Genomic DNA, 57,671 nt, shown 5'->3' on the forward strand with positions numbered 1-57,671 from the left:
GACGACCGGGTGTGGGCTGCGGCGCATCCGATGGTCGTGGTGCCGCTCCGGACGGATCCCTTTCCGCGGTGCCCGCTGACCGACCCGGTATGGGTGGTCCGAGTGCGCCCGTGGCGCGGCCGCATCTGACCCGTGGGCCGTCCCTGCACCGGGTCATCCGGACGCCACGGCCGAGGCAATAGGGTGGGGGACGCCTGAAGTCTTCCCTCCCCATGACGCGGGGCCGGGGGAGACGCCCCGTTCGCGCCGCCGTGCAAGAGGCGGCGCCGCGCCGAGGAGTCAACTGCCGTGTCGGACCCGATGCGCCCCCGCGCCTCACTCCGTACCGCCGTGGTCTGGGAGGTCCTCCAGGACGCCCTGGACCGCCGCGTCAAGGCCACGGGTCGGGAGTCGCTGGACGTCCTCGACACCGGAGGCGGCAGCGGCAACTTCGCGGTGCCCGTCGCCCGCCTCGGCCACCGGGTCACCGTCGTCGACCCCAGCCCCAACGCGCTGTTCGCCCTGGAGCGCCGCGCCGCCGAGGCCGGCGTCGCCGACCGGGTCAAGGGAGTCCAGGGCGACGCCCACGGCCTCTTCGACGTGGCCGAGCGCGGCGGCTACGACGCGGTGCTGTGCCACGGCGTCCTGGAGTACGTCGACGACCCGGCCGAAGGCGTCCGCAACGCGGTGGCGGCCCTGCGCCCGGAGGGCGTCCTCAGCCTGCTCGCCGCCGGCCTCGGCGGTGCCGTACTGGCCCGGGCCCTGGCCGGGCACTTCAAGGAGGCCCGGCAGGCGCTCGACGACCCGAACGGACGATGGGGCACGGGTGACCCCGTGCCGCGCCGCTTCACCGCCGAGCAGCTCACCGGACTGGTCGAGGGCGCGGGCCTGCGCATCGGGGCCGTGCACGGGGTGCGGGTCTTCGCCGACCTCGTGCCCGGTGTCCTCGTGGACACCGAGCCCGGCGCCCTGGAAGCGCTGCTGAAGCTGGAGGAGGCCGCGGCCGAGCTCCCCGCCTTCCACTCGGTGGCCACGCAGCTGCATGTGCTGGGTGAGACCGCCGGGGCTGTCGAGAACAGTGGGGCCGGCGAGACCGATGGGGCGGTCGAGGCCTGAGCCACTTCGTGAGGCACCACCGCTGATCAGCGGCTTGGCTGCGCATGGAGTACGCCACAGGCCCCCCGAATGGGGGCGGCGCGCCGTATGATCGAGGGAGACCGTTCCGGCATGACGGGTCGGCCGCCGGGGAATGGAAGCCTCAGCGAGTCGGACGCCCATGGCGGGTTCCGGTTGGTCAATTGGCGCAGAGGGGCGGGTTTCACGGGGGCGATTCCCTGCCTATCCTGAAGAGACCCCCCGGGTCGCCCCGGCGACTGCACGATGAGGAGGACTCCGTGCCGCTCTCGGAGCACGAGCAGCGCATGCTCGAGCAGATGGAGCGAGCGCTGTACGCCGAAGATCCCAAGTTCGCGACAGCGCTTGAGGGAAGCGGGCTGCGCACGTACACCCGGCGACGGGTCTACCAGGCGGTCGCGGGCTTCCTCGTAGGTATCGCGCTCCTCATGGCCGGAATGGTCGCCAAGCAGGTCTGGCTCAGTGTCGTGGGCTTCCTCGTCATGCTGGGTTGTGCGGTGCTGGCCGTGACCGGCTGGCGCAAGGCACCCAAGCCGGGCGAACAGGCGGCCGGTGCCGCCGGACCCCACGCCCGCCGGCAGGGTCGGCAGCGCCGCTCCATGATGGACCGCATCGAGCAGCGCTGGCAGAAGCGCCGCGACGAGCAGGGCGGCCATTAGCCCTCCGCGCAGCCTCTCCAGGCCTACGTGAATACGTATGTCAGGGGGTGACCACCGACTCGGTGGTCACCCCCTGACGTATGCGTGTGCACGCCCAAGGTGTGCGCAGGGTCGCCGCACCGCGCCGGCCGGCTCCGGACACGGCAAGGCCGGCGCACCCGCACCGACCGGCCCGGGCCGATCAAGCCTCTCCTCAGCCCTGCTGGCCCGACGCCTTTCGCCACGTCGGCCGCAGCGCCACGGCGCGTTCCCGGACCCTCGTCCACCAGGCCGACGCCGCCCACACCACACGAACGGTGGAGCGGGGAGCCAGCAGCGCGCGGGCCCTGGCCGGACGCCCGGCGGCCGCACCGAGACCCGCCGTCACTCGGTGGACGTCGTCCGTGAGGCCCGCCGTCGGACGGGGGTGGGGCGCGTACAGGACCTGCTCCACCGCGTTCGCCACCCGGTGCACCGATGCCGCGGCCGTCGCGTCGAGATCGCCCAGCCGGACGATACGGGCGGCCGCCTTGCGCGGGGTCCGGGACTCGTCCGGCGTGATGCCGAAGTCCCACGCCGTGTCGGTCAGCTCCTGCCAGGCCGCCAGCGTGTGCAGCGCCGCGTCCGCCTCACTGCGGCCGTGCCCCCCCAGCCGTGCCGTGCGCGTCCGCAGCCGCCACAGCATCGGCGCCAGGGGGAGCGCCAGGACGGCGAGGCCGGCGAGGACCCACAGCAGGAAGGCGTACCACTTCGGTCCGTCGTCGTCCGTGGGCAGCGCCGCCTGTGGTGACTCGCTCGCGCAGCCGCCGTCCAGCTTCTTCTGCTCCGGCGTGCAGGTCTCGCTCGCCGAGGGCGCCGCGGACGGCGCGGCGGACGCCGACCGCGAGGGACGCACCTCGTCCGGCACCGAACTGTCCGGGCTGTCCGGCACGGTGTACGCGGGGATCGAACCGCGGGTCGGCGTAGGCTCGAAACGCGTCCAGCCCACACCCTCGAAGTACAGCTCGGGCCAGGCGTGCGCGTCCCGCAGCCCCACCGACACCGAACCGTCCGCCTGCGGGGAACCGGGCGCGAAGCCCACCGCGACCCGGGCCGGTATGCCCAGGGAGCGGGCCATCGCCGCCATCGCGAAGGAGAAGTGCACGCAGAAGCCCTGCTTGTCCTTCAGGAAGCGGGCGATCGCCTGCGAGCCGCTGCCGACCTGCACCTGTGTGTCGTACTCGAAGCCGCCCGTCACGGCGAACCAGTCCTGCAACTTGACCGCCTGGCCGTACGGGTCCGCGGCCCCCGCGGTGACCTGGCGGGCGGTGCGGCCGACCACCGACGGCAGCGAGTCGGGCAGCTCGGTGAAGTCGCGCTCGATGTCCGCGGGCGGCGACCCCGCCGAGGCCAGCTGCTTTGCCGTCGGCTGCACATCCAGGCTCGTGACCTGGTACGTCAGGCCTCGCGTGTTCTGCCCGTGATCGCCGACCAGCGTCATGCCCAGCGGCTCGTACCGCCAGTTGCCGCTGATGCGCACGTCGCTCGGCGGGTAGGGCATGGGCAGCCAGTCCTGGGCGTACCAGTCGGCCGCGCTGATCGTGGTGTCGACCTCGGTGCGCTTGACGTCCGGGCTGAGGCCGACCGGGGCCGGGAACGTGCCGTCGGGCACGGCGGTGATGGACCGCCGGGACGGCTTCCACGTGGTGCCGTCGAAGTCGTCCAGGGACACGATCCGCAGATACAGGTCCGAGACGTCTTCCATCTTGGTCCGCACGGACAGCACCTGCTGGTCCTCGTCCGCGTTCAGGCTGTCCCGCAGCGACACCAGCGGGTTCACGGCGGAGATGGTGCCCCCGCCGCCGGGACCGCCGCCCGCGCCCGCTCCCACGGAGTCCAGCAGGCCGCCGTTCATCGCGGGCAGGCCCAGCGGCACCACCAACGCGATGCCCAGCGCGACCACACCGATGCGCCGGCCGGTGCGGACCGGGGCGAGGGCGCCGTTCGGTTCCCCGCCGGCCGTGCGCGGAGCACCGCCGAAGACCCGGCCCCACTGGGAGAGCCGGTCCCGGCCCTCGGCCAGGAGCAGCATGAGATAGCCGGCCGCCGCCACCAGGAACCACAGCCAGTCCGTGCCCCCGTCGGACAGCCCCGCGGCCACGGAGTACAGCGCGAGCAGGGGCAGCCCGGCCGGGGCGGCGCTGCGGAAGGTCACCGCCAGGGCGTCCACCAGCAGGCCGATGATCAGGACCCCGCCTATGAGCATCAGGCGGATGCCGTCGGACTCCAGCGGTGCCGGGATCGCGTACCGCGCGACGTCGTCCCCGCCCTGCTGGAGCAGCAGCGCGAAGCGGTCAACGGCCCGCGGTCCCGGGATCAGCCCGGCCAGGGCCTGGCCACGGGCGAAGACGAAGGTCAGCAGCATCACGGTGACCACGGCCTGCGCCGCCACCGTCAGCGGCCGGGGCAGCGGCACCCTGCGGCCGAGGGCGCCCACGCCCGACTGCAGGGCCAGCAGGAAGGCCGCCTGCACGATCCACGTGGCCGGCCTGACCAGAGGCAGCAGGGCACACGCGGCCATCAGCGTGGCCGTCCACGCCCCCAGCGTCAGTCGTACCCGCCCGCTCATCACGGTCCCTCCCCGCCGCTCGCGGCGGCCAAGCCCTTGCGCTCCCGGTCCGCCTGGCGCCACAGCTCGTCCACGGAGGCGCCCCGCGGTACGCGCAGGGCCGTCCACCCCGCCTGGCGCAACATGTGCAGCCGGTCGCCGCTCCTGTCCAACGGGCCGGGCACGTCGCCCGGTTCCCGCACCCAGGTGTCGCTGTCCAGCACGAAGGCGACCGCGCCCGGGCTGCGCTGCCGCATCCGGCCCAGCACGGCCGCCTGCTCCTCGTCCAGGTCGCCGAGGAAGGCCACGAGGAGCCCTTCGTTCCCGCCGCGCAGCACGTCGTAGGCCCGGGACAGGCCCGCGCCGTCCGAGTGGTCGATCACCGCGAGGGTGTCCATCATCAGGCCGGCCGCGTCGGCCGACTCCTGGCTCGCGCCCGCGAAGCCGTCCCCGCCCTCACCGGGCACCGCGTTTCCGGTGTCCGTCAGCAGCCGCACCGAGTAGCCGCGTTCGAGCATGTGCACCAGCACCGACGCGGCGCCCGACACGGCCCACTCGAAGCCCGAGTCCGGACCCGCGCCCTGGTAGGCGATGCCCCGGGTGTCGAGCAGCACCGTGCAGCGGGCGCGCTGGGGCTGCTCCTCGCGGCGCACCATCAGCTCGCCGTAGCGGGCGGTGGAGCGCCAGTGCACCCGGCGCAGATCGTCGCCGTAGCGGTAGCCGCGCGGGATCACGTCGTCCTCGCCGGCCAGCGCGAGCGAACGCTGCCGCCCGTCGCCGTACCCCTTCGCCTCGCCGCTGAGGCGCACCGGCGTCAGCGGCTCCACCCGCGGGATGACCGTGAGAGTGTCGTGCGCCGAGAAGGAGCGGGTCAGCTCGCACATGCCGAACGGGTCGGTCAGGCGCAGCTGGAGCGGGCCCAGCGGGTAGCGGCCGCGCAGGTCGGAGCGCACCCGGTAGGACACCTCGCGCCGGCCGCCCGCCTCCACCCGGTCGAGCACGAAACGGGGCCGGGGACCGAGCACGTACGGCACCCGGTCCTGGAGCATCAGCAGGCCCGTGGGCAGCCGCGAGACGTTGTCCATCCGCAGATGGACCCGGGCCTCGCTGCCGGCCGGCACGCGCGCGGGGGAGAGGCGGCGGCTGCCCGCGACCCGGTAGCGCGTGCGGTACAGCACCGCCGCGCACACCAGCGGCAGCACCGCCAGCAGCAGACCCACGCGCAGCAGGTCGCTCTGCCCCAGCACGTACGAACAGACGGCGGCCGCGACGCCGGCGGCCAGGAAGGAGCGTCCGCGGGTGGTCAGACCGGCCAGGGCGGTGCGGATGCCGCCCTTCTCGCCCCGGTCGGCTTCCGCGTGCCCCGTCCCCGCGGTGGTCATCACAGCCTCCGCGGCGGCTGCTGGGGATACGCCGGCGCCGGACGGCCGAGGCCGCCGAAGCCGCTCTGCTGCGGCGGCGCCGCCGGTACGGGCGTGCGCTGCAGGATCTCCTCGACGACCTGCTCGGCGGTGCGCCGGTTGAGCTGGGCCTGGGCGGTGGGCAGCAGGCGGTGGGCCAGGACGGCGACGGCGAGGGCCTGCACGTCGTCCGGCAGCGCGTACTCCCGGCCGCTGAGGGCGGCGGACGCCTTCGCCGCGCGCAGCAGGTGCAGCGTCGCGCGCGGGGAGGCGCCCAGTCTCAGGTCGGGGTGCGTGCGCGTGGCGCCGACCAGGTCGACCGCATAGCGCCGGACCGGCTCCGCGACGTGCACACCGCGCACCGCCTCGATCAGCTTCAGGATCTCGTGCGCGTGGGCCACCGGCTGGAGGTCCTCCAGCGGCGAGACGCCGCCGTGGACGTCCAGCATCCGCAGCTCGGCCTCCGCGCTCGGGTAGCCCACCGATACCCGGGCCATGAAGCGGTCGCGCTGGGCCTCCGGCAGCGGATAGGTGCCCTCCATCTCGACCGGGTTCTGCGTCGCCACCACCATGAAGGGGCTGGGCAGCTCGTAGGTCTTGCCGTCGATGGTGACCTGGCGCTCCTCCATCGACTCCAGGAGCGCCGACTGCGTCTTGGGCGAGGCGCGGTTGATCTCGTCGCCGATCACCACCTGCGCGAAGATCGCACCCGGCTTGAACTCGAAGTCACGGCGCTGCTGGTCCCAGATGGACACACCGGTGATGTCCGACGGCAGCAGGTCCGGTGTGAACTGGATGCGCCGCACCGAGCAGTCGATGGACCGCGCCAGCGCCTTGGCCAGCATCGTCTTGCCGACACCCGGGACGTCCTCGATCAGCAGATGTCCCTCGGCCAGCAGCACGGTCAGCGAGAGCCGTACGACCTCGGGCTTGCCCTCGATCACGCCTTCCACCGACTCCCGCACGCGCTCCACCACGGCGGTCAGATCAGTGAGGCTCGCTCGATCGTCATAGGTCGTCACCCGGCCCTCCTCGGCCTTTCCCGCGCTCCCGGGGAGCACGGGATACCCCATTTTCCCGGGCCGACTCCGCATGACGCGGGCCGGCCCACCCCGACCACGGACACCACGCCGGAATCGTTCCGCGCGACGTCACTCCCGCATTCTTGCTGCCGTTACCGATTCGTGTCACTCGACTGTGGACAACTGGCCGCGATATGTCGGTCTTACGATCATTCGAACACGTGACTGACAGGCTTTCGACAGCTACAGCAGGTGGTCCTCCGGGGCGGGCGGGCCCGGCGGCGCCCAGGTCGGCGGGCGGGCATCAGGCGACCGGGTCGACCTCCCGCAGCAGGCCGGTCTTCACGTCGAACACGAATCCGCGCACGTCGTCGGTGTGCGGCACGAACGGCGAGGTGCGCACGCGCTGCATCGACTGCCGCACGTCCTGGTCGACGTCCCGGAAGGACTCCACGGCCCACGCCGGGCGCTGGCCGACCTCGGCCTCCAGCTCGTTGCGGAAGTCCTCCGTGAGGCTCTCCAGGCCGCAGCCGGTGTGGTGGATGAGCACCACACTGCGGGTGCCGAGCTTGCGCTGGCTGATGGTGAGGGAGCGGATCACGTCGTCGGTGACGACACCGCCCGCGTTGCGGATCGTGTGGCAGTCGCCCAGCTCCAGGCCGAGTGCCGCGTGCAGGTCGAGACGGGCGTCCATGCAGGCCACGACGGCGACGTGCAGCACGGGCCGGGCGTCCATCCCCGGGTCGGTGAAGGCGTCCGCGTACCGGGCGTTGGCCTCCACGAGACGGTCGGTGACCGTGCCGTCGGCCTTGATGGCGCTCTCCGAACCTGTGGGAACCGATGCAGAAGTCGTCATGGGTGTGACGTTACTGGTCACACCCCGTCCAGGCCTCCTGTGGAAGTGAACAAAGAATGCCGTCGAGTGAGGTGTGTGAGGAAACCCACAAGGGTGCCCCCGGCCCCGGCGCGAACGGCGGCGACGCGCAGGCCGGTTGATTGACCGGGCGACAGGGTGGACTAAAGTGACGCGAAGCGGGAGGCGAGACTCTCCCCGCTGGACTGATGTTCTTCACAGGACCCCGGCGACGACCGGTGGTCTCCCCGCGTGCGCGGCGCGTACGTACGGCTCGGCCTCCTCCCGCTCCCGGTCGGCTGACGCTTCCGGCGCCGGCGGGCCTCATGTTCACCAGCGGGCGGGGACCCGGTGGTGCGGACGGCCGCGCCGGATCTGAGAGGGCCCAGGATAAATGGGGCGCGAAGCGCATTCGATCAAGGGTGGTGGTGGGCGACGGGAGGGAGAGAGTCGACACGTCCCGGTGATGCTCCAGCGGTGCCTGGACCTGCTGGCACCCGCCCTGGAGGGCCCGGACGCCGTGGTCGTCGACTGCACCCTCGGCCTCGGCGGCCACAGCGAGGCGCTCCTCGAGCGGTTCCCCGGCGTCCGGCTCGTCGCGCTCGACCGCGACAAGGAGGCCCTGCGGCTGTCCGGCGAGCGCCTCGCCCCTCACGGCGAGCGCGCGGCCCTCGTCCACGCCGTCTACGACGAGCTCCCCGAGGTGCTGGACAGGCTCGGCATCGCGCGCGTGCAGGGCGTCCTGTTCGACCTGGGTGTCTCCTCCATGCAGCTCGACGAGGCCGACCGCGGCTTCGCCTACGCCCAGGACGCCCCGCTCGACATGCGCATGGACCAGACGACCGGCGTCAGCGCCGCCGAGGTCCTCAACACCTACCCGCCGGGCGAACTGGTCCGCATCCTCCGGGCGTACGGCGAGGAGAAGCAGGCCAAGCGGATCGTGAGCGCGATCGTGCGCGAGCGGGCGAGGGAGCCGTTCACCAACAGCGCGCGGCTGGTCGAGCTGATCCGCGACGCCCTGCCGCAGGCCGCCAAGCGCACCGGCGGCAACCCGGCCAAGCGCACCTTCCAGGCCCTGCGCATCGAGGTCAACGGCGAGCTCTCCGTGCTGGAGCGCGCGATCCCCGCCGCAGTCAAGGCACTCGACGTGGGCGGGCGGATCGCGGTGCTGTCGTACCACTCGCTGGAGGACCGGCTGGTCAAGCAGGTCTTCGCGGCGGGCGCGGCCACCACCGCGCCACCCGGGCTGCCCGTCGTCCCCGAGCGCTACCAGCCGCGGCTCAAGCTGCTCACGCGCGGTGCCGAACTCCCCACGGAAGAGGAGATCGCCGAGAACCGGCGGGCGGCACCCGCGCGGCTGCGCGGAGCCCAGCGCATCAGGGAGGACGTCGAGTGAGGCGTGTGCAGGCCGGACCGAGGGAGCGTGCGTGAGCGGCAAACCCGAACTGAAGGGGAGGGCGGCCCGCCTCGCGCGGCTCCTCCCGACCGGCCCCGGGCAGGCGGCCCGCACGCCCTTCGTCCTCCTGGTCGTCCTCCTGCTCGGCGGCGGTCTCATCTGCCTCCTGGTGCTGAACTCGGCCCTCAGCGAGGGCGCGTTCGAACTCGACGACCTCCAGCGCGAGACCAAGAACCTCACCGACGAGGAGCAGGCCCTCCAGCGGGACATCGACGCCTACTCCGCCCCTGATGCCCTCCAGCGCCGCGCCCGCGAGCTCGGCATGGTGCCCGGGGGCGATCCCGCCTTCCTCGCTCCCGACGGCACGGTCAAGGGTGTCCCCGGCGTCGCCACCGGCGCCGGGCAGACCTCCGCGTACACGCCCCTGGTCCTCGCCCCCGAGGCCATGCCCAACGGCCCCGCCCCGACCCCCGGCAGGTGACGGAAGTGTCCGACAGGCAACCGCCGCGTCGCCGCGTGCCCGCCCCCGCCAGGCCCGCTCGCCCCGACGCCCGGCGCCGCCCCGGCCCCGGTGCCCGTCCGGCCCGGCGGCCGGGGCAGGGCCGCCCTGCGGCGCCGCCCAAGCCGCTGAGGCTCGGCAGCCCCCGCCCCCGCCTGCGCCTGGTCGGACTCGCGCTGACCCTGGTCCTGGCCGCCTTCGTCGTACGGCTGTTCCAGGTGCAGGCCGTCGACGCGAGCACGTACGCCGCCAAGGCTGAGCAGAACCGCTACGTCGGGCAGATCCTCGCCGCGGACCGGGGCGAGATCACCGACCGGTCCGGAGTGGCCCTCGCGACCAGTGAGGACGCCTACGACATCACCGCCGACCCCACGATGTTCGCTCCCCGCCAGCTGAAGATCGATGACGGCCCCGAGCAGGCGGCCGCCCTCCTCGCGCCGATCCTCGGCCAGGAGCAGGACAGCCTGGTCGAGAAGCTGCGGCCGAAGAACACGGCCCTGCGCTACGTCAAGCTGGCCTCCCGCCAGACCCCGCAGGTCTGGAAGCAGATCAAGGACCTCAAGTCGGCGCTCGCCAAGAAGGCGGAGACGGACAAGTCCACGCCCAACGTCCTGTCGGGCGTCTTCTCCGTCGCCACAAGCAAGCGTGTGTACCCCAACGGTGACCTCGCCGCCGGGATACTGGGCTGGGTCAACGCCGAGGGCAAGCCCGGCGGCGGTATCGAGCTGCAGCTGAACAAGCAGCTCGCCGGCAAGGACGGCAAGATCCGCTACGCCCAGTCCGGGGGCCGTCTCGTGCCCACCGCGGGCTCCACCGAGACACCCGCCGTCCCCGGCAGCGACGTCGAGCTCACCATCGACCGCGACATCCAGTGGGCCGCCCAGAACGCCATCAGCGACCAGGTGAAGGAATCCGCGGCCGACCGCGGTTACGTCATCGTCCAGGACACGCGCACCGGGCAGATCCTCGCCATGGCCAACTCGCCCGGCTTCGACCCGAACGACCTGTCCGACGCCGACCCGGCAGCCCTCGGCAACGCCGCCCTCCAGGACGCCTTCGAGCCAGGTTCCACCGCCAAGGTCATGTCGATGGCGGCCGTCCTCCAGGAGAACGCGGCCACACCGGGAACCCACGTGGTGGTGCCCAACCGGCTGCACCGCGGCGACCGGCTCTTCAAGGACGACATCGACCACCCGACCTGGTACCTGACCCTGAACGGCGTCCTCGCCAAGTCCAGCAACATCGGCACCATCCTCGCCACCGGCCAGCTCGGCAGGACCCAGGCCCAGGCCAACAAGGTCCTCTACGACTACCTGCGCAAGTTCGGCCTCGGCAGCTACACGGGGCTCGGCTTCCCCGGCGAGACCAAGGGCATCCTCGCCCCGCCCGACAAGTGGTCCACCTCGCAGCAGTACACGATCCCTTTCGGCCAGGGCGTCTCCCTCAACGCCCTGCAGGCGGCCTCCGTGTACTCGACCATCGCCAACGGCGGCGTCCGCGTCGAACCCACCCTCGTGCGCGGCACCAAGGGCCCCGACGGGAGCTTCACCCCCGCCCCGAAGCCCGCGAAGAACCGGGTCGTCAGCGCCAAGACGGCGAAGACCCTCGCCCAGATGCTGGAGTCCGTCGTGGACGACGAGGAGGGCACGGGCACCAAGGCGCGCATCCCGGGGTACCGCGTCGCGGGCAAGACGGGTACCGCCAACCGTGTGGATCCGGCCACCGGCAAGTACCACGGCTACACCTCGTCGTTCGCCGGATTCGCGCCCGCCGACAAGCCCCGCGTCACCGTCTACTGCGCCATTCAGAACGCCACGCGGGGCAGCTACTTCGGCGGCCAGATCTGCGGACCCGTCTACAAGAAGGTCATGGAGTTCGCACTGAAGTCCCTCCAAGTCCCGCCGACCGGCGCCAAGCCCGCGAAGCTGCCCGTCTCCTTCAAGCGGTGACCAGCGCCGACGCACCCTGATCAGACCCAGCCCCACCGAGCCACCAGGACCGCCTCCGTGACAACGATCACCCCCGAGCCCGGGAACCAGGGCAGCCCCAGCCCCTCACTTCGCCCGGAGGCGGGTACGCCCGGTACGCTCACCGCCGTGCCACACGCTGATCAGTCCCAAACCACCCAGAAGGGCCATCCCGTGACATACCCCGGGCCGCCCAGGCCGGTGCAGGTCTCCGCCACACCCCTCGCGGAACTAGCCGGTCAGCTGGGTGCTTCCGCGCCGGAGAGCAGCCCCGGGGTCACGGGCATCACCCATGACTCCCGTGCCGTGCGCCCCGGCGACCTGTACGCCGCCCTCCCCGGTGCCCGGCTGCACGGCGCCGACTTCGTCAACCAGGCCGCGGGCCTCGGCGCGGCCGCCGTGCTGACCGACCCCACCGGCGCCGAGCGCGCCGCCGCGTCCGGTCTGCCGGTCCTGGTCGTCGACGACCCGCGCGGGCGGATGGGCGAGCTGGCCGCCACGATCTACGGCCACCCCGGCCGGGATCTGCTGCAGATCGGCATCACCGGCACCTCCGGCAAGACCACCACCGCCTACCTCGTCGAGGGCGGCCTGAAGACCGTCAGGTCCACCGGCCTGATCGGCACGGTCGAGATGCGCATCGGCGACGAGCGCATCAAGTCCGAGCGCACCACCCCCGAGGCCACCGACCTCCAGGCCCTGTTCGCCGTCATGCGCGAACGCGGCGTCGACGCGGTCGCCATGGAGGTCTCCAGCCACGCCCTGGTCCTCGGTCGGGTCGACGGCTGCGTCTTCGACATCGGCGTCTTCACCAACCTCAGCCCGGAGCACATGGAGTTCCACTCCGACATGGAGGACTACTTCCAGGCGAAGGCGCAGCTGTTCACCCCGAAACGGGGCAAGCTCGGCGTGGTCAACGTCGACGACGAGTACGGCCGCAGGCTGGCGAAGGAGGCCACCGTCCCGGTCGTCACCTACTCCGCCGAGGGCCACCCCGACGCCGACTGGCGTGCCGAGAACGTCCAGGTCGGCCGGCTCGACTCGACGTTCACCGTCGTCGGCCCCAAGGGCGAGCGGATCGACGCCAAGTCGCCGCTTCCCGGGCCCTTCAACGTGGCCAACACCCTGGCCGCCATCGTCGCCCTCGCCGTCGCCGGCCTCGACCCGCAGGCCGCCGCAGACGGTGTCGCCGCCGTCCCGGGCGTCCCGGGCCGCCTGGAGCGCGTGGACGCCGGGCAGCCCTACCTCGCGGTCGTGGACTACGCGCACAAGACCGACGCCGTCGAGTCGGTGCTGCGCGCCCTGCGCAAGGTCACCGAGGGCAGGCTGCACATCGTCCTCGGCTGCGGTGGCGACCGGGACAAGACCAAGCGCGAACCCATGGGCGCCGCCGCCGCGCGGCTCGCCGACACCGCCACACTGACCTCCGACAACCCCCGCTCCGAGGACCCCCTCGCGATCCTCGCCACGATGCTCCAGGGCGCGGCGTCCGTGCCCGCGCACGAGCGCGGCGAGGTGCAGGTCTTCGAGGACCGGGCCGCCGCGATCGCCGCGGCCGTCGCCCGCGCCGAACCCGGCGACACCGTGCTGGTCGCGGGCAAGGGACACGAGCAGGGCCAGGACATCGCCGGGGTGGTCCGTCCCTTCGACGACCGCCAGGTGCTCCGCGAAGCCATCCAGAAGACCCAGGGATGAAAATCCAGAAGACCCAGGGGATGAACTTGTGATCGCCCTCTCCCTCGCCGAGATCGCAGAAGTCGTCGGCGGGCAGACGCACGACATACCGGATCCGTCCGTCCAGGTCACCGGACCGGTCGTTCGGGACTCCCGGGAGGCGGTGCCCGGCAGCCTCTTCGTCGCCTTCGCCGGGGAGCGCGTGGACGGCCACGACTTCGCGGCGGCGGTCGTCGAGTCCGGAGCGGTGGCCGTGCTCGGCACCCGGCCGGTCGGCGTGCCCGCGATCGTCGTGGACGACGTCCAGAGCGCGCTCGGCGCCCTCGCGCGGCACGTCGTACGGCGTCTCGGTGCCACCCTCGTCGCCCTCACCGGTTCGGCCGGCAAGACCAGCACCAAGGACCTCATCGCGCAGGTGCTCCGGCGCAAGGCCCCCACGGTGTTCACTCCCGGCTCGCTCAACAACGAGATCGGGCTGCCGCTGACCGCGCTCAGCGCCACCGAGGAGACCAGGTTCCTCGTCCTCGAGATGGGCGCCCGCGGCATCGGGCACATCCGCTACCTCGCCGGCCTGACGCCCCCGAAGGTCGGTCTCGTCCTCAACGTCGGCAGCGCCCACATCGGGGAGTTCGGCGGTCGCGAGCAGATCGCGCAGGCCAAGGGCGAACTCGTCGAGGCTCTGCCGTCCGAGGCCGAGGGCGGCACCGCGATCCTCAACGCGGACGATCCCTACGTGCGGGCCATGGCCACCCGTACGAAGGCGAAGGTGCTCTTTTTCGGAGAGTCCGGCGAAGCGGACGTGTCCGCCGAGAACGTGCGACTCACGGACACCGGACAGCCCGCGTTCAGGCTTCACACACCCTCCGGTGCAAGCGATGTGACCATGCGCCTGTACGGTGAGCATCACGTGTCGAACGCGCTCGCCGCGGCCGCCGTCGCCCACGAGTTGGGCATGTCCGCTGACGAGATCGCCGTAGCGCTCTCCGAGGCGGGCTCCCTCTCCCGCTGGCGGATGGAGGTCACCGAGCGCCCGGACGGCGTGACGGTCGTCAACGACGCCTACAACGCGAACCCCGAGTCCATGAAGGCCGCGCTGCGCGCGCTCGTCGCCATCGGCGAGGCCTCACGGGCGAAGGGGGGCCGTACGTGGGCGGTGCTCGGCAAGATGGCCGAGCTCGGGGACGAGGCTCTCGCCGAGCACGACGCGGTCGGACGGCTCGCCGTCCGGCTCAACGTCAGCAAGCTCGTCGCGGTCGGTGGCAGGGAAGCCGCCTGGCTGCAACTGGGCGCATATAACGAGGGTTCGTGGGGTGAGGAGTCGGTGCACGTGTCCGACGCACAGGCGGCGGTCGACCTGTTGCGCAGCGAGCTGCGCCCGGGGGACGTCGTGCTCGTGAAGGCGTCCCGGTCGGTCGGGCTCGAGAGCGTGGCGCAGGCGCTGCTCGAGACCGGTGCCGAGGGTGAGGTTTCCGCCCGATGATGAAGCAGATCCTGTTCGCAGGAGTCATTGGTCTCTTTCTCACGCTGGTCGGCACCCCGCTGCTGATCAAGCTGCTCGCGCGCAAGGGATACGGCCAGTACATCCGCGACGACGGCCCGCGCGAGCACGCCAGCAAGCGGGGTACGCCGACCATGGGCGGTATCGCCTTCATCCTGGCGACGGTCGCCGCGTACTTCCTGGCCAAGGTGATCACGGGCTATCTGGACCCGGACGTCGACGCGGCGCCGACCTTCTCGGGCCTGCTGGTGCTCGGCCTGATGGTCGGCATGGGCCTGGTCGGCTTCCTCGACGACTACATCAAGATCGTCAAGCGGCGTTCGCTCGGTCTGCGCGCCAAGGCCAAGATGGCCGGCCAGCTGATCGTCGGCATCGGCTTCGCGGTGCTGTCGCTGCAGTTCGCGGACAACCGCGGCAACACCCCGGCCTCCACGAGACTGTCGTTCATCACGGACTTCGGCTGGACGATCGGCCCCGTGCTGTTCGTGGTCTGGGCGCTGTTCATGATCCTTGCGATGTCGAACGGCGTGAACCTCACCGACGGTCTGGACGGTCTCGCCACCGGCGCCTCGGTGCTCGTCTTCGGCGCCTACACCTTCATCGGCGTCTGGCAGTTCCAGGAGTCCTGCGCCAACGCGCAGACCCTGACCAACCCGGGCGCCTGCTACGAGGTGCGGGACCCCCTCGACCTCGCGGTGGTCGCCTCCGCGCTGATGGGCGCCTGCCTCGGCTTCCTGTGGTGGAACACCTCGCCGGCCAAGATCTTCATGGGTGACACCGGTTCGCTGGCGCTCGGCGGTGTGCTCGCCGGCCTCGCGATCTGCTCGCGCACCGAGCTGCTGATGGCCATCCTCGGCGGTCTCTTCGTCCTGATCACCATGTCCGTGGTGATTCAGGTCGGCTCCTTCCGCCTCACCGGAAAGCGTGTCTTCCGGATGGCGCCACTCCAGCACCACTTCGAACTCAAGGGCTGGTCCGAAGTGCTCGTCGTGGTCCGCTTCTGGATCATCCAGGGCATTTGTGTGATCGTCGGACTTGGCCTCTTCTACGCAGGATGGGCAGCGGACAAGTGACCTCCTCGGAGCCCTTCGACTTCCAGGGCAAGCACGTCACCGTCGCCGGACTGGGCGTCTCCGGCGTCCCGGCGGCCAAGGTGCTGCTCGGCCTCGGCGCGCACGTCACGGTCGTCAACGACGGCGCCGACGAGCGCGCGCGGGCGCAGGCGGCCGAGCTGGAGGCGCTCGGGATCACCGTGCGCCTGGGCGACGGCGCCTCCCTGCCGGAGGGCACCGAGCTGATCGTCACCGCGCCCGGCTGGCAGCCGGACAAGCCGCTGTTCGCGGCGGCGGAGCAGGCGGGGGTCCCCGTCTGGGGCGACGTCGAACTGGCCTGGCGCCTGCGCGGCCCCGACGCCGCCCCCTGGCTCGCCGTCACCGGCACCAACGGCAAGACCACCACCGTGCAGATGCTGGCCTCGATCCTGAAGGCGGCCGGCCTGCGCACGGCCGCCGTCGGCAACATCGGCGTCTCCCTGCTGGACGCGGTCCTCGGCGACGAGCGGTACGACGTGCTGGCCGTGGAGCTCTCCAGCTACCAGCTGCACTGGGCGCCCTCCCTGCGTGCCCACTCGGCCGCCGTGCTGAACCTCGCCCCGGACCACCTCGACTGGCACGGCTCCATGGAGGCCTACGCCGCCGACAAGGGCCGCATCTACGAGGGAAATCACGTCGCCTGCGTCTACAACGTGGCCGACAAGGCCACCGAGGACCTGGTCCGCGAGGCCGACGTCGAGGAGGGATGCCGGGCCGTCGGCTTCACCCTCGGCACCCCCGGCCCGTCCCAACTCGGCGTCGTGGAAGGCATCCTGGTCGACCGCGCCTTCGTCGAGAACCGGCAGAAGAACGCCCAGGAGCTCGCCGAGGTCGCCGACGTCGATCCGCCGGCCCCGCACAACATCGCCAACGCCCTCGCCGCCGCGGCCCTCGCCCGCGCCTACGGCGTGCCCGCCAGGGCCGTACGGGACGGCCTGCGGGCGTTCACCCCGGACGCCCACCGCATCGCGCACGTCGCGGACGTGGACGGGGTCGCCTGGGTCGACGACTCCAAGGCCACCAACACGCATGCGGCGCAAGCCTCGTTGGCGGCGTACGAGTCGATCGTGTGGATCGCGGGCGGACTCGCGAAGGGCGCGACCTTCGACGAACTGGTCGCCAAGTCGGCGAAGCGGCTGCGGGGTGTCGTGCTGATCGGCGCGGACCGCGCGCTCATCCGGGAAGCCCTCGCGCGACACGCCCCGCAGGTACCCGTCGTCGACCTCGACCGGACCGACACTGGGGCGATGCGCGCGGCGGTTCAGGAGGCGCGGAAACTCGCTCACACGGGCGACACGGTGCTGCTGGCTCCGGCCTGTGCCTCCATGGACATGTTCGCCAACTACAACAAGCGCGGGGACGCTTTCGCGGACGCCGTTCGTGAGCTCGGCTCCGTCGACGACTGACCCGGGTCCGCCTCGCCCGGCGGCGGTGCCGGGCGTACCTGGGAGGGACGCGTGACACGGATGTGGCTGGTGCCCGAGCGGCCTGGGGGCGTGCACCGCGCGACGTCCCCCTCCGGTACGGCAGGGTGAGCGGCGATGCCCACCAGCCGTACCGGACGGCCCCCGACCCCGCGCGCCCTCAAGCGCCCCGTGGCGCCGCGGAACGCGCACGACAACGGCGTCCTCGGCCTCTACACCCGCGCGCGCAGGGGCTGGGACCGGCCGCTGACCGCCTACTACCTGATCCTCGGCGGCAGTGCGCTGATCACCGTGCTGGGGCTGGTGATGGTCTACTCGGCCTCCCAGATCACCGCGCTGCAGATGTCGCTTCCCGGCTCGTACTTCTTCCGCAAACAGCTGCTCGCCGCCGGCATCGGCACCGTTCTGCTGCTGGCGGCCTCGCGGATGCCGGTGAAACTGCACCGGGCACTCGCCTACCCCATCCTCGCGGGCGCCGTCTTCCTCATGACCCTGGTGCAGGTCCCCGGGATAGGAGTGTCGGTCAACGGCAACCAGAACTGGATCTCCCTCGGCGGCTCCTTCCAGATCCAGCCCAGTGAGTTCGGCAAGCTCGCCCTCGTGCTGTGGGGCGCCGACCTGCTCGCCCGCAAGCAGGACAGGAAGCTGCTGAACCAGTGGAAGCACATGCTCGTGCCGCTGGTGCCGGCCGCCTTCATGCTGCTCGGTCTGATCATGATCGGCGGCGACATGGGCACCGCGATCATCCTCACGGCCATCCTGTTCGGCCTGCTGTGGCTGGCCGGCGCCCCCACGCGGCTGTTCGCCGGCGTGCTGTCGATCGCCGCCGTCCTCGGCCTGATCCTCATCAAGACCAGCCCCAACCGCATGGCCCGCCTGCAGTGCCTGGGCGCCACCGAACCCCAGTCGGGGCCCGTCGACTGCTGGCAGGCCGTGCACGGGATCTACGCCCTCGCCTCGGGCGGGATCTTCGGTTCGGGACTGGGCGCGAGTGTGGAGAAATGGGGCCAACTCCCCGAAGCCCACACCGACTTCATCTTCGCCGTCACCGGTGAGGAACTGGGCCTGGCGGGGACGCTGTCGGTACTCGCCCTCTTCGCGGCTCTAGGCTATGCGGGTATCCGCGTGGCCGGACGCACGGAAGATCCGTTCGTGAGGTATGCCGCGGGAGGTGTGACCACGTGGATCACGGCCCAGGCCGTGATCAACATCGGTGCGGTGCTCGGTCTGTTGCCGATCGCCGGCGTCCCCCTCCCGCTGTTCTCCTACGGAGGATCCGCCCTGCTGCCGACCATGTTCGCCATCGGGTTGCTGATCGCCTTCGCGCGTGAGGACCCCGCTGCGCGGATGGCGCTTGCGATGCGGCAACCCCGCTTTGGTAGAAAGCGGGGGGCGGGGGGCACCGGTTCCGGTCGGGGTCCCCGGAGATGGAACACGATGCGACGGCGTGCCTCGGCGGCACGCTCGTCCGGAGAGCGGTGAATTTCGGTGCATGTCGTACTCGCCGGCGGAGGAACCGCGGGCCACATCGAGCCCGCGCTCGCCCTCGCGGACGCCCTGCGCAGGCAGGACCCGAGCGTGGGCATCACGGCCCTGGGCACGGAGCGCGGCCTCGAGACCCGTCTCGTACCCGAGCGCGGGTACGAACTCGCGCTGATCCCCGCCGTCCCTCTGCCGCGCAAGCCCACCCCGGAACTGATCACCGTCCCGGGCCGGCTGCGCGGCACGATCAAGGCGACGGAGCAGATCCTGGAGCGCACCAAGGCGGACGCCGTGGTCGGCTTCGGCGGCTATGTCGCCCTGCCCGGCTACCTCGCGGCCAAGCGCCTGGGCGTGCCGATCGTGATCCACGAGGCCAACGCCCGCCCGGGCCTGGCCAACAAGATCGGCTCGCGGTACGCCAGCCAGGTCGCCGTCTCCACGCCCGACAGCAAGCTGCGGGGCGCCCGTTACATCGGCATCCCGCTGCGCCGCTCCATCGCCACGCTCGACCGGGCCGCCGTACGCCCCGAGGCCCGGGCCGCGTTCGGACTCGACCCGAACCTGCCCACGCTGCTGGTCACCGGCGGCTCCCAGGGCGCGCGCCGCCTGAACGAGGTCGTCCAGCAGGTCGCGCCCTGGCTTCAGCAGGCCGGGATCCAGATCCTGCACGCGGTCGGCCCGAAGAACGAACTGCCGCAGGTTCAGCAGATGCCGGGGATGCCCCCCTACATCCCGGTAAGTTACCTGGACCGGATGGACCTCGCGTACGCCGCGGCCGACATGATGCTCTGCCGTGCGGGCGCGATGACCGTCGCCGAACTCTCCGCCGTCGGGCTCCCGGCCGCCTACGTTCCGCTGCCCATCGGCAACGGCGAACAGCGGCTCAACGCCCAGCCGGTGGTCAAGGCCGGCGGCGGACTGCTGGTCGACGACGCGGAGCTGACCCCCGAGTGGGTCCAGCAACACGTCCTGCCCGTGCTCGCCGACCCGCACCGGCTGTACCAGATGTCCCGCGCCGCAGCCGAGTTCGGCCGCCGGGACGCCGACGAGCTGCTCGTCGGCATGGTGTACGAGGCGATCGCCGCCAGCCGTGCACACCGATAGGACTGTATGACGGAAGGCAGGGGAGCGTGGCCGGATCGACCACCGCCGAGCGCGGTGAACGCCAGCAGGAGTCGTCCGGCCCGCCGCCCCGCCTGCGCTCGAGGCGGGCAAGGATCCGCGCGCTCGTCCTCCTGGGCCTCGCCCTGGTCTTCCTCGGCATCCCGACGGTCTGGCTGTTCTACGGCTCCGACTGGCTGCGCACGGAGCACGTCTCCGTGTCCGGCACCCGGGTCCTGACACCGGCTCAGGTCGAGGCGGCCGCCGAGGTTCCGCTCGGGAAGCCACTGATTTCCGTCGACACCGATGCGATCGAGACGCGACTGCGCCGGACATTGCCCCGAATTGATGCGGTTGACGTGGTCCGTTCCTGGCCCCGGGGAATCGACCTGAAAGTGGTCGAGCGGACTCCGGTCCTGATTGTTCAAAAGGGCGGAAAGTTCGTCGAAGTGGACGACGAAGGTGTCCGTTTCGCCACGGTTTCCGAGGCGCCGAAAGGCGTCCCCGCACTGGAATTGACGCTCTCGCGCTCCAGCTCCGCCGCCGCGAGCCTGCGCCGCTTCGGCGAGTCCCGGCTGGTGCGTGAGGCGGTCGGCGTCGCGCGCGCGGTTCCGGCCGACGTCGCGCGCGACACACGGACCGTCAAGGTCCGTTCCTACGACGACATCTCGCTGGAGTTGAGGGACGGCCGCACGGTGATCTGGGGAAGCAGCGAGAAGGGCGCCGCGAAGGCCCGTACGCTCACCGCTCTGATGAAAGCCTCGCCCGGTGCGCGGTACTTCGATGTGAGTGCCCCCGCCGCCCCCGCGTCATCGGGGAGTTGACGCACATCCGCGCAGGCCAGCACCCTGGTTGGGCAGTGCTACGGCTGATCACATAGGGTGAAAAGAAAAACGGGAGGTTCGGCGTGTTCGTTGAACGTGCGCCACTTGTCGACTTAGTGTCCTGTTCAGAAGACTCCAAGGAACAGACACACTGGTAACCCTAAACTTCAGGGTTAGGGTTCGGGTCGGCGATACGGACCGTCCCATTCGGCATCAGTCGTCGGGTCGCGGGGCGCAGGGCGTCACGCTGATCCGTCGACACGTAACTCGAGGCGAGAGGCCTTCGACGTGGCAGCACCGCAGAACTACCTCGCAGTCATCAAAGTCATCGGTGTCGGCGGCGGTGGTGTCAATGCCATCAACCGGATGATCGAGGTCGGTCTCAAGGGCGTCGAGTTCATCGCCATCAACACCGACGCGCAAGCTCTGTTGATGAGCGACGCCGACGTCAAGCTGGACGTCGGCCGTGAACTCACCCGCGGACTCGGCGCCGGAGCCAACCCGGCCGTCGGCCGCAAGGCCGCCGAGGACCATCGCGAGGAGATCGAGGAGGTCCTCAAGGGGGCCGACATGGTCTTCGTGACAGCCGGTGAAGGCGGCGGCACCGGCACCGGCGGCGCGCCCGTCGTGGCCAACATCGCCCGCTCGCTCGGCGCCCTCACCATCGGTGTGGTGACGCGCCCGTTCACCTTCGAGGGACGGCGCCGCGCGAACCAGGCCGAGGACGGCATCGCCGAACTCCGCGAAGAGGTCGACACCCTCATCGTCATCCCGAACGACCGGCTGCTGTCCATCTCGGACCGCCAGGTCTCGGTGCTGGACGCCTTCAAGTCGGCCGACCAGGTCCTGCTCTCCGGTGTCCAGGGCATCACCGACCTCATCACCACCCCGGGCCTCATCAACCTCGACTTCGCCGACGTCAAGTCGGTCATGTCGGAGGCCGGCTCGGCGCTGATGGGTATCGGCTCGGCCCGCGGCGACGACCGCGCGGTGGCCGCCGCCGAGATGGCGATCTCCTCGCCGCTGCTGGAGGCGTCCATCGACGGCGCCCGCGGTGTGCTGCTCTCCATCTCCGGTGGCTCCGACCTTGGCCTGTTCGAGATCAACGAGGCCGCCCAGCTGGTGAGCGAGGCCGCCCACCCCGAGGCCAACATCATCTTCGGGGCGGTGATCGACGACGCCCTCGGCGACGAGGTCCGGGTCACCGTGATCGCGGCCGGCTTCGACGGCGGCCAGCCGCCGGCCAAGCGGGACAACGTCCTCGGCTCGTCCTCGGCCAAGCGCGAGGAGCCGGCCCCGGTCCGGCAGACCGAGAGCCGTCCGTCCTTCGGATCACTCGGCAGCGTGACCCCGAAGGAGGACCCGGAGCCCGCGCCGGAGCCGGTCAAGGACATCCCGGTCGCCCCGCCGGTCCCGCCGGCGCCGCGCACCTACTCGGACAGCGCGGCCGAGGAACTGGACGTACCGGACTTCCTCAAGTGATCCTTCAGTCGTGATAGGACAGCGCGAAAGCGCGAGCGGCGCGCACTTCGGCTTCACCGACCGGTGGGGCGGGGTGAGCGCCGCTCCGTATGAGGAGCTCAACCTCGGTGGAGCGGTCGGCGACGATCCCGACGCCGTACGCACCAACCGGGAGCTGGCCGCCAAGTCCCTGGGCATCGAGCCGGACCGGGTGGTCTGGATGAACCAGGTGCACGGGGCCGACGTGGCGGTGGTGGACGGGCCGTGGGAATCTTCGGCCGTGATTGCCTCGGTCGACGCGCTCGTCACCACACGCCGGGGGCTCGCCCTCGCCGTGCTCACCGCCGACTGCGTGCCGGTGCTGCTCGCCGACCCCGTCGCCGGGGTCGCCGCCGCGGCCCACGCGGGCCGGCCCGGCATGATCGCCGGAGTCGTCCCGGCCGCGCTACGCGCGATGACGGAACGGGGCGCGGAGCCCTCCCGGATCGTCGCCCGCATCGGTCCCACCGTCTGCGGCCGGTGTTACGAGGTGCCCGAGGCGATGCGCGCCGAGGTGTCCGCCATCGAGCCGGCGGCGTACGCCGAGACCAGTTGGGGCACACCGGCGGTCGACGTGAGCGCCGGGGTGCACGCCCAGCTCGAACGGCTCGGGGTGCGCGACCGGGAGCAGTCGCCGGTGTGCACGCTGGAGTCACGCGATCACTTCTCGTACCGCCGCGACCGCACCACCGGTCGGCTCGCGGGTTATGTGTGGCTGGACTGATAGGGCATGACGGACCGTAAGGACGAACTCGCCGCGAATCTGGCGAAGGTGGAACGGCGTATCGCCGACGCGTGCGCCGCCGCGGGGCGATCACGAGACGAGGTGACCCTGATCGTGGTCACCAAGACCTATCCCGCGAGCGATGTGCGGATCCTCGCGGAACTCGGCGTGCGGCACGTCGCCGAGAACCGTGACCAGGACGCGGCCCCCAAGGCCGAGGCCTGCTCGGATCTGTCCCTCACATGGCACTTCGTGGGTCAACTCCAGACCAACAAGGTCCGATCTGTGGTCGATTACGCGGATTTCGTGCAGTCCGTCGATCGTTCCAAGCTCGTTGCCGCTCTGTCGAAGGAGGCCGTCCGGGCCGGGCGCGAACTGGGATGCCTGATCCAGGTCGCACTCGACGCCGGTGAGAGCGGCCGGGGCGAGCGCGGCGGTGTGGGGCCCGGCGGCATCGGGGAGTTGGCCGGTCTCGTGGCCGGCGCGCCCGGGCTCCGGCTCGACGGACTGATGACCGTCGCGCCGCTCACCGGGGAATACGCGGGACGCGAACAGGCCGCCTTCGAGCGGTTGATGGATTTGTCGACCGACCTGCGCCGGAGTCATCCGGCTGCCACCATGGTCTCGGCAGGGATGAGTACGGACCTCGAACAGGCCGTGGCGGCCGGAGCGACACATGTGCGCGTCGGCAGCGCGGTACTCGGAGTCCGCCCCAGGCTCGGGTAACGTCGCCAAGAAGTCGGACCACAGCAGAAAATATGGTCATTGCCGCCAAAAGGCGGATTCAAGGACCACGTGGATCGCGGGCACTTGGCAGTCGTCAGCCGATCCACCACAGAGCGGAGGACTCAGAGCATGGCCGGCGCGATGCGCAAGATGGCGGTCTACCTCGGCCTCGTGGAGGACGATGGGTACGACGGCCGCGGATTCGACCCCGACGACGACTTCGAACCCGAGCTCGACCCGGAGCCCGAGCGGGACCACCGACGGCACGAGCCGTCCCATCAGCCGCACGTCTCACATCAGCCCCAAAGGGACGAAGAGGTACGAGTCGTACAGCCGCCCGCCCCTCGCGAACCGGTCGCCCGTTCCGCTTCGCTCCCCGCGGAATCCAGCCGCCCGGCGCGCATCGCGCCCGTGGCGTCCATCACACAAGAACGCGCAAATCTGGAGAAGAACGCACCGGTGATCATGCCCAAGGTCGTGTCGGAACGAGAGCCTTACCGGATCACCACGCTTCACCCGCGGACCTACAACGAGGCCCGTACCATCGGGGAACACTTCCGTGAAGGCACCCCGGTGATCATGAATCTGACTGAGATGGATGACACAGATGCGAAGCGACTTGTCGACTTTGCGGCCGGTTTGGTGTTTGGTCTTCACGGCAGTATCGAGCGGGTGACGCAGAAGGTGTTCCTGTTGTCGCCTGCTAACGTCGATGTCACGGCGGAGGACAAGGCCCGCATCGCAGAGGGCGGGTTCTTCAACCAGAGCTGAGACGCACCACCGGAAACATCAGTACACAACGCAACACAGCAGGGCACAGGGGAGAGGGAAGCAGAAGGTCATGAGCGTGGTTTTGGATGTCGTCTACATCGCGCTGATGTGCTTCCTCATCGTGCTCATCTTCCGGTTGGTCATGGACTACGTCTTCCAGTTCGCCCGCTCATGGCAACCCGGCAAGGCGATGGTGGTCGTTCTGGAGGCCACCTACACTGTCACTGATCCACCGCTCAAGCTTCTGCGGCGGTTCATTCCGCCGCTGCGTCTCGGGGGCGTGGCGCTCGACCTGTCCTTCTTCGTACTGATGATCATCGTCTACATCCTGATCTCGATCGTGAGCCGGCTGTGAGCGATGTGAACTACGGTCTTGCCGAATGCCGACGACTACGTTGAGGTGAAGAGATGCCGTTGACCCCCGAGGACGTGCGGAACAAGCAGTTCACGACCGTCCGCCTCCGAGAAGGCTATGACGAGGACGAGGTCGATGCCTTCCTCGATGAGGTCGAAGCCGAACTGACCCGCCTGCTCCGCGAGAACGAGGACCTGCGCGCCAAACTGGCCGCGGCCACGCGCGCTGCTGCGCAGAACCAGCAGAACATGCGCAAGCCGCCGGAGCAGCAGGATCAGCAGCAGCAACAGCAGCAGGGCATGCAGCAGCAGGGCATGCGAGGTCCCGGTGGTCCCGTACCCGCCGGCATATCGGGCCCGCCGCAGCAGCAGATGGGTGGCCCCATGGGTGGTCCGCCCCAGCTGCCGAGCGGTGCCCCGCAGCTGCCCGCCGGTCCCGGCGGTCAGGGTGGACCCCAGGGTCCCGGTCCGATGGGCCAGGGTCCGGGTCCGATGGGCCAGCCCCCGATGCAGCAGCAGATGGGCGGCCCGATGGGCGGCCCCGGCCCCATGGGCGGCCCGATGGGCGGCCCCGGTCAGCAGGGCCCCGGTGGCGACAGCGCCGCTCGTGTCCTCTCGCTGGCCCAGCAGACCGCCGACCAGGCGATCGCGGAGGCCCGTTCCGAGGCCAACAAGATCGTCGGTGAGGCCCGTTCGCGTGCCGAGGGTCTTGAGCGTGACGCCCGTGCCAAGGCGGACGCCCTGGAGCGGGACGCGCAGGAGAAGCACCGTGTCGCGATGGGCTCCCTGGAGTCCGCCCGCGCCACGCTGGAGCGCAAGGTCGAGGACCTGCGCGGCTTCGAGCGCGAGTACCGCACGCGCCTGAAGTCGTACCTGGAGTCGCAGCTGCGTCAGCTGGAGACCCAGGCCGACGACTCGCTGGCCCCGCCGCGCACTCCGGCGACCGCGTCCCTCCCGCCGTCCCCGGCGCCTTCCATGGCTCCGGCCGGCGCGAGCGCCCCGTCCTACGGTGGCGGCAACCAGACGATGGGCGGCGGCCCCTCGCCGTCCGCTCCGTCCTACGGCGGGCAGCAGCAGATGTCGCCGGCGATGACCCAGCCGATGGCGCCGGTGCGTCCGCAGGGCCCGTCTCCGATGGGCCAGGCGCCCTCGCCGATGCGGGGCTTCCTGATCGACGAGGACGACAACTGACGGCCTGATGGCCAGTAGTACGGCATAGACGTCGGCAGCGTTCAGGGCGAGGCCCCGGGTTCCCACCCGGGGCCTCGCCCTTTTGCCACGCGCGTTCGTCTCTGCGACATCGCGTTCGTGCGCACATACTCGCGTGCGTGCGCACACAACGCCGAAGGCCCGGAACCACCAAGATCTTTGGCGGGTCCGGGCCTTCGGCCTGAGCGTTACGCCTTGCGCAGACGGAACGTCAGGGACAGGCCTTCGTCGGTGAAGGGCTCGCCGTAGGTGCCGTCCGCCTCGCCGCCGGCGAAGTCGGTGGCGAGGACCTCGTCGGCGATCAGGCCGGCGTGGTCGGTGAGGGCCTCTGCCGTCGCCTGGTCCGTGGCCGTCCAGCGCAGCGCGATGCGGTCGGCCACGTCGAGGCCGCTGTTCTTGCGGGCCTCCTGGATCAGGCGGATCGCGTCACGGGCCAGACCCGCACGGCGCAACTCCTCCGTGATCTCCAGGTCCAGGGCGACCGTCGCCCCCGCGTCGGATGCCACCGACCAGCCCTCACGCGGGGTCTCCGTGATGATGACCTCGTCGGGGGCCAGCGTGATGGTCTCGCCGTCGACCTCGACCGACGCCGTGCCCTCGCGCAGGGCCAGGGACAGGGCGGCCGCGTCCGCGCCGGCGACGGCCTTGGCCACGTCCTGGACGCGCTTGCCGAACCGCTTGCCCAGTGCGCGGAAGTTGGCCTTCGCCGTGGTGTCGACCAGGCTCCCGCCGACCTCGCTCAGCGTCGCCAGGGACTCGACGTTGAGCTCCTCCGTGATCTGCGTGCGCAGTTCGGGGTCCAGCGCGTCGAAGCCCGTCGCCGCGATCAGCGCGCGGGACAGCGGCTGACGCGTCTTGACGCCCGACTCCGCGCGCGTGGCGCGGCCGAGCTCCACCAGTCGGCGCACCAGCACCATCTGCTTCGACAGCTCCGGGTCGATGGCGCCGAGGTCCGCCTCCGGCCAGGAGGACAGGTGGACCGACTCCGGGGCGCCCGGCGTGACCGGGACGATCAGGTCCTGCCACACCCGCTCGGTGATGAACGGGGTCAGCGGGGACATCAGCTGCGTGACCGTCTCGACGACCTCGTGCAGGGTGCGCAGCGCCGCCTTGTCGCCCTGCCAGAAGCGGCGACGGGAGCGGCGCACGTACCAGTTGGACAGGTCGTCGACGAACGCGGACAGCAGCTTGCCGGCGCGCTGGGTGTCGTAGGCGTCCAGTGCCTTGGTGACCTGGTCGGTGAGGGCGTGCAGTTCGGACAGCAGCCAGCGGTCCAGGACCGGGCGGTCGGCCGGGGCCGGGTCGGCCCCGGACGGGGCCCAGCCCGTGGTACGGGCGTAGAGGGCCTGGAAGGCGACCGTGTTCCAGTACGTCAGGAGCGTCTTGCGGACGACCTCCTGGATCGTGCCGTGGCCCACGCGGCGGGCCGCCCACGGGGAGCCGCCTGCCGCCATGAACCAGCGGACCGCGTCGGCGCCGTGCCGGTCCATGAGCGGGATCGGCTCCAGGGTGTTGCCCAGGTGCTTGGACATCTTGCGGCCGTCCTCGGCCAGGATGTGACCGAGGCAGACGACGTTCTCGTACGACGACTTGTCGAAGACGAGCGTGCCGACCGCCATCAGCGTGTAGAACCAGCCGCGGGTCTGGTCGATGGCCTCGCAGATGAACTGCGCCGGGTAGCGGGCCTCGAACAGTTCCTTGTTCTTGTACGGGTATCCCCACTGCGCGAACGGCATCGAGCCCGAGTCGTACCAGGCGTCGATGACCTCGGGCACGCGTGTGGCCGTCTTTCCGCAGCCGTCCTGCGGGCAGGCGAAGGTGACCTCGTCGATGAACGGGCGGTGCGGGTCCAGGCCCGACCGGTCGGTGCCGGTCAGTTCCGTCAGCTCGCTGCGGGAGCCGACGCAGGTGAGGTGGTCGTCCTCACAGCGCCAGATGGGCAGCGGGGTGCCCCAGTAGCGGTTGCGGGACAGCGCCCAGTCGATGTTGTTGTTCAGCCAGTCGCCGTAGCGGCCGTGCTTGACGGTGTCCGGGAACCAGTTGGTGCCCTCGTTCTCCGCGAGGAGACGGTCCTTGAGCGCCGTGGTGCGGATGTACCAGGAGGGCTGGGCGTAGTAGAGCAGCGCGGTGTGGCAGCGCCAGCAGTGCGGATAGCTGTGCTCGTACGGGATGTGCTTGAAGAGCAGGCCGCGGCCGTCGAGGTCCTCGGTGAGCTTCTCGTCGGCCTTCTTGAAGAAGACGCCGCCGACGAGGGGGACCTCCTCCTCGAAGGTGCCGTCCGGGCGGACCGGGTTCACGACCGGCAGACCGTAGGCGCGGCAGACCTTGAGGTCGTCCTCACCGAAGGCGGGGGACTGGTGGACCAGACCCGTGCCGTCCTCGGTGGTGACGTACTCGGCGTTGACCACGAAGTGGGCCTCGGCCGGGAATTCCACGAGCTCGAAGGGGCGCTGGTACGTCCAGCGCTCCATCTGGGCGCCGGTGAAGGTCTGACCGGTGGCTTCCCAGCCCTCGCCGAGGGCCTTGGCGAGGAGCGGCTCGGCGACGACGAGCTTCTCCTCGCCGTCGGTGGCGACGACGTAGGTGACCTCGGGGTGGGCGGCGACGGCGGTGTTGGACACCAGGGTCCACGGGGTCGTCGTCCACACCAGGAGCGCGGCCTCACCGGCGAGCGGGCCGGAGGTGAGGGGGAAGCGGACGAAGACCGACGGGTCGACGACCGTCTCGTAGCCCTGCGCCAGCTCGTGGTCCGACAGGCCCGTGCCGCAGCGGGGGCACCAGGGGGCCACGCGGTGGTCCTGGACCAGCAGGCCCTTGTTGAAGATCTCCTTCAGCGACCACCAGACCGACTCGATGTACTCGGGGTCCATCGTGCGGTAGGGGTCCTGAAGGTCGGTCCAGTAGCCCATGCGGGTCGTGAGCTCTTCGAAGGCGTCCGTGTGCCGGGTCACCGACTCGCGGCACTTCGCGTTGAACTCCGCGATGCCGTACGCCTCGATGTCCTGCTTTCCGGAGAAGCCGAGCTCCTTCTCGACGGCGAGCTCCACGGGGAGGCCGTGGCAGTCCCAGCCGGCCTTGCGGGCCACGTGGTAGCCGCGCATGGTGCGGAAGCGGGGGAAGACGTCCTTGAAGACGCGGGCCTCGATGTGGTGGGCACCGGGCATGCCGTTGGCGGTGGGCGGGCCCTCGTAGAACACCCACTCGGGGCGGCCCTCGGACTGCTCCAGGCTCTTGGCGAAGATCTTCTGCTCGCGCCAGAAGTCGAGCACGGCGTGCTCGAGGGCGGGCAGGTCGACCTGGGCGGGCACCTGGCGGTACGTCGGCGATGTCATCAGCGGGCTTCCTCCGGCGGACTTGCTGCCTTCCGTCCGGAGGGACGAGAGCTACGTCTGCCTGCGCCGCCTTCGGCGCGCTCCCGCGGTACCACCCTCCTTGGCCCTCCGGCACGGGGTGTGCGCCGGTGAGCCCCCTCATTGGGGTCGCGATGCCGGGTCTACTGGCCCTGGGGCTTTCTTCCGGCGGCTCCGGGGTGATCTTCACGTCGCGCTCGCCCCCGGGCTTCCACCGTCCCCGGGTCGCTCTGGGCTGCGTACGCCGCTACTCGTCCCCATCCACGCTTTTCGCTCCGCCCAGTGTACGGCGCCGCGCGGACAGCGGCCGACCCGTTTTCGGGGCGGCCGGGAGTGGAGGGCCCAGCGGAGTGCGAATTGGGTTTGATGACCCGAATGGCGCGGTATAGGTGTTCGGATCCTGGGACGCCCGGCTCGGCGGATTACCGGGCGGGGAGCTGGGCACAACGGATGCAGGTTCGCCGCGCGGCGTGCGCGAGGCGGGCGAATCGGGCGGTGTGCCCCGTTGCCGCGGGACTCGAGTCGATTTATCGTCCCAGCACGATTCGCGAGCAAGATCACAATATGTGAAGGGGCCGCGGCCATGGTGGCGAAGAAGACCGCCGTACAGCAGCCGGCGTCCGGCAGGTCCGCGGAGGCCTCCGGCGGTGCGGCCAAGGACGTGGGCGGGAAGAAGTCCGCTCAGGGGGGTCCGGCGGGGCGTGCGGCGAAGGAGGGCGGGGCGAAGGCGGCCGAGGGGAGGGCGGCCGGGAAGAAGGTGACGGCTGAGAAGGCCGTGGCCGGGGGAGACGCAGGCAAGGAAGCCGTGGCGGGGAAGACGGCGACGAAGAAGAAGGCGACCAGGGCGGCGGGAGCCGGGACGGCGGTGGCCAAGAAGGCGACCAGGACGGCGGGAGCCGGGACGGCGGTGGCCAAGAAGGCGACCAGGACGGCGGGGGCCGGGACGGCGGTGGCCAAGAAGGCCGCGGCCGAGGCCCCGTCCGGCAGAGCCCGGGCGGCCGGGGCGCCGGCACCCGAGTCGCCGACCGGGAAGGCGGCTGTGAAGAAGGCGACGGCCAAGAGGGCCGCCCCTGCCGAGAAGGCCGCGGCCAGGAAGAAGCCGGCAGGCGCGAAGGAGGCCGCGACGAAGACCGCCGCCAAGAAAGCCCCGGCCGACAAGGTCACCGGCGGAAAGAGCACCACCACGAAGAGCGCGGCCGGGAAGGGCGCTGCCCCGACCGGCGCGGTCACACAGGACACGGCCGCGAGCAGCACGGCCACGAAGGCGGGTGCGGCCGAGGCCGCGCAGCAGACGGGAGCGACGACGGTGGTTGCGAAGAAGACTCCTGGCACGGCCACGGCGGCGAAGACCGCCGTTCCGAAGGCACGGGTCGCCGCGGCGGAGCCCGGTGAGCTCGCGGTACGCCCGGGCGAGGACCCCTGGACGGAGGAGGAGGTCGAGGAGGCGCGCTCCGAGCTGACGTCCGAGGAGACCCGGCTGCGGGAGGAGATCACGTCGTCGGAGCGGTCGCTCGCCGGATTGATGCGGGACTCCGGGGACGGCGCGGGGGACGACCAGGCGGACACCGGCACCAAGAACATCACCCGCGAGCACGAGCTGGCCCTGGCCGCGAACGCGCGCGAGATGCTCCTCCAGACCGAGCGTGCCCTGGAACGCCTGCACGCGGGCACCTACGGCCTGTGCGAGAACTGCGGCAATCCCATCGGCAAGGCCCGCATGCAGGCCTTCCCCCGGGCCACGCTGTGCGTGGAGTGCAAGCAGAAGCAGGAGCGCCGGTACTGACCTGCCGCCGAATGCCTCCTGAGCACGTGCGACGTACGGGGTGTGCCGTACCCTCGTCCTCAGTCAGGCACCTAGGTTGAGGGACTCACGTGGCAGAGGCGGAGCGCATCATCGGTACGCCGGACACACCGGACGCGGCCGACGGCGGCAAGGAGCGGCCCGACTCCGAGGGCACCCCGGCCGGCGAGCCCGGCACCGGCCCGGCGGCCGGTGCCGACCAGCCGGAGACCGGCGCCGGGCGGACCCGGGGCAGGCGCCGGATCGCGGTGCTGTTCGCCGTCGCCGCCGTCGCGTACGCCCTCGACCTGATCAGCAAGATGATCGTGGTGGCCAAGCTGGAGCACCACCCTCCCATCGAGATCATCGGCGACTGGCTGAAGTTCGAGGCGATCCGCAACGCGGGCGCGGCCTTCGGCTTCGGCGAGGCCTTCACCGTGATCTTCACGATGATCGCGGCGGCGGTGATCGTGGTGATCGCCCGTCTGGCCCGCAAGCTCTACAGCCTGCCCTGGGCGATCGCGCTGGGTCTGCTGCTCGGCGGGGCGCTGGGCAACCTCACCGACCGGATCTTCCGGGCGCCGGGCGTCTTCGAGGGCGCGGTCGTGGACTTCATCGCGCCCAAGCACTTCGCCGTCTTCAACCTGGCCGACTCGGCGATCGTGTGCGGTGGCATCCTGATCGTTCTGCTGTCGTTCAAGGGCCTCGACCCGGACGGCACCGTCCACAAGGACTGAGCGCGCGTGCAGCCGTGTCGGAGCCGTCCGGCATACTCGACGGGTGAGCACGATTCCCGAGATCCGAACCCTGCCCGTGCCCGACGGCCTGGAGGGTGAGCGTGTCGACGCCGCCATCTCCCGCATGTTCGGCTTCTCCCGTACCAAGGCGGCCGAGCTCGCCGCCGCGGGAAAGGTCACGGTCGACGGGTCGGTGGTCGGCAAGTCGGAGCGCGTGCACGGCGGCGCCTGGCTGGAGGTCGAGATGCCGCAGGCGCCCGCACCGGTGCGGGTCGTGGCCGAGCCGGTCGAGGGCATGGAGATCGTGCACGACGACGATGACGTGGTCGTGATCGTCAAGCCGGTCGGCGTGGCCGCGCACCCGTCGCCGGGCTGGACCGGGCCGACCGTCATCGGAGGCCTCGCCGCCGCCGGGTACCGGATCTCCACCTCCGGCGCCGCCGAGCGCCAGGGCATCGTGCACCGGCTCGACGTGGGCACGTCGGGGCTGATGGTGGTCGCCAAGTCGGAGTACGCGTACACCTCGCTGAAGCGCCAGTTCAAGGAGCGCACGGTCGACAAGCGTTACCACACGCTCGTCCAGGGCCACCCCGACCCGACCAGTGGCACCATCGACGCGCCCATCGGCCGGCACCCGCAGCACGACTACAAGTGGGCCGTCACCGCAGAGGGCAAGCCGTCCGTCACGCACTACGACCTCATCGAGGCGTTCCGCGCGGCCTCGCTGCTCGACGTGAAGCTGGAGACCGGCCGCACGCACCAGATCCGCGTCCACATGGCCGCGCACCGGCACCCCTGCGTGGGCGACCTCACCTATGGCGCCGACCCGACGCTCGCCAAGCGCCTCGGACTGACCCGCCAGTGGCTGCACGCGGTGCGGCTCGGCTTCGAGCACCCCGGGGACGGGCAGTGGGCGGAGTTCTCCTGCGACTACCCGGAGGACCTGCACAAGGCTCTGGAGCAGGTCCGCGAGGAGACGTACGCGTGAGCACCACCCCGTACCTGGTGCGGGTCGCCGAGGACCCGGCCGACCGGGAGGCGTGCTTCGCGGTGCGCAAGGATGTCTTCGTCGGCGAGCAGGGCGTGCCGGAGGACATCGAGTACGACGCGTACGACGCCGGCGCGGTCCATGTGCTGGCGGTCCGCGAGGACGGTGTGCCGCTCGGGACGGGGCGGCTGCTGCACGGGGCGGCGGCCGTGGCGCAGACCGGCGCCGGCCCGTCCGTGGGCTCCCTCGGCCGGCTCGCCGTCACGGGCTCCGCGCGCGGGCTCGGCGTCGGTGCCGCTCTGGTGCGGGCCCTCGAGGACGCGGCACGCGCGCGGGGGCTCACGGCCGTGGATCTGCACGCGCAGACGCATGCGCTGGGCTTCTACGAGCGGCTCGGCTATGAGCCGTACGGGCCGGAGTACCTGGAGGCGGGCATTCCACATCAGGGGATGCGGCGTTCGCTCTAGCCCCTCGTGGCGGCTGCCGGAACGGTTTGTCCCAGGAGTTGCGTGGCAGGCTTGAGGTCAGTCGTGTGAACATTTGACCTCCCGGAGCGCTGACCGTGGATCAGTTGGCCCTGCTGTTCGTGCTGTTGCTCGGGGCCGTGATCAGTGTCCCCGTGGGCGATCGGTTCGCGGTACCCGCACCAGTGCTGATGACGCTGCTGGGCATGGTTCTCGCGCTGCTCCCGTTCGTACCGAACGTCGAGATCCCGCCGGACCTGATCCTGCCGCTGCTGTTGCCGCCCCTGTTGTACGCCGCCGTGCGGCGCACGTCCTGGCGGCAGTTCGCGGCGAACAAGAGGCCGATCTTCCTGCTGGCCGTGGCGCTGGTGTTCGTCACCATGGCCTGCGTGGCCGCCGTGGCCGACGCGATCGTGCCGGGGCTGCCGCTCGCGGCGGCGTTCGCGCTGGGCGCGCTGGTGGCGCCGCCCGACCCGGTCGCGGCGACCGCCGTCGCCGGACAGCTGGGACTGCCGCGTCGGCTCGTGTCGATCCTGGAGGGCGAAGGGCTGTTCAACGACGTGACGGCCATCGTCCTCTACCACGTGGCGATCGCCGCCGCCGTCAGCGGGACGTTCTCACCCTGGAAGGCCGGGCTGGACCTGGTGCTGTCGGCCGTGGTGGCGGTGGCCGTCGGCCTCGCCCTGGGCTGGGGCGCGAACAAGCTGATGGACGTGCTCGGCGACGCGACCCTGCAGATCGGGCTGACCCTGCTGGTGCCCTACGCCGCGTACGTCATGGCCGAGGAACTGCACGGTTCGGGCGTGCTCGCCGTGCTCACCACCGCGCTGTTCCTCGCGGAGTACGGCTCGGACGCCGACGACGTCATGACGCGGCTGGCCGGGCACACCTTCTGGAACATCGTCGACACGCTCGTCACCGGCGTCGCGTTCGGGCTGGTCGGGCTGGAGCTGCACAACGCCATCCGCACGGCCTCCGGGCGGTGGGGCGAGCTGCTGTGGTGGGCGGCGCTGGTGGTGGTCGTCGTGGTGTTCGCACGCCTGCTGTGGCTGCTGCCGGCCACCTGGCTGACCAAGCGGCTGCACGCGCGGCGGGACTACGACGAGGACATCCCGGTGAGCTGGCGAGAGACCGTGGTGATGTGGTGGTCGGGGATGCGCGGGGTGGCCTCGGTCGCGCTGGTGCTGGCGATCCCGCTGGAGACCGACACGGGCGCGCCGTTCCCCAGCCGGGACGAGATCATCTTCATCGCCTTCGGCGTGATCATGGCGACGCTGGTGCTCCAGGGACTCACCTTGCCGTGGCTGGTGCGGCGGCTTGGCGTCAAGGCCGACACGGACCAGGAGAAGGAGTTCGCGAAGGCGCTGGCGATCCGGGCGGCCAAGGCGGCGAAGCGCAGACTGCGGGAGATCGAGGGGAACGAGGAACTGCCGGAGGAACTGTCCGAGCAGATGCTGCGGCGGGCCTACGACATCGGGGTGCGGATCAGTCCCGAACTGGCGGAGGACGAGCGGCGCGAGGCGTACCGGGAGGGGACCCGCCGGGTGAAGCGGGTCCGGCGCATCCAGCAGGAGATGCTGAGTGCGGCGCGGCACGAGGTGCTCGCGGCGCGCAGTGAGCCGGGGGCCGACCCCGAGGTGGTGGACCGGGTGCTGCGGCACCTCGACGTCCGCAGCCTGCGGTGAGCCATGCCGCCCCTCGCGCGGTTTGACCGTGGGAGGCCGGGGCGTCGTAGGGTCGTTCGCATGGCACGCAACGTGGTGATCAGCGGTGGAGGCACGGGAATCGGGCTCGCGGCGGCTCGGGTGTTCGCCGCCGACGGGGATCGGGTGCTGCTGCTCGGGCGGCGGGCCGATGTGCTGGAGAAGGCCGGGGTGCCCGGCGCACTGACGTACACGGCCGATCTCGCCGAGCCGGACGACGTGCGCGGTGTCGCCGCTTTCGTCGAACGGGAGTTGGGGGCTGTGGACGTGCTCGTGCACAGCGCCGGGGGCAGCGGGCTGCTCGAACCGGACGCCCCGGGTGACGATCCGCTCGCGGCCGTCGCGCACACCTGGAGCGTGAACTTCCGGCTCAACACCCTCACCGCGGTCCTGCTCACCGAGGCGCTGAAGCGACGGCTCGCCGAGCCCGGCGGCCGGGTGCTGTTCCTCGGCTCCATCGCCGCCTACCGGGGATCCGGGAGCGGGGCGTACGCGGCGGCCAAGGCGGGGCTGCACCCCTATGCCCATGATCTGGCGCGGGAACTGGGGCCGCGCGGCATCACCGTGAACGTGGTCGCGCCCGGGTACATCGAGGACACCGGGTTCTTCGGGGACACGATGGCCGAGGAGCGACGGGCGCGCCTCATCGCCGAGACCTCGAACGGGCGGGCCGGAACCCCGGGGGACGTCGCCGAGACCCTGCACTGGCTGGCCTCCTCGGGCGCCGGGCACATCACCTCGCAGATCATCCAGGTCAACGGCGGCGCGGAGCGCGGCCACTGACCCGCACGACATGAGGGAGGGCCGGCCGCGACGCGGCCGGCCCTCCCTCATGTCGTGCGGGCGCAGGCCCGTCTCGATCGTCAGCGGTCCGGCCGTCCTGAGCCGTTCCCGTGGTAGCGGCGCTGCTGGGCCGGTACGGTCTGCGGGGCCAGGCGGTGGCCATTGCTGCCGGCAGACGGCGGAAGGACCGCGTCCGCCGTGTTGACGCGGGGCAGGGCGTAGGGATGCTCGTGGGTCAGCCAGCGGATCATCTCCTCGCGGACCGTGACCCGCACCGTCCAGATGTCGTCCGCGTCCTTGGCCGTCACCAGGGCCCGCACCTGCATGGTGCTCGGGGTGGTGTCCGTGACGCACAGGTTGTAGGCGCGGCCGTCCCAGGCCGGGCACTCGCGCAGGATGTCGCGGAGCTTGTCGCGCATCGCCTCCACGGGCGCCGAGTGGTCGACGTGCCAGAAGACGATGCCGGTCATCTGCGGGGTGCCGCGCGACCAGTTCTCGAACGGCTTGGACGTGAAGTACGACACCGGCATGGTGATCCGGCGCTCGTCCCACGTGCGGACGGTCAGGAACGTCAGCGTTATCTCCTCGACCGTGCCCCACTCGCCGTCCACGACCACGGTGTCGCCGATGCGCACCATGTCGCCGAAGGCGATCTGGAAGCCCGCGAACATGTTGCTCAGCGTGGACTGCGCGGCGACACCGGCGACGATGCCGAGGATGCCGGCCGAGGCCAGCAGCGAGGCACCGGCCGCCTTGAACGCCGGGAAGGTCAGCAGCATGCTCGCCGCGGCCACCACGCCGACGATCGCGGACACGACCCGCATGATCAGCGTCACCTGGGTGCGCACCCGGCGGACCCGGGCCGGGTCCCGATGGACCCTGGCATGGGCGTACCTGCTGTAGGACGTCTCGACGATCGCCGCCGCGATCCGGATGATCAGCCAGGCGGCCGACCCGATCAGCACCAGGGTCAGTACCCGGCCGACGGCCTCCTCGCGGCTCTGCAGCAGCTGCGCCTCGTCGTACGAGCCTCTCAGCAGGGCGGCGCACAGCACGAGCTGGTACGGGATGCGGGCACGGCGGAGCAGCCCCCACAGCGGGGTGTCGTGATGCCGTTCGTCGGCCTTGCGCAGCAGGAAGTCGGTGGCCCAGCCGATCGCCAGCGTGAGCACGACCGAGCCACCGACCACGAGCAGCGGTCGTAGCAGGTTCTCCATGCCCCCGAACCTAACCGGCTCCCGGGGGGCATGAACATGTGACTTCTGTTGCGTCCTGGGTAGTGCCGGGAAGCCGGTCCGTCACACCCGGCTGGCACCATGGCCTCATGAACATCATGCTCTTTCACTCGTCCTTCGGACTGCGGCCCGCGGTGCTCCAGGCCGCTGACCGGCTGCGATCGGCCGGACACGAGGTGTGGACGCCCGACCTCTTCGAAGGGCGCACCTTCGAGGAGGTCGAGCAGGGCATGGAGCACAAGGAGAAGATCGGCAAGGACGAGCTGCTGAAGCGGGCGGTGCTGGCCGCCGCGCCCTACTCCGAGCGCGGCCTGGTGTACGCCGGGTTCTCGCTCGGCGCCTCCATCGCGCAGACGCTCGCCCTCGGCGACGACAGGGCGCGCGGACTGCTCCTCCTGCACGGCACGTCGGACATCGCGCCCGACGTCACGGCGGAGGACCTGCCCGTCCAGCTGCACGTGGCGGAGCCCGACCCCTTCGAGACGGACGACTGGCTCGGCGCCTGGTACCTCCAGATGGGCCGCACCGGCGCCGACGTCGAGGTGTACCGGTACGCCGGGGCCGGCCACCTCTACACCGACCCCGACCTGCCGGACTACGACGAGGAGGCCGCCGAGGCCACCTGGCGGGTGGCACTCGGCTTCCTCGAAACCCTCTGAGGGGCCGGTCAGACCGGGTCGTGGACGCGCTCGAGCTTCTGCGTGCCGCTGCGGGTGCGGTACGACCGGGACCACTTGGCGGTCGCGTCGCGCTGCGTGCGGTCAGAGACGACGTAGAAGTCCATCTGCGCCCGCTCGGCCGTGATGTCCAGGACGCCGAAGCCGTGCCGGTCGGTGTCGACCCAGTGGACGTGCCGGTTGGCGGCGCGGATGACGGGGGAGGCGACCGCCGAGACCGTGCCCTCGGGGACCTTCACGATGTCGTCGAGGTTGTCCGAGGTGACCGAGGTGACGACGAACTCCGTGGCGGCCGACGGGGACAGCGGATACGTGCCGGCGTTCACCGGCACGTCGTTGGCCCAGGCCATGTGGATGTCGCCGGTGAGGAAGACCGTGTTGCGGATCGCGTTCGTCCGCAGGTGCGCCAGGATCTCGCGGCGGTCGTCCGTGTAGCCGTCCCACTGGTCGGTGTTGAGGGCCAGGCCCTCCTGCGGCAGGCCCAGCAGCTCGGCCAGCGGCTTCAGCAGGTCGGCGGAGAGCGAGCCGATGGCGAACGGCGAGATCATCACCGAGTTGCCGACCAGCCGCCAAGTGGTGTCGGACGACTTCAGCCCCGCCTTGAGCCAGTCGAGCTGGGCGCGGCCGGTGAGCGTGCGGTCCGGGTCGTCGACGTCGCCGTTGCCGACCTTGACCTGCTGCGAGCGGAAGGAGCGCAGGTCCAGCAGCGAGAGGTCGGCCAGCTTGCCGAAGCGCAGTCGGCGGTAGGTGGTGCCCTCGATCGCCGGGCGCACCGGCATCCACTCGAAGTAGGCCTGCTTGGCGGCGGCCTGGCGGGCGGACCAGGCACCCTCCGCGCCCTCCGTGTGGTTCTCCGCGCCGCCCGACCAGGCGTCGTTGGCGAACTCGTGGTCGTCCCAGATCGCCACGACCGGAGCCGTTGCGTGCAGGGCCTGGAGGTCCGGGTCGCTCTTGTACCGCCCGTGCCGGGTGCGGTAGTCGGCGAGTGTGACGATCTCGTGGGCGGGGGCGTGCGGGCGGACGACCTTGTCGCGGGTGCCGTACTCGCCGGTGCCGTACTCGTAGATGTAGTCGCCGAGGTGCAGCCAGGCGTCCAGATCGCCGCGGGCCGCGAGATGACGGTACGAGGAGAACCAGCCGGCCTCCCAGTTGGCGCAGGAGACCACGCCGAAGCGCAGGCCCGGGACGGCCGCGTCGTGCGCCGGGGCGGTGCGGGTGCGCGCGGCGGGGGAGTCGGTGCCGCCGGCGGAGAAGCGGAACCAGTAGTCGGTGCCCGGCTTCAGGCCGCGGATGTCGGCCTTCACGGTGTGGTCGGAGGCCGCCGTGGCGGTGGTCGAGCCCTTGGCGACGACGGTGGTGAACGCCTTGTCCTCGGCGACGACCCAGCTCACTTCGGTGTCCGGGCCGACTCCGGAACCGGGTATCGCCTCCGGCACCGGGGTGACGCGGGTCCACAGCAGGATGCCGTCCGGCAGCGGGTCCCCGGAGGCCACGCCGTGCAGGAAGGCGGGTGCCTGGTCCACGGCGCGCGCCGGCAGGTTCGCCGCCAGCGGCCCGGCCAGGACAGCGGTCGCCGCCGCGGCCTTGACGACCGTACGGCGGCGTGGTGTGAGGGAGTTGACGCCCTCTGACGTTTTCGATGATCTGTATCGACTGGTCACGACCGATCAGGTTACTGAGCGGTACGCGCCGGAGCGGGCGAACTCGTGAAGTTCGCCCGCTCCTTCAGGCTCCGGATGCCGGGCCCGCTCGGCATTACGCCTTGCCGTTCTTGGAAGCGCAGTACTCCATGTCGCCGTGCGCGCCGTTCCGGATGCGGATTTCGACGGTCACGCCGTTGCCCTCGCCGATGGACCGGGCGGTTGGGGCGCATGAGTTGCCGGCGCCGTCGGCGTCATCCCAGGCACGGCGTGGGAGCCGTTGGACGACGTATACGTCCGTCCCCGCGGCAGCAGGGCCGGCAGCGAAGATGACTGCGGCCGCTCCGGCAAGGAGATCCCTCGTCTGGTCACCGCGTTGAGGCGCGGCGGGTGACCACCTCCGGTGGCGCCGGGGTGGTCACCGCGACGAAGGGACTAGCCCTTGAGCGCTGCGTCGATCGCCTTCGCGTAGTCCGCTGGCGTCCCGGGGGCGCTCTGACCGTCGCTGCCGGTGACCTTCTTGCCGTCCATGAGCAGCGTCGGCGTACCACTGAAGTCGTACTTCTTGCCGTCCGCGTCGAACTTGTCGGCCATCAGCAGGGCCCACTTGTCGTAGGTGCCGTCCTTCACGGCCTTCTGGAACGTCTTGTTGCCCTTGAGGGCATCGACCGTGTTCGCCACCTTGATCAGATAGTCGTCGTCCTTGAACTTGTCGTCCGTCTCCTGGGGGTGGTACTTCGCCGAGTAGAGCGCTGTCTTGTAGTCGAGGAACGCCTCGGTGCTCACGTTCAGGGCAGCACCCAGGGCACTCAGGGCGTTCTTGGAACCCTCGCCGGGGACGTTGCCGTCGATGAAGGTCGCGCCGACGTACTGGAGCTTGTACTTGCCGTCCTCGACGTCCTTGTGGATCGTCGAGCCGAGGGTCTGCTCGAACTGGGCGCATGCCGGGCAACGCGGGTCCTCGTACATGACGAGGGTCTTCTTGGCGCTGTCCTGGCCGATGACGACCGTCGTGCCGTCCTTGCCCGACGTGTTGGCCGGCTTCACGAGCTTGGCGCTCTTTGCGGCCTCCCAGTCGTCGGGCTTGTTGGCCTGGACGACGGCGTAGCCGATACCGCCGGCTATCGCGAGGACGCCGACGATGGAGCAGGCGACGATGACCTGCCGCTTGACCTTCGCGCGCTTGGCCTCGCGCTCACGCTCGACGCGCAGCCGCTCGCGGGCCGCCGTCTTCGCCGCCTGGCTGTTCCGCTTGCTCATGGTGATGTTCTCCGTGGGGGACGCGCACACCTGCGTGTGCGGAATACGTAAGGGGGACTGCCGGTGCTCGAAAGTGCCTCATGCCGAGACGGGTGAGCACGGCGGTCCACGCCGTCCCAGGGAGTGCGCGAGGATCCGGTCACGGGTGGTGGGCGTGCGGTCGGCCGCCCGCGCCGGCAGGCGCCGCCCGGCCGGGGCCCGTTCCACCGCGACCGCGGCGGCCGCCAGCAGCAGCGGCCGGAACGTGGTCGCCGTCACCGCCCGCAGCAGCTGAGCCAGGGCCCGCTCACCGCGGCGCAGCCAGACGGCCGCGAGGAGCCCGACGCCGAGGTGCGCGCCGAGCAGCAGCCAGGCGGTGGCCGGGTCGGCATGGACCACCGCGGCCGCGAGCCGGTCGGTGCCGGTGGCCCCTGCCATCCGGGCCAGGGGTGTGCCGATCTCACCGCCGCCGCAGAGCACGTCCAGGCCGACCGAGCGCAGGGGGCCGGCGACCGGGCCGCCCGCCCGGCCGTAACAGGCGTGCTGACCGGTGGTGAAGACCGTGTCGGCGGCCAGTTCCAGCGGGATCAGCAGGGCCGCGATCCTCCCGAAGGAGCGCTCGCCGCCCGCCAGGGCGAACGCGATCACGAACACGGCGGCGGCGACCGCGGCCACCGTGCCCACCGGCAGCGGGGCCCGGGACAGCAGCACGTGCGACGCGGTGCTGAGCGTCACGACCACGGCCGTGAACAGCGCCGCGCGTACGGCTCTGAGCTGGATCCCGGATATGTCCATAGCGAAAGGAGTCTGTCATGGGGGCCTGTAAGGGACCCCTAAAGGATGCCTGTGAGAGGCCTTTCCGTCACAGGCCCGGAATCCGTCCGTTGCGGAACAGGTCCACGAAGGTCTGGTGGTCGGCACGCGCGCGTGCGCCGTAGCGGTGCGCGAAGTCGACCAGGAGGGGGGCGAAGCCCTCCTCGTCGGCCGCGATCGCCGCGTCGATGGCCCGCTCCGTGGAGAACGGCACCAGGGACTCGCCGGACTGGTCGTCCGCCGCCGAGTGCATCGTGGCCGTCGCCCGGCCGAGGTCGGCCACCACCTGGGCGATCTCCTCGGGGTCGTCGATGTCACCCCAGTCGAGGTCCACGGCGTACGGCGAGACCTCGGCGACCAGCTGGCCCGCGCCGTCCAGCTCGGTCCAGCCCAGCCACGGGTCGGCGTGCGCCTGGAGGGCGCGCTGGGAGATGACCGTGCGGTGCCCCTCGTGCTGGAAGTAGTCGGCGATCGCCCGGTCCGTGATGTGCCGGGAGACGGCCGGGGTCTGGGCCTGCTTGATGTAGATCACGACATCGTTCTCCAGGGCGTCGCTGTGCCCCTCCAGCAGGATGTTGTACGACGGCAGCCCCGCCGAGCCGATGCCGATGCCGCGCCGGCCGACGACGTCCTTCACGCGGTAGGAGTCCGGGCGGGCCAGCGAGCTGTCCGGCAGCGTCTCCAGGTAGCCGTCGAAAGCGGCGAGGACCTTGTAGCGTGTGGCCGCGTCCAGCTCGACGGAGCCGCCGCCCGCCGCGAAGCGGCGTTCGAAGTCGCGGATCTCCGTCATCGAGTCCAGCAGGCCGAAGCGGGTCAGGGAGCGGGCGTCACGCAGCGCGTCCAGCAGCGGGCCCTCGGCCGTGTCCAGCGTGAACGGCGGCACCTCGTCGCTCTTCGCGCCCGTCGCCAGGGCGCGGATCCGCTCGCGGTACGCCACCGCGTAGATCGTCACCAGCTCGGTGATCTGCTCGTCGCTCAGCGCCTTCGCGTACCCGATCAGCGCGATGGAGGCGGCGAAGCGCTTCAGGTCCCAGGTGAAGGGGCCGACGTAGGCTTCGTCGAAGTCGTTGACGTTGAAGATCAGGCGGCCGTTGGCGTCCATGTACGTGCCGAAGTTCTCCGCGTGCAGATCGCCGTGGATCCACACGCGGGACGTGCGCTCGTCCAGGTAGGGACCACCGAGCGTCTTCCCGCCGTCCCGCCCGGCGGCCTCCTCGTCCATGTCGTGGTAGAAGAGGCACGCCGTACCCCGGTAGAAGGCGAAGGCCGAGGCCGCCATCTTCCGGAACTTCACGCGGAACGCGGCGGGGTCGGCGGCCAGCAGCTGGCCGAAGGCGGTGTCGAAGACGGCGAGGATCTCCTCACCGCGGTGCTCGCCGTCGAGCTGCGGGAACGACATCGCTGGGTGCCTCCTGGTGCGAACGTCTCAGGGCGGCAGGTCCGCCCTGGGCCTAACGTGCGGCGGCCCGCGGGAGTGCCCGCGAACCCTCGCCCGAAGGTAGCGGGTCAGGCCTGCGGGTGCCGGTGCCGAGGCATAGACTTCGACGCTGTCCCCCGGACTGTCCGCAGCCTGCCGGACCCCCTTCGACCGACGCCCACCCGTCACCCGACCACCACCCCCCCCGACGAGGCGCTTCGCGCCGCACTCACTCACCTGGAGGCCGCAGCCGTGTCAAAGCCGCCGTTCACGCACCTGCACGTCCACACCCAGTACTCGCTGCTGGACGGTGCCGCGCGGCTGAAGGACATGTTCAACGCCTGCAACGAGATGGGCATGACGCACATCGCCATGTCCGACCACGGCAACCTCCACGGGGCGTACGACTTCTTCCACACCGCCCAGAAGTCCGGAGTGACCCCGATCATCGGGATCGAGGCCTATGTCGCGCCCGAGTCCCGCCGCAACAAGCGCAAGATCCAGTGGGGCCAGCCGCACCAGAAGCGGGACGACGTCTCCGGTTCCGGTGGTTACACCCACAAGACGATGTGGGCGGTGAACTCGACCGGCCTGCACAACCTCTTCCGGCTGTCCTCCGACGCGTACGCCGAGGGCTGGCTGCAGAAGTGGCCCCGGATGGACAAGGAGACCATCGCCCAGTGGTCCGAGGGGATCGTCGCCTCCACCGGCTGCCCCTCCGGCGAGGTCCAGACCCGGCTGCGCCTCGGCCACTTCGACGAGGCACTGAAGGCCGCCGCCGACTACCAGGACATCTTCGGCAAGGACCGCTACTTCCTGGAGCTGATGGACCACGGCATCGAGATCGAGCACCGGGTCCGCGACGGCCTGCTGGAGATCGGCAAGAAGCTCGGCATCCCCCCGCTGGTCACCAACGACTCGCACTACACGTACGCGCACGAGGCGACCGCCCACGACGCGCTGCTGTGCATCCAGACCGGCAAGAACCTCTCCGACCCGGACCGCTTCAAGTTCGACGGCACCGGCTACTACCTGAAGTCCACGGACGAGATGTACGCCATCGACTCCTCGGACGCCTGGCAGGAGGGCTGCGCCAACACCCGTCTGATCGCCGAGATGGTCGACACCACGGGCATGTTCCAAAAGCGCGACCTCATGCCCAAGTTCGACATCCCCGAGGGCTACACCGAGGTCAGCTGGTTCCGCGAGGAAACCCTGCGCGGCATGCACCGCCGCTTCCCGGACGGCATCCCGGACGACCGCATGAAGCAGGTCGAGTACGAGATGGACACCATCATCTCGATGGGCTTCCCGGGCTACTTCCTCGTGGTCGCCGACTTCATCATGTGGGCCAAGAAGCAGGGCATCGCGGTCGGCCCCGGCCGAGGCTCGGCGGCCGGCTCGATCGTCGCCTACGCCCTCGGCATCACCGACCTCGACCCCATCCCGCACGGCCTGATCTTCGAGCGGTTCCTCAACCCCGAGCGCATCTCCATGCCCGATGTCGACATCGACTTCGACGAGCGCCGGCGCGTCGAGGTGATCCGCTACGTGACGGAGAAGTACGGCGCCGACAAGGTCGCCATGATCGGCACGTACGGCACCATCAAGGCCAAGAACGCGATCAAGGACTCCGCGCGCGTGCTGGGCTACCCGTACGCGATGGGCGACCGCATCACCAAGGCCATGCCCGCCGACGTCCTCGGCAAGGGCATCAACCTGGACGGCATCACCAACCCCGAGCACCCCCGCTACTCGGAGGCGGGCGAGGTCCGGGCGATGTACGAGAACGAGCCGGACGTGAAGAAGGTCATCGACACCGCCAAGGGCGTCGAGGGCCTGGTCCGGCAGATGGGCGTGCACGCCGCCGGCGTGATCATGTCCAGCGAGACCATCACCGACCACGTGCCCGTCTGGGTCCGGCACACGGACAAGGTCACCATCACCCAGTGGGACTACCCGAGCTGCGAGTCGCTCGGCCTGCTGAAGATGGACTTCCTGGGCCTGCGCAACCTGACGATCATGGACGACGCCGTCAAGATGGTGAAGTCCAACAAGGGGATCGACATCGATCTCCTGAGCCTCCCGCTCGACGACCCCACGACCTTCGAACTGCTCCAGCGCGGCGACACCCTCGGCGTCTTCCAGTTCGACGGCGGTCCCATGCGCTCCCTGCTCCGGCTGATGAAGCCGGACAACTTCGAAGACATCTCCGCCGTGTCGGCCCTGTACCGCCCGGGCCCCATGGGCATGAACTCCCACACGAACTACGCGCTGCGCAAGAACGGGCAGCAGGAGATCACGCCCATCCACCCCGAGCTGGAGGAGCCGCTCAGGGAGGTCCTGGACGTCACCCACGGCCTGATCGTCTACCAGGAGCAGGTGCAGAAGGCCGCCCAGATCATCGCCGGCTACTCGCTCGGCGAGGCCGACATCCTCCGCCGCGTGATGGGCAAGAAGAAGCCCGAGGAACTGGCGAAGAACTTCGTCCTCTTCCAGGAGGGTGCCCGCAAGAAGGGCTTCAGCGACGAAGCCATCCAGGCCCTGTGGGACGTGCTGGTCCCCTTCGCCGGCTACGCGTTCAACAAGGCGCACTCCGCCGCCTACGGACTCGTCTCCTACTGGACCGCGTACCTGAAGGCGAACCACCCCGCCGAGTACATGGCCGCGCTGCTCACGTCCGTGAAGGACGACAAGGACAAGTCGGCCGTCTACCTCAACGAGTGCCGTCGCATGGGCATCAAGGTGCTCCCGCCGGACGTCAACGAGTCGATGTCCAACTTCGCCGCCCAGGGCGACGACGTGATCCTCTTCGGCCTGTCCGCCGTCCGCAACGTCGGTACGAACGTGGTCGAGTCGATCATCAGGTGCCGCAAGGCCAAGGGGAAGTACGTCTCCTTCCCGGACTACCTCGACAAGGTGGAGGCGGTGGTCTGCAACAAGCGCACCACCGAATCGCTGATCAAGGCCGGCGCCTTCGACGCGATGGGCCACACCCGCAAGGGCCTCACCGCGCACTACGAGCCGATGATCGACAACGTGGTCGCGGTCAAGCGCAAGGAGGCCGAGGGACAGTTCGACCTCTTCGGCGGCATGGGCGAGGCCGAGACCAGCGAGCCGGGCTTCGGGCTCGACGTGGAGTTCTCCACCGACGAGTGGGACAAGACCTATCTGCTCGCCCAGGAGCGGGAGATGCTCGGCCTGTACGTCTCCGACCACCCGCTGTTCGGTCTGGAGCACATCCTGTCCGACAAGGCCGACGCCGGTATCTCCCAGCTGACCGGCGGCGAGCACTCCGACGGCGCGGTCGTCACCATCGGCGGCATCATCTCGGGCCTGCAGCGCAAGATGACCAAGCAGGGCAACGCCTGGGCCATCGCCACCGTCGAGGACCTCGCCGGCTCGATCGAGTGCATGTTCTTCCCCGCGACCTACCAGCTCGTCTCGACGCAACTCGTCGAGGACGCCGTGGTGTTCGTCAAGGGCCGCCTCGACAAGCGCGAGGACATCCCGCGGCTCGTCGCGATGGAGCTGATGGTCCCGGACCTGTCCAACGCGGGCACCAACGCGCCCGTGGTCCTCACCATCCCGGCCACCCGGGTCACCCCGCCGCTGGTCAGCCGCCTCGGAGAAGTCCTCAGTCACCACAAGGGCGACAGCGAGGTCCGGATCAAGCTCCAGGGGCCGACCAAGACGACCGTGCTGCGGCTGGACCGGCACCGGGTGAAGCCCGACCCGGCGCTCTTCGGCGACTTGAAGGTGCTGCTCGGGCCGTCCTGCCTGGCCGGCTGACGCGGGGCTCTCGATGCGCTTGAGGGGCGTACCCGGCATCGGGTACGCCCCTCGTGCAGGTGCGTGAGCTCAACAGCCCGTCACGCGGATGTCAGTTGTGGCCGAAGCTGCGCTTTCGCTTGCCGGACGCCATCTCGCCGGGGGTCACCTCGACCTCGGGCTGGGGCTCCGTCTGCGAGGCGGGGCTGCGGTCGGCCCGCTGGCCACGCTCGGTCGGACGCTGCTGCTTACGGTCACGGTTCTTGTTCTTGGCCATGGTGATGCCTCCTGAGGGGGACTAGGGGCCAGGGCCGGGACCAGATTCACACAGGCCGACAACGATCGCATGTCGGACAATTACCGTGCGTGACAGGGGTGGTCGCCGGGCGATGTGCCGAAACGCCACGCCGAAGATCGAGTTCGGGCCGTTAACCTCCGCGCCGTCGGGCAGACTCGAAGCAAGCCCGAAGCAAACCGCCTGGGAAGAGGGTGAGTCGCGTGGACCGCTGCATCGTCCTGGTGGACGCTGGGTATCTGCTGGGAGCCGCGGCGAGTCTCCTCGCCGGGGAGCCCTCACGGTCCCGCATCACCGTCGACCACACCGCCCTCGTCCAGGGGCTGCGCGAGCGTGCCGAATCCGACACGCAGCAGCCGCTGCTGCGCATCTACTGGTTCGACGGCGCCCCCGACCGCGTTCCGCAGCCCGAGCACCGAAGGCTGCGCGTGATGCCCCGGGTCACCGTCCGGCTCGGCGCGCTGACCCGCAGCGACGGCCGCTGGGCGCAGAAGGGCGTGGACGCCGCGATGCACGCCGAGCTCACCGAACTGGCCCGCAACCGCGCCTGCTCCGACGTCGTCCTCGTCACCGGCGACGGCGATCTGCTGCCCGGCATGATGGCCGCCAAGGAGCACGGCGTCGCCGTCCACCTGTGGGCCGTCCAGGCCGCCGACGGCGACTACAACCAGTCCGAGGACCTGGTCGCCGAGGCCGACGAGCGGCGCGTCCTGGACCGTACGTGGATCACCAAGGCCGTGCGTGCCAAGGACTACTCCGGGGTGTGCGCACCCCAGCCCGCGCCCCGCCCCGAGATCGCCGCGATCCTCTCCGCGCCGCTGCCCGAGTCCGCCCTCGGCGCCGCGACCGAACGGCCCGCCCCGCAGCCCCGGCACCCGGCGGCCGGCACCGGGCGGAACGGCACCGAGGAGCGGCTGCCCGCCGCCAAAGGCGTCCCCACACCCAAAGACCTCGCCGCCCTGCGCGCCCCCGGCCCCCAGCCCGCCCAGCCCCCCGCCTCCGCCACCCTCCGGTGGTCCTCCGACAAGGGCTGGGTCGACCGGCCCACGGCCGAGCCCCCCGAGGCCGCCTCGATGCCGACACTCGCCCAGCTGACCACGGCCGAGCAGCGGTGGGCCGACCGCGAGGAGGACATCACGACCGTCGGCGGCGACCCCTACGAGGTGGGGCAGGTCTTCGCCCGGCGCTGGGTGGAGCGCCTCGGCGACCAGAGCCACCTTCAGAAACTGTCCGGGATGTATCCGCGCATCCCGCACCGCGTCGACGGGGAGCTGCTGCGCTACGCCGCCCGTTTCGGCCTGCTCGCCCACAAGGACGACCAGATCGACGAACGGGACCGGTACGCCATCCGGGCCGGGTTCTGGCGGGAGATCAGCGTGCGCACGGGCGCGGAGCACCCGCCCGTCGACGCCTGAGATCTTTGCCGGCGGATTTCCCGTGCGGACCGACCCGAGAGCGGACCGGGGTCGCCGACCCCGTAGGCTCGTCCTTTGTGAGTAAGCGCGCGGCACAGGCATTTCGGCACGATGGTGACGTCGTGTGCGCGGTCCGCGGGCTGACCAAGACCTATCCGGCGGTACGGGCCCGGCGTGGCGCCCCCGCAACACCCGAGGTCCGCGCCACGGACGACGTGACGCTGGACATCCGCCGCGGCGAGATCTTCGGCCTGCTCGGTCCGAACGGCGCCGGCAAGTCCACCCTCGTACGCCAGCTGACCGGGCTGATGCGGCCCGACCGGGGCAGCGTGGAGATCCTCGGCCACGACATCGTGCGCCACCCCGAACGGGCCGCGCGGATCCTCGCCTACCTCGGGCAGGAGTCGACCGCCCTGGACGAGCTCACCGTCTCCCTCGCCGCCGAGACCACCGGGCGGTTGCGCGGCCTGGACATACGGCGGGCGCGGGCCGAACGGGACGCCGTCCTCGACGAGCTGGGACTCACGCCGCTGGCCGGGCGGCCGCTGAAGAAGCTCTCCGGCGGCCAGCGGCGCCTGGCGTGCTTCGCCGCGGCCCTGGTGGGGGAGCGGCCGCTGCTCGTGCTGGACGAGCCGACCACCGGCATGGACCCGGTGGCGCGCCGGGCCGTGTGGTCCGCCGTCGACCGGCGGCGGGCCGAGCGCGGGACGACCGTGCTGCTCGTCACCCACAACGTCATCGAGGCCGAGACCGTGCTGGACCGGGTGGCCGTCCTCGACCGGGGCCGCGTCATCGCCTGCGACACCCCCGCCGGGCTCAAGGAGCAGGTCGCCGGTGAGGTGCGCGTCGACCTGGTGTGGCGGGACGTGCCTCCGTTGCACGTGCCCGAGGTGGCCGCGCTGCGGGACCGTGCCGTGGAGTCGGGCCGCCGCTGGACGCTGCGGCTCGGGCCCGAGGAGGCCCGGGCGGTCGTCGCGACCGTCACCGGCGGGGCCGCCTTCGCCGCCCTGGACGACTTCACGCTGGCCACGCCGAGCCTGGAGGACGTGTACCTGGCCCTCGGCGGTGCCGTGCAGCAGGGGCTGGTGAAGGTGTGAGCACACCGGCCGCCGCATCCGTATCGAACAGGCGACTGCCGCAGTGGACCCGAGCGAAGGGGAGCAGCGCGACGTGAGTGTCGTACCCGCCGATGTCCTGCCGGGCAGTGCCCTGGCCGTGGACGAGCCCGCCGTGTGCGCGGCCGAGCTCGGACCCCGGGCGCGGCTGTGGCCGTCGCTGGCGGCCGTGTACCGGGCCCAGCTGTCGCGGGCGAGGGTGGCGCGGATCCCGCTGCTGTTCGTGGCGACCTTCCAGTCGATCGGGATCATGATCCTGATGCGCGGGGTCGTGGACGACGGGGCGGAGGCGCAGGCCGTCGTCGCCGGGTCGTCGGTCCTGGTGGTCGCCTTTGTCGCGCTGAACCTGCTCGCGCAGTACTTCGGGCAGCTGCGGGCCAGCGGCGGACTCGACCACTACGCGACGCTGCCGGTGCCGCCGGCGGCCGTGGTGCTGGGCGCGGCGGGCGCGTACGCCTCGTTCACGGTGCCCGGGACCGTCGTGACGGCCGTCTTCGGCTGCGTGCTGTTCGGGCTGCCGATGGCCCATCTGTGGATCCTCCTGGCCGTGATCCCGCTCGCGGGTGCGGCGCTCGCCGGGCTCGGGGCGGCGCTGGGGCTGCTCGCGCCCCGGCCGGAGCTGGCCACGCTGCTCGGGCAGCTGGGCATGTCTGCGGCGCTGCTGCTGGGCGTGCTGCCCGCGGACCGGATGCCGGAGGTCGTGCGCTTCACCCGGGACCTGCTGCCCTCGACGTACGGCGTCGAGGCCTTCGCGCGGACGTTCGGGCCGCGCCCCGACTGGGCGTTCGTCCTCGGTGACCTCGCCGTGTGCGCGGTCGTGGGCGTCGTCTCGCTGGCCGTGGCGACGTGGGCCTACCGTCGGGCGGCCGTGCGGTGAGCACGCAGGGGTCGTCCGGTGACGCGGCACACAAGCGGGCCTGGCACGATGGCAGGGTGACCGCACCACTGACTCCGCCCCCGCCGCCGCACGACCATTCCGCACAGGGTCCGTGGCAGCCGCCGGCCGCCGGGCCGCAGGCTCCCGGGTCGCAGCACGCCGGGTACGCCGGGCACGGCTGGTACGGACAGGACGGCCCCGGGATGAAGACGGAACTGCGGGAGGCCGCCGTGATCGCGGTGGCCGTGGCGCTCGGCGGGGTGCTGCTCGGAGTGCTGTGGTGGTGGCTCGCGCCGCACGTGCCGCTGGTCGGTAACGTGGTGGAGAAGAACTGGGTCGTCTACTTCAAGGACACCGAGGGCGAGCAGGCCATCGGGGTCGACGGCACGTTCACGCTGCTCGGGCTGGGCTTCGGCGTCGTGAGCGCGCTGGTCGTCTTTCTGCTGCGGCGGCGCGGGGGCGTGCCGCTCGTGGTGGGGCTCGCCCTCGGCGGGCTGCTCGGTTCGTTGCTCGCCTGGCGGATCGGCGTGTGGCTCGGACCCGAGCAGGACGTGATCGCGCAGGCACGGGAAGTGGGCCGGGGGGTGACGTTCTCCGCGCCGTTGAAGCTGGGCGCGAAGGGGGCGCTGCTGGCCTGGCCACTGGCCGCGCTGGTGCTGCATCTCGGGCTCATGGGGCTGTTCGGGCCCCGGGACCCGGAGCCCGAGTTCGCGGCCGGGCCGTCTGCGGAATCGCCCGCCCCTAGCGGCCGATAGGAGCGAGCACCGCCTCCGTCAGCTTGCGCAGGTCCTCCGGGGCGAGCTCCACCTCCAGGCCCCTCCTGCCCGCCGACACGCAGATCGTCGCGTGCGCCGACGCCGAGGCGTCGAGGACCGTCGGCAGCTTCTTGCGCTGGCCGAGGGGCGAGATGCCGCCCCGGACATAGCCGGTCGTGCGTTCCGCCAGGGTCGGGTCGGCCATCGAGGCGCGCTTGCCGCCGACCGCCGCGGCGAGGGCCTTCAGGTCCAGCTGGCCCGCCACCGGGACCACCGCGACCGTCAGGGTGCCGTCGACGTCCGCGACCAGGGTCTTGAAGACACGGTCCGGGGAGACGCCCGTCGCCTCGGCCGCCTCCTCGCCGTAGCTGGGGTGCGCGGGGTCGTGGTCGTAGGCGTGGACCGTGTAGGCCGTGCCCGCCGCCGCGAGGGCCACCGTCGCGGGGGTGCCGCCCGCCTGTTGCTGCTTCTTCGACTTCTTCGCCATGCCGATCCGCTCAGTTGAGGCTCATCGGGCCGCGCGTCAGATCCGACGCCGGCAACGACGGCAGACTACGGATGATCGCCGTCTCCGAGCGCAGGAGTTTCAGCTCGTCGCGCAGGCGGGACGCCGTGTCGGGGGCTTGGAGCAGGCGCTGCTTGGTCGGGGTGTCCAGCATCATCGCCGCCGCCACCAGGTACGACACCACGCCCGGCTCGTCGGGCAGGTCGGCTCCGGTCGCGAGCGAGCGTTCCCGCGCCCCGGCCAGCCGCTTCTGGTACTGGCGGAAGGACCGCAGCACCCCCTCGGCCAGTGGCGCGGCCTCGTCTCCGGGCTCCTCCGCCAGCGGCTCCAGCTCGGCCGTCAGGAAGGGCCCGGACACCTCGACGGACAGCAGCTTCACCCGGGTGGTGCCGGTCGCCAGCACCTCGAAGGAGCCGTCGGTGCGCTCCCGGATCGTCGCCGCGTCCGCGATGCAGCCCACCTTGTGGAACGCCGTGGCCGGGTGCGTGCCGAAACCGGCCGCCGGTCCCCGCTCGGGCACGGCCGTGGGGTCGGGCATGCCGGGCGCGGTCGGGGCCACCTCGTGGCCGTCCCGGATCGCCACGACGGCGAATCGGCGCGGCTCGTCCTCCGGCGTCTTCAGCAGTTCGCGCATCATGGCGCGATACCGCTCCTCGAAGACGTTGAGAGGGAGCACGAGCCCCGGGAACAGCACCGAGTTCAGGGGGAAGAGGGGGAGCCGGACGGTGGTCACGACGCAAAAGCCTAATGGTCGCCGGGACGGACCCGTCCGCCCCGTTCACTCCGTGGATGCCAGGACGGGGTCGCGGCCGCCGCGGCCCGGATGTCGTCGCGTACCCGCAGGAAGTGGCCGAGCGGGTCGTCCGACACCCGGTCCCAGGGGAACGAGGTGGCGTACGGGCCGTTCAGGCGCAACTGTTCGGTGGCGTCCTGCCAGCGCTCCAGGCGCACCAGAACGAAGATCAGCAGGTTCCGCATCCGGGCCGGCCAGGGATCGGCCGCCGGCAGCCGCGGGGACAGCGCGATCGCCCGGTCCACGGCCGCGTCCAGCCGCTCACGGGACACCTCGGGCCCGCAGCCGTCGGTCAGGTAGCCGAAGGCGGCCCGCAGCGGGAGCGCCTGGACGAGCGCGCCCGGGGGAGCGTCCTGGGCGGCCCGGTCGGCGAAGTCGAAGCACTCGTGGTGCGAACCGTGCCAGTAGGTGGCCAGGTAACGCAGCGCCGCAACATGACAGCCGTAGTGGTGCGGGGCACGGCGTACGGCCGCCTCCCACAGCTGTTCGAAGTACGTGTGCCCGGCCTGGGCGCCCCGGGCGTGGTCGAGCGCGAGCCGCCACGGCACCGGGTCCCGCTGGTCGCCCCGGGCCGCGGCCGTGATCAGCGCACTCACCTCACGCAGCAGCTCGGCCCGGGCCGGTGACCGCCAGGCGCGGTCCACCGCCAGCTGGGCCCCGACCAGCAGGGCGTCGGGGTCCTGCGGGGCGATGGCGAGCCAGGCGTCCAGCCACTCGGGCCGTGAGCGCGCGAAGGCGGCCAGCCGGGTGACGTACCGGTCGCGCCGTTCCCATTCGGAGGCCGCGCGGGTGGCCAGGAGCAGACCGGCGGCCGGCCCGTGGTCGCCACGGGCGGCGGCGACCAGCGCCGGACTCAGCCGGGCGTCCGGCGCGTCGAGCAGCACCTCGTCGTCGGTGCGGGGCTCGCCGACGACGACGTGGGGGGAGGTCCTTGCCATCCGGCTCGGGCGGATGAACGGGAGCTGCATTGCCATGGTGCCGACCATTGAAAGTCCGGTGGTCATCGTGGCGCCAGACCGTTCATTGAACCTGCGGAAAGTTGTACGCCCGATGGTCAAGAGAGCGTAAAGGTGTGACAGTTCAACAACATTGGTCACAGCAGCATCATCAGTTGCGCCTCAGCAGCCGGGTCGCCCCCGCCGCCACCGTCGTCGCCAGGACCCAGCCCAGCAGGATCATCGCCGTTGCCAGCCACTGCCAGGCCCCGCGCAACTGCCAGAAGCCCACCTGCCCGAGGTCGATGACCGGCAGCAGCAGATCGAGGGTGAAGAGCGAGGGATTCCACTCCGGATGCTCGCCCCTCTTCATCGGCGGATGTCCGGCCTGACCGAAGGTGAGCGAGCCCGCCGCCCACAGCACCGCCATCCACACCGCGGCCCGGCCCGGCCGGTACCCGTAGGCGACCGTCCAGTCCTGCGCGTACCCCCACAGCTTGGCCGCTATCGGCAGGCTCGCGCGATGCCGGCGCTGCTTGGCGAGCAGCACCTCGCGGGCGTCCTCGTCCTCCCCGCCGCCCCGCAGCACGGCCGCGAGTCGCTCGTACGGCTCCGGGTTGTACTCGGCGGTCGCCGCCGCCACCCAGTCCAGCCGCTCGGCCAGCGGGAACGGTCCGCGCGGCACGAGGTTCTCGTAGGCGAAGCCGCCCATGTGCAGCCGGCCGGGGCCCGGCCAGGCGTCCGCCCGGTCCATCAGGTTGATGACCTTCGCCCCGGACAGCACCACCCGCCCGCGAACCGGCTGCTCCCCGAGAAACCGCAGCTCGGGAGTCTGCAGCCGGCGCAGCGACAGCTCCTGGTCGTCGGTGAGGGTGAACCGGGCCTGCTCGAAGTCGACGGCGTCGCCGAACCGCCCGTCGTCCAGCCGCATCCCGCCCTCGCACTCGAAGCGCTGGATCCGCGTCCCCTGGGCCGGAGTCATGCCGCTCATCGCCTGGGCGCCGACCCCCGCCGGGGTGAGGTACAGGCTGCGCTCCACGGTCAGCTGCGGGGCGTTCAGCGCGAGCCGGGCGTACGGGTTGGCCAGGCGTGCGCCGCGCAGGCTCAGGGAGACGCCGACGGTGGCCGCGCGCAGGCTCAGCTCGCCGTGCGACTCCAGCAGCTCGGCCTGTAAGTCCTGGCCGACGGTCAGGCCGTCCGCGGCGATCGACCGGCCGCTGCGGTCCCGGTGCACGATCGCCTGGTTCAGCATCAGGTCCGTGCCGATCTGCGCGTCCGTGAGCCGGATGCCGTGGTGGAAGCGGCAGCGCGGCAGATGCAGATCACCCTCGGTCTGCACCCGGGCCGCCTCGAGCCGCGGCACCGAGCAGTCCACCATCCGCAGGGTCGTGAAGCGGGCCTCCGGGAGCAGCACGTCCCGCTCGAACCGGCACCGGCGCATCTCGACGTACGGCACCACCGTACCGCCGGCGAGGTCCAGCGAGCCGCTGACCTGCACGCCGACGAGTTTCAACGAGGACACGCGGCCGGCCAGGGCGGGCGGGCCGTCCAGGAGCAGCCAGCACACGATCCGGGCCCGCACGGTCCGCTCCCCGCCCCACGGATGTCCGCCGTGCGGGTCGTCCGCCACGGCGTCGCCGCTGCTCAGGTCGTACACGGTCCCGTTGCGGAAGGCCTGCCACATGCCGGCCTCGGCCGCGGTCAGGTCATCGGGCGGATCCCCGGCACGGGCGCCGGCCCCCTCGGTCACAGCTCTTCCCTCCTCCCCGGGTACTCACCGGTCGGTTCCTTCGTGCCACTGTGATGCCCGCTGTGTGACGCCCCGAAAGCAGGAGGTGAAGGGGATCTTCCGCCTTTCGGGGGCTTCTGTATCAGCCATTGATACGCGCGGACGGCGCCTCACCCGGGTCTGAGAGAATTGAGCACGTGATCTCCCGAATCGACCTGCGCGGCGACGCCCTTCCCGAGGGCCCCGCCCTGCGTGACCTGCTGCCCCGAGCCGACTTCGACGTAGCGGCCGCCCTGGAGAAGGTGCGTCCCCTCTGCGAGGACGTGCATCATCGGGGCGACGCGGCGCTGATCGACGCCGCCGAGCGGTTCGACGGGGTCCGGCTCGACCAGGTGCGGGTGCCGGCCGCCGCGCTCACCCGCGCGCTCCAGGAGCTCGACCCGGCCGTGCGCGCGGCCCTGGAGGAATCCATCCGCCGCGCCCGTACCGTCCACCGCGAGCAGCGCCGCTCCACGCACACCACGCAGGTCGTGCCCGGCGGCAGCGTCACCGAGAAGTGGGTTCCCGTCGACCGCGTGGGGCTGTACGCGCCCGGCGGCCGGTCCGTGTACCCGTCCTCCGTGATCATGAACGTGGTGCCCGCGCAGGAGGCCGGCGTCGAGTCCATCGCGCTCGCCTCGCCCGCCCAGTCCGACTTCGGCGGCCTGCCGCACCCGACGATCCTCGCCGCCTGCGCACTGCTCGGCGTCGACGAGGTGTACGCGGCCGGCGGTGCCACCGCCGTCGCGATGTTCGCCCACGGCACCGAGTCCTGCCCGCCCGCGAACATGGTCACCGGCCCCGGCAACATCTGGGTCGCCGCCGCCAAGCGCTACTTCACCGGCAAGATCGGCATCGACGCCGAGGCCGGCCCGACCGAGATCGCCGTCCTCGCCGACGACACGGCCGACCCGGTGCACGTCGCCTCCGACCTGATCAGCCAGGCCGAGCACGACCCGCTGGCCGCCGCCGTCCTGGTCACGGACTCCGTCCGGCTCGCCGACGCCGTCGAGAAGGAGCTGGAGCCGCAGGTCGCGGCCACCCGGCACATCGACGACCGGATCGTCCCGGCCCTGTCCGGCCGGCAGTCCGCGATCGTCCTGGTCGACGGCATCGACGAGGGCCTGAGGGTGGTCGACGCGTACGGCGCCGAGCACCTGGAGATCCAGACGGCGGACGCCGCCGCCGTGGCCGACCGTGTCCGGAACGCCGGTGCGATCTTCGTCGGCCCCTGGGCCCCGGTCTCCCTCGGCGACTACGCGGCCGGCTCCAATCACGTCCTGCCCACCGGCGGCTGCGCCTGCCACTCCTCCGGCCTGTCCGTCCAGTCCTTCCTGCGCGGCATCCACATCGTCGACTACACGCAGGACGCACTGGCCGAGGTCGCGCACCACGTGGTGACGCTGGCGGAGGCGGAGGACCTGCCGGCCCACGGTGCGGCGGTCAAGGCCCGGTTCGGTTGGAAGGTACCCGGAAGCAAGTGACAGGCATCGACGATCTCCCCGTACGGGACGAGCTGCGCGGCAAGTCCCCTTACGGCGCGCCCCAGCTGGACGTTCCCGTTCGGCTGAACACCAACGAGAACCCCTATCCGCTGCCCGAACCGCTGGTCGAACGGATCGCCGAGCGCGTCCGTGAGGCGGCCCGCACCCTCAACCGCTACCCCGACCGGGACGCGGTCGAGCTGCGCACGCGGCTGGCCGAGTACCTGACGGGCACCTCCGGCCACGAGGTCGGCGTGGCCAACGTCTGGGCGGCCAACGGCTCCAACGAGGTCATCCAGCAGTTGCTGCAGACCTTCGGCGGACCGGGCCGCACCGCCCTCGGCTTCGAGCCGTCGTACTCGATGCACGGCCTCATCTCGCGCGGCACCGGCACCGGCTGGATCTCCGGCCCCCGCAACGACGACTTCACGATCGACCTGACGGCGGCGGAGAAGGCCATCGCCGAGCACCGGCCGGACGTCGTCTTCGTCACCACCCCCAACAACCCCACGGGCACCGCCGTTCCGCCCGAGACGGTCCTCGCGCTGTACGAGGCCGCCCAGGCGGCGAAACCGTCGATGGTCGTGATCGACGAGGCGTACATCGAGTTCAGCCACGGCGACTCACTGCTGCCGCTGCTGGAGGGACGCCCGAACCTGGTCGTCTCCCGCACGATGTCGAAGGCGTTCGGCGCGGCGGGCCTGCGCCTCGGCTACCTCGCCGCGCACCCCGCCGTCGTCGACGCCGTCCAGCTGGTCCGGCTGCCCTACCACCTGTCGGCCGTCACCCAGGCGACCGCCCTGGCCGCCCTGGAGCACACCGACACGCTGCTGGGCTACGTCGAGCAGCTCAAGACCGAACGGGACCGCCTGGTCACCGAACTGCTCGCGATCGGCTACGAGGTGACCGCCTCGGACGCCAACTTCGTGCAGTTCGGCCTGTTCGAGGACTCCCACGAGACCTGGCGGAAGATCCTCGACCGGGGCGTCCTGGTCCGGGACAACGGCGTACCCGGCTGGCTCCGGGTCACCGCCGGAACCCCCGAAGAGAACGACGCGTTCCTCGACGCGGTCCGTGAACTGAAGAAGGAGCAGGAGCTATGAGCCGCGTAGGACGCGTCGAACGGACCACCAAGGAGACGTCCGTCCTCGTCGAGATCGACCTCGACGGCACGGGCAAGACGGAGATCTCCACCGGCGTCGGCTTCTACGACCACATGCTCGACCAGCTCGGCCGGCACGGTCTGTTCGACCTGACCGTGAAGACCGAAGGTGATCTG

The 57,671-nt window shown here is 71.1% G+C and carries 48 protein-coding genes (1 of these 48 only partly in view); 33 read left to right on the forward strand and 15 right to left on the reverse strand.

What is annotated here, in order from left to right; translation table 11 throughout:
* The first annotated feature begins 288 nt into the window (after positions 1-288).
* Positions 289-1,095 (forward strand): methyltransferase, encoded by an 807-nt coding sequence (locus tag ACIQHQ_RS04780; RefSeq protein WP_402610069.1) that lies wholly within the window; start codon positions 289-291, stop codon positions 1,093-1,095.
* 278 nt (positions 1,096-1,373) lie between these two features.
* Complete coding sequence (locus ACIQHQ_RS04785; protein WP_402610071.1) at positions 1,374-1,772, forward strand: DUF3040 domain-containing protein; 399 nt, start codon at positions 1,374-1,376, stop codon at positions 1,770-1,772.
* 193 nt (positions 1,773-1,965) lie between these two features.
* On the opposite strand, the gene ACIQHQ_RS04790 is transcribed toward ACIQHQ_RS04785, so the two are convergent.
* The 4 genes from ACIQHQ_RS04790 to ACIQHQ_RS04805 all read right to left on the reverse strand — a co-directional run bounded on the left by ACIQHQ_RS04790 (position 1,966) and on the right by ACIQHQ_RS04805 (position 7,616).
* Positions 1,966-4,359 (reverse strand): DUF3488 and DUF4129 domain-containing transglutaminase family protein, encoded by a 2,394-nt coding sequence (locus ACIQHQ_RS04790; protein WP_402610073.1) that lies wholly within the window; start codon positions 4,357-4,359, stop codon positions 1,966-1,968.
* Positions 4,359-5,720 carry a DUF58 domain-containing protein gene (locus ACIQHQ_RS04795; protein WP_402610075.1) on the reverse strand — a complete coding sequence of 454 codons (1,362 nt, stop codon included), beginning with the start codon at positions 5,718-5,720 and terminating at the stop codon, positions 4,359-4,361. Before ACIQHQ_RS04795 ends, ACIQHQ_RS04790 begins: the two co-directional genes overlap by 1 nt.
* The gene (locus ACIQHQ_RS04800; RefSeq protein ID WP_402610076.1) at positions 5,720-6,760 is read right to left on the reverse strand and encodes an AAA family ATPase; all 1,041 of its coding nucleotides are present in this window, start codon (positions 6,758-6,760) and stop codon (positions 5,720-5,722) included. The genes ACIQHQ_RS04795 and ACIQHQ_RS04800 overlap by 1 nt, the downstream gene beginning before the upstream one ends.
* 304 nt (positions 6,761-7,064) lie before the next feature.
* On the reverse strand, positions 7,065-7,616 hold the full coding sequence (locus ACIQHQ_RS04805; protein WP_402610078.1) for a beta-class carbonic anhydrase: 552 nt from the start codon (positions 7,614-7,616) through the stop codon (positions 7,065-7,067).
* 391 nt (positions 7,617-8,007) lie between these two features.
* Here ACIQHQ_RS04805 and rsmH point away from each other — a divergent pair, with 391 nt between their 5' ends.
* The 16 genes from rsmH (at position 8,008) to ACIQHQ_RS04885 (ending at position 25,835) form a co-directional block, all read left to right on the forward strand.
* Positions 8,008-9,009 carry a 16S rRNA (cytosine(1402)-N(4))-methyltransferase RsmH gene (gene rsmH / locus ACIQHQ_RS04810; RefSeq protein WP_402610080.1) on the forward strand — a complete coding sequence of 334 codons (1,002 nt, stop codon included), beginning with the start codon at positions 8,008-8,010 and terminating at the stop codon, positions 9,007-9,009.
* A 31-nt stretch (positions 9,010-9,040) separates the two neighbouring features.
* Complete coding sequence (locus ACIQHQ_RS04815) at positions 9,041-9,490, forward strand: septum formation initiator family protein (protein WP_402610082.1); 450 nt, start codon at positions 9,041-9,043, stop codon at positions 9,488-9,490.
* Between the two features lie 5 nt (positions 9,491-9,495).
* A complete protein-coding gene (locus ACIQHQ_RS04820; RefSeq protein ID WP_402610084.1) occupies positions 9,496-11,457 on the forward strand; it encodes a peptidoglycan D,D-transpeptidase FtsI family protein in 1,962 nt (653 codons plus the stop codon).
* Positions 11,458-11,649: 192 nt separating this feature from the next.
* The gene (locus ACIQHQ_RS04825) at positions 11,650-13,170 is read left to right on the forward strand and encodes a UDP-N-acetylmuramoyl-L-alanyl-D-glutamate--2,6-diaminopimelate ligase (RefSeq protein ID WP_402610086.1); all 1,521 of its coding nucleotides are present in this window, start codon (positions 11,650-11,652) and stop codon (positions 13,168-13,170) included.
* A gap of 28 nt (positions 13,171-13,198) precedes the next feature.
* Positions 13,199-14,629, forward strand: a complete 1,431-nt coding sequence (murF, locus tag ACIQHQ_RS04830) for a UDP-N-acetylmuramoyl-tripeptide--D-alanyl-D-alanine ligase (protein WP_402610088.1) — start codon at positions 13,199-13,201, stop codon at positions 14,627-14,629.
* Complete coding sequence (mraY, locus tag ACIQHQ_RS04835) at positions 14,629-15,720, forward strand: phospho-N-acetylmuramoyl-pentapeptide-transferase (RefSeq protein ID WP_399410576.1); 1,092 nt, start codon at positions 14,629-14,631, stop codon at positions 15,718-15,720. Before murF ends, mraY begins: the two co-directional genes overlap by 1 nt.
* A complete protein-coding gene (murD, locus tag ACIQHQ_RS04840) occupies positions 15,702-17,144 on the forward strand; it encodes a UDP-N-acetylmuramoyl-L-alanine--D-glutamate ligase (protein WP_402610090.1) in 1,443 nt (480 codons plus the stop codon). Before mraY ends, murD begins: the two co-directional genes overlap by 19 nt.
* A gap of 135 nt (positions 17,145-17,279) precedes the next feature.
* Positions 17,280-18,644: a putative lipid II flippase FtsW gene (gene ftsW / locus ACIQHQ_RS04845; protein ID WP_402610092.1), complete on the forward strand. Its 1,365-nt coding sequence runs from the start codon at positions 17,280-17,282 to the stop codon at positions 18,642-18,644.
* 6 nt (positions 18,645-18,650) lie between these two features.
* Positions 18,651-19,748: an undecaprenyldiphospho-muramoylpentapeptide beta-N-acetylglucosaminyltransferase gene (gene murG / locus ACIQHQ_RS04850; RefSeq protein WP_402610094.1), complete on the forward strand. Its 1,098-nt coding sequence runs from the start codon at positions 18,651-18,653 to the stop codon at positions 19,746-19,748.
* Positions 19,749-19,774: 26 nt separating this feature from the next.
* Positions 19,775-20,569, forward strand: a complete 795-nt coding sequence (locus ACIQHQ_RS04855; RefSeq protein ID WP_402610096.1) for a cell division protein FtsQ/DivIB — start codon at positions 19,775-19,777, stop codon at positions 20,567-20,569.
* A 288-nt stretch (positions 20,570-20,857) separates the two neighbouring features.
* Positions 20,858-22,051 (forward strand): cell division protein FtsZ, encoded by a 1,194-nt coding sequence (ftsZ, locus tag ACIQHQ_RS04860; protein ID WP_031131993.1) that lies wholly within the window; start codon positions 20,858-20,860, stop codon positions 22,049-22,051.
* A 10-nt stretch (positions 22,052-22,061) separates the two neighbouring features.
* Positions 22,062-22,793, forward strand: a complete 732-nt coding sequence (gene pgeF, locus ACIQHQ_RS04865; RefSeq protein ID WP_402610098.1) for a peptidoglycan editing factor PgeF — start codon at positions 22,062-22,064, stop codon at positions 22,791-22,793.
* A 6-nt stretch (positions 22,794-22,799) separates the two neighbouring features.
* Positions 22,800-23,519, forward strand: coding sequence for a YggS family pyridoxal phosphate-dependent enzyme (locus tag ACIQHQ_RS04870; RefSeq protein WP_402610100.1), 720 nt, complete (start codon positions 22,800-22,802; stop codon positions 23,517-23,519).
* Between the two features lie 129 nt (positions 23,520-23,648).
* On the forward strand, positions 23,649-24,290 hold the full coding sequence (locus tag ACIQHQ_RS04875; RefSeq protein WP_363120078.1) for a cell division protein SepF: 642 nt from the start codon (positions 23,649-23,651) through the stop codon (positions 24,288-24,290).
* Positions 24,291-24,360: 70 nt separating this feature from the next.
* Positions 24,361-24,645 carry a YggT family protein gene (locus ACIQHQ_RS04880; protein WP_007448661.1) on the forward strand — a complete coding sequence of 95 codons (285 nt, stop codon included), beginning with the start codon at positions 24,361-24,363 and terminating at the stop codon, positions 24,643-24,645.
* Positions 24,646-24,698: 53 nt separating this feature from the next.
* The gene (locus ACIQHQ_RS04885; protein WP_402610103.1) at positions 24,699-25,835 is read left to right on the forward strand and encodes a DivIVA domain-containing protein; all 1,137 of its coding nucleotides are present in this window, start codon (positions 24,699-24,701) and stop codon (positions 25,833-25,835) included.
* Positions 25,836-26,041: 206 nt separating this feature from the next.
* On the opposite strand, the gene ileS is transcribed toward ACIQHQ_RS04885, so the two are convergent.
* Positions 26,042-29,185, reverse strand: coding sequence for an isoleucine--tRNA ligase (gene ileS / locus ACIQHQ_RS04890; RefSeq protein WP_402610105.1), 3,144 nt, complete (start codon positions 29,183-29,185; stop codon positions 26,042-26,044).
* 601 nt (positions 29,186-29,786) lie between these two features.
* Between ileS and ACIQHQ_RS04895 the strand changes: the two genes are divergently transcribed.
* From ACIQHQ_RS04895 to ACIQHQ_RS04920, 6 genes are all read left to right on the forward strand, one after another.
* Positions 29,787-30,986 (forward strand): TraR/DksA family transcriptional regulator, encoded by a 1,200-nt coding sequence (locus ACIQHQ_RS04895; RefSeq protein ID WP_402610107.1) that lies wholly within the window; start codon positions 29,787-29,789, stop codon positions 30,984-30,986.
* Positions 30,987-31,075: 89 nt separating this feature from the next.
* Positions 31,076-31,720, forward strand: a complete 645-nt coding sequence (lspA, locus tag ACIQHQ_RS04900; protein WP_402610109.1) for a signal peptidase II — start codon at positions 31,076-31,078, stop codon at positions 31,718-31,720.
* 43 nt (positions 31,721-31,763) lie between these two features.
* On the forward strand, positions 31,764-32,708 hold the full coding sequence (locus ACIQHQ_RS04905; RefSeq protein WP_402610111.1) for an RluA family pseudouridine synthase: 945 nt from the start codon (positions 31,764-31,766) through the stop codon (positions 32,706-32,708).
* A complete protein-coding gene (locus tag ACIQHQ_RS04910) occupies positions 32,705-33,175 on the forward strand; it encodes a GNAT family N-acetyltransferase (RefSeq protein ID WP_402610113.1) in 471 nt (156 codons plus the stop codon). Before ACIQHQ_RS04905 ends, ACIQHQ_RS04910 begins: the two co-directional genes overlap by 4 nt.
* Before the next feature lie 95 nt (positions 33,176-33,270).
* Entirely contained in the window at positions 33,271-34,857 is a 1,587-nt protein-coding gene (locus ACIQHQ_RS04915; RefSeq protein ID WP_402610115.1) for a Na+/H+ antiporter, read from the forward strand.
* A 60-nt stretch (positions 34,858-34,917) separates the two neighbouring features.
* Positions 34,918-35,658 carry an SDR family NAD(P)-dependent oxidoreductase gene (locus ACIQHQ_RS04920; RefSeq protein ID WP_402610117.1) on the forward strand — a complete coding sequence of 247 codons (741 nt, stop codon included), beginning with the start codon at positions 34,918-34,920 and terminating at the stop codon, positions 35,656-35,658.
* Positions 35,659-35,738: 80 nt separating this feature from the next.
* Here the strand turns inward: ACIQHQ_RS04920 and ACIQHQ_RS04925 are convergent, their stop codons facing one another.
* Positions 35,739-36,875 (reverse strand): mechanosensitive ion channel family protein, encoded by a 1,137-nt coding sequence (locus ACIQHQ_RS04925; RefSeq protein WP_402610119.1) that lies wholly within the window; start codon positions 36,873-36,875, stop codon positions 35,739-35,741.
* Positions 36,876-36,982: 107 nt separating this feature from the next.
* On the opposite strand from ACIQHQ_RS04925, the gene ACIQHQ_RS04930 reads away from it, so the two are divergent.
* The gene (locus tag ACIQHQ_RS04930) at positions 36,983-37,552 is read left to right on the forward strand and encodes a dienelactone hydrolase family protein (RefSeq protein ID WP_402610121.1); all 570 of its coding nucleotides are present in this window, start codon (positions 36,983-36,985) and stop codon (positions 37,550-37,552) included.
* A gap of 8 nt (positions 37,553-37,560) precedes the next feature.
* Here the strand turns inward: ACIQHQ_RS04930 and ACIQHQ_RS04935 are convergent, their stop codons facing one another.
* The 4 genes from ACIQHQ_RS04935 to ACIQHQ_RS04950 all read right to left on the reverse strand — a co-directional run bounded on the left by ACIQHQ_RS04935 (position 37,561) and on the right by ACIQHQ_RS04950 (position 42,661).
* The gene (locus ACIQHQ_RS04935) at positions 37,561-39,231 is read right to left on the reverse strand and encodes an alkaline phosphatase D family protein (protein WP_402610123.1); all 1,671 of its coding nucleotides are present in this window, start codon (positions 39,229-39,231) and stop codon (positions 37,561-37,563) included.
* A 414-nt stretch (positions 39,232-39,645) separates the two neighbouring features.
* The gene (locus ACIQHQ_RS04940) at positions 39,646-40,470 is read right to left on the reverse strand and encodes a thioredoxin domain-containing protein (RefSeq protein ID WP_402610125.1); all 825 of its coding nucleotides are present in this window, start codon (positions 40,468-40,470) and stop codon (positions 39,646-39,648) included.
* A gap of 78 nt (positions 40,471-40,548) precedes the next feature.
* On the reverse strand, positions 40,549-41,244 hold the full coding sequence (locus tag ACIQHQ_RS04945) for a hypothetical protein (RefSeq protein ID WP_402610127.1): 696 nt from the start codon (positions 41,242-41,244) through the stop codon (positions 40,549-40,551).
* A 67-nt stretch (positions 41,245-41,311) separates the two neighbouring features.
* Positions 41,312-42,661 carry a DUF2252 domain-containing protein gene (locus ACIQHQ_RS04950; RefSeq protein ID WP_402610129.1) on the reverse strand — a complete coding sequence of 450 codons (1,350 nt, stop codon included), beginning with the start codon at positions 42,659-42,661 and terminating at the stop codon, positions 41,312-41,314.
* 270 nt (positions 42,662-42,931) lie between these two features.
* Between ACIQHQ_RS04950 and dnaE the strand changes: the two genes are divergently transcribed.
* Complete coding sequence (dnaE, locus tag ACIQHQ_RS04955) at positions 42,932-46,471, forward strand: DNA polymerase III subunit alpha (protein WP_402610131.1); 3,540 nt, start codon at positions 42,932-42,934, stop codon at positions 46,469-46,471.
* Positions 46,472-46,562: 91 nt separating this feature from the next.
* Here the strand turns inward: dnaE and ACIQHQ_RS04960 are convergent, their stop codons facing one another.
* Complete coding sequence (locus ACIQHQ_RS04960; RefSeq protein WP_283969691.1) at positions 46,563-46,727, reverse strand: hypothetical protein; 165 nt, start codon at positions 46,725-46,727, stop codon at positions 46,563-46,565.
* 221 nt (positions 46,728-46,948) lie between these two features.
* On the opposite strand from ACIQHQ_RS04960, the gene ACIQHQ_RS04965 reads away from it, so the two are divergent.
* The 4 genes from ACIQHQ_RS04965 (at position 46,949) to ACIQHQ_RS04980 (ending at position 50,907) form a co-directional block, all read left to right on the forward strand.
* A complete protein-coding gene (locus tag ACIQHQ_RS04965; RefSeq protein WP_402610133.1) occupies positions 46,949-48,160 on the forward strand; it encodes an NYN domain-containing protein in 1,212 nt (403 codons plus the stop codon).
* Between the two features lie 122 nt (positions 48,161-48,282).
* Positions 48,283-49,257 carry an ABC transporter ATP-binding protein gene (locus ACIQHQ_RS04970; RefSeq protein ID WP_402610135.1) on the forward strand — a complete coding sequence of 325 codons (975 nt, stop codon included), beginning with the start codon at positions 48,283-48,285 and terminating at the stop codon, positions 49,255-49,257.
* 73 nt (positions 49,258-49,330) lie between these two features.
* Complete coding sequence (locus ACIQHQ_RS04975; RefSeq protein WP_390990025.1) at positions 49,331-50,152, forward strand: ABC transporter permease; 822 nt, start codon at positions 49,331-49,333, stop codon at positions 50,150-50,152.
* 56 nt (positions 50,153-50,208) lie between these two features.
* The gene (locus ACIQHQ_RS04980) at positions 50,209-50,907 is read left to right on the forward strand and encodes an AAA family ATPase (RefSeq protein ID WP_402610138.1); all 699 of its coding nucleotides are present in this window, start codon (positions 50,209-50,211) and stop codon (positions 50,905-50,907) included.
* On the opposite strand, the gene ybaK is transcribed toward ACIQHQ_RS04980, so the two are convergent.
* The 4 genes from ybaK to ACIQHQ_RS05000 form a co-directional block, all read right to left on the reverse strand.
* Positions 50,894-51,394: a Cys-tRNA(Pro) deacylase gene (gene ybaK, locus ACIQHQ_RS04985; protein WP_402610140.1), complete on the reverse strand. Its 501-nt coding sequence runs from the start codon at positions 51,392-51,394 to the stop codon at positions 50,894-50,896. The two genes, ACIQHQ_RS04980 and ybaK, sit on opposite strands and share 14 nt — an antisense overlap.
* A 10-nt stretch (positions 51,395-51,404) precedes the next feature.
* On the reverse strand, positions 51,405-52,145 hold the full coding sequence (locus ACIQHQ_RS04990) for an LON peptidase substrate-binding domain-containing protein (RefSeq protein ID WP_402610142.1): 741 nt from the start codon (positions 52,143-52,145) through the stop codon (positions 51,405-51,407).
* Positions 52,146-52,156: 11 nt separating this feature from the next.
* Positions 52,157-53,191 carry a hypothetical protein gene (locus ACIQHQ_RS04995; protein ID WP_402610624.1) on the reverse strand — a complete coding sequence of 345 codons (1,035 nt, stop codon included), beginning with the start codon at positions 53,189-53,191 and terminating at the stop codon, positions 52,157-52,159.
* A 121-nt stretch (positions 53,192-53,312) separates the two neighbouring features.
* A complete protein-coding gene (locus tag ACIQHQ_RS05000; protein WP_402610144.1) occupies positions 53,313-54,890 on the reverse strand; it encodes an oxidoreductase in 1,578 nt (525 codons plus the stop codon).
* Positions 54,891-55,066: 176 nt separating this feature from the next.
* On the opposite strand from ACIQHQ_RS05000, the gene hisD reads away from it, so the two are divergent.
* The 3 genes in view from hisD to hisB are tightly spaced (each overlapping or abutting the next) and all read left to right on the forward strand, a layout consistent with a single transcriptional unit that may run on beyond the window.
* Positions 55,067-56,392 (forward strand): histidinol dehydrogenase, encoded by a 1,326-nt coding sequence (hisD, locus tag ACIQHQ_RS05005; protein WP_402610146.1) that lies wholly within the window; start codon positions 55,067-55,069, stop codon positions 56,390-56,392.
* Positions 56,389-57,495 (forward strand): histidinol-phosphate transaminase, encoded by a 1,107-nt coding sequence (locus ACIQHQ_RS05010; protein ID WP_402610148.1) that lies wholly within the window; start codon positions 56,389-56,391, stop codon positions 57,493-57,495. Before hisD ends, ACIQHQ_RS05010 begins: the two co-directional genes overlap by 4 nt.
* Positions 57,492-57,671: the beginning of an imidazoleglycerol-phosphate dehydratase HisB gene (gene hisB / locus ACIQHQ_RS05015; RefSeq protein WP_059416503.1), read on the forward strand. 414 nt of this gene lie beyond the right edge of the window; the window shows 180 of its 594 coding nt (coding positions 1-180); its start codon is at positions 57,492-57,494; its stop codon lies beyond the right edge, outside the window. The genes ACIQHQ_RS05010 and hisB overlap by 4 nt, the downstream gene beginning before the upstream one ends.

Origin of the sequence: Streptomyces sp. NPDC092370, from assembly GCF_044755265.1 — a bacterium.
Lineage (GTDB): Bacteria > Actinomycetota > Actinomycetes > Streptomycetales > Streptomycetaceae > Streptomyces.

Bases quoted from the DNA above. Each gene is read 5' to 3' on its own strand.
- ACIQHQ_RS04790 (WP_402610073.1), bottom strand. From the start codon at position 4,359: ATGAGCGGGCGGGTACGACTGACGCTGGGGGCGTGGACGGCCACGCTG.
- ACIQHQ_RS04795 (WP_402610075.1), bottom strand. From the start codon at position 5,720: ATGACCACCGCGGGGACGGGGCACGCGGAAGCCGACCGGGGCGAGAAG.
- ACIQHQ_RS04805 (WP_402610078.1), bottom strand. From the start codon at position 7,616: ATGACGACTTCTGCATCGGTTCCCACAGGTTCGGAGAGCGCCATCAAG.
- rsmH (WP_402610080.1), top strand. From the start codon at position 8,008: ATGGGGCGCGAAGCGCATTCGATCAAGGGTGGTGGTGGGCGACGGGAG.
- mraY (WP_399410576.1), top strand. From the start codon at position 14,629: ATGAAGCAGATCCTGTTCGCAGGAGTCATTGGTCTCTTTCTCACGCTG.
- murD (WP_402610090.1), top strand. From the start codon at position 15,702: ATGGGCAGCGGACAAGTGACCTCCTCGGAGCCCTTCGACTTCCAGGGC.
- ftsW (WP_402610092.1), top strand. From the start codon at position 17,280: ATGCCCACCAGCCGTACCGGACGGCCCCCGACCCCGCGCGCCCTCAAG.
- ACIQHQ_RS04870 (WP_402610100.1), top strand. From the start codon at position 22,800: ATGACGGACCGTAAGGACGAACTCGCCGCGAATCTGGCGAAGGTGGAA.
- ACIQHQ_RS04875 (WP_363120078.1), top strand. From the start codon at position 23,649: ATGGCCGGCGCGATGCGCAAGATGGCGGTCTACCTCGGCCTCGTGGAG.
- ACIQHQ_RS04880 (WP_007448661.1), top strand. From the start codon at position 24,361: ATGAGCGTGGTTTTGGATGTCGTCTACATCGCGCTGATGTGCTTCCTC.
- ACIQHQ_RS04885 (WP_402610103.1), top strand. From the start codon at position 24,699: ATGCCGTTGACCCCCGAGGACGTGCGGAACAAGCAGTTCACGACCGTC.
- ileS (WP_402610105.1), bottom strand. From the start codon at position 29,185: ATGACATCGCCGACGTACCGCCAGGTGCCCGCCCAGGTCGACCTGCCC.
- ACIQHQ_RS04895 (WP_402610107.1), top strand. From the start codon at position 29,787: ATGGTGGCGAAGAAGACCGCCGTACAGCAGCCGGCGTCCGGCAGGTCC.
- ACIQHQ_RS04920 (WP_402610117.1), top strand. From the start codon at position 34,918: ATGGCACGCAACGTGGTGATCAGCGGTGGAGGCACGGGAATCGGGCTC.
- ACIQHQ_RS04925 (WP_402610119.1), bottom strand. From the start codon at position 36,875: ATGGAGAACCTGCTACGACCGCTGCTCGTGGTCGGTGGCTCGGTCGTG.
- ACIQHQ_RS04930 (WP_402610121.1), top strand. From the start codon at position 36,983: ATGAACATCATGCTCTTTCACTCGTCCTTCGGACTGCGGCCCGCGGTG.
- ACIQHQ_RS04940 (WP_402610125.1), bottom strand. From the start codon at position 40,470: ATGAGCAAGCGGAACAGCCAGGCGGCGAAGACGGCGGCCCGCGAGCGG.
- ACIQHQ_RS04945 (WP_402610127.1), bottom strand. From the start codon at position 41,244: ATGGACATATCCGGGATCCAGCTCAGAGCCGTACGCGCGGCGCTGTTC.
- ACIQHQ_RS04950 (WP_402610129.1), bottom strand. From the start codon at position 42,661: ATGTCGTTCCCGCAGCTCGACGGCGAGCACCGCGGTGAGGAGATCCTC.
- ACIQHQ_RS04960 (WP_283969691.1), bottom strand. From the start codon at position 46,727: ATGGCCAAGAACAAGAACCGTGACCGTAAGCAGCAGCGTCCGACCGAG.
- ybaK (WP_402610140.1), bottom strand. From the start codon at position 51,394: ATGGCGAAGAAGTCGAAGAAGCAGCAACAGGCGGGCGGCACCCCCGCG.
- ACIQHQ_RS04995 (WP_402610624.1), bottom strand. From the start codon at position 53,191: ATGGTCGGCACCATGGCAATGCAGCTCCCGTTCATCCGCCCGAGCCGG.